The sequence below is a fragment of the Solibacillus sp. FSL K6-4121 genome (genome assembly GCF_038002585.1).
GTDB lineage: Bacteria > Bacillota > Bacilli > Bacillales_A > Planococcaceae > Solibacillus > Solibacillus faecavium.
The window spans coordinates 691,866-749,536 of the sequence record NZ_JBBOCS010000002.1; the positions used below are offsets into that span (position 1 = coordinate 691,866).

The following is a 57,671-nucleotide window of genomic DNA, read 5'->3' on the forward strand; positions in this document are numbered from 1 at the left end:
AAAACAGCAGCTGCAGTTTTATCAAACTTTGCTGCCATTTTTACGTAAAGTGTACAAAGCACGATTGTCATAATAAATAAGGCAAGTGAGTAAACCCAAACCCATGTGATACTACCAATCGCTTTCTGTTGTAACACAGGTGTAAACGCTAAAACCGGTAAAAGAATATAAAATGTCAAAAATGTTATAGTTATACCGAATAAAAATGTGTTTTTCTTCTTTACAAATTGATTAAATGTTTCCATACGATCGATTGCATCATAGTTGATTGCATCGTGTTTCGCTGAGTATTTCTCCCCTGAATTGCCCAACGGAATTCCCCCTTATGAATTATTATTCTGTTTTAAACGGAATATTACTTTCTGAAACCGTTAATAGTAATCATTGTAAGAGGGAATACTTTATAATGCAATAACAATTTTTCAGAATAATTAAAAATGTATGACCGTGTATGAAGTAGAATTAATACGTTATTTGAAGAATATTCAAGTCGTTTTATTTAAATATATATAGGTGAATTATTATTTTAAATTCATAATTAACAAAAAACAAATATTAAAAAGAAAAATATATACATAAAGCATAATATTACATTTCATTACTCTAATATAATAGATGACGTTTAATAAAAGCGTGAGGGTATATTATGTACTATAACAACAGCGAAATGATAAAATTTTGATATTGATAAAAATAAAAAAATTTCTTTTCATAGTGATGTTATGATAAGAGCAGTAGTTTTAAAAAATAAAGCTCTAATTGAACATTGAGAAGGGTTAAAATGATAAATATTTGATATTAACTTTATAATATCCCGTATTTTTTTAAACATCGAGCAAATAAATATCATAAGGGTGGTAAAGTATGTTAAATCTTCAAACTGAACGATTACGTTTTGAACAATATACTTTGGAAGATGTAGAAATTGTAACAGTGCTTGTAACGGATGCGCGGGTCATGCAGTTTATCGGAGATGGTCACGTAAAAGATCAAGCTTATGCCAAGCATTTAATTGAACGTATGCTCGAACAATACAGAAACTTTGGTGATTATGGTTTACATAAATTGATCCATAAAGAAACAGGGGATTTCATAGGGCATGCCGGAATGGTTGCACAGATTATTGATGATGCTTTCGAGATGGAGCTTGGTTACTGGATAGCACCAGACTATTGGCAGCAAGGGTATGGTTTTGAAGCGGCACGGGCATTAAAGCAGTATGCAGATGAAGAAATGTATCTGGAACGGTATGTATCGGCAATTCAGGTAGGGAATACAGGCTCAAAGCAAATTGCCCTTAAAAATGGAATGAAGCTTGAGAAGGTAATTACGATGGAAGGTAAGTCTGTTGAAATTTATGTAATAGAAAATGAATTTGAATGAGGAATCAAAATTGAAAAGTTATTTTATAAGTTATGAAGCATTTAAACAAAAAGGAGGGTCCATTAAAACAACGACAATTACGTATGAAGAGCTGCTAGCAGTGTTAACGATGCATATGGAACGGTTTGATAAACAGTTTTCTCTTATTATTAATGGACATCTACCAAAGCCATTGCATGAAATACTGGATGATGCATTTGAACAAAGTCATGTGTATAAAGCATTTTATACACAACATTGTGCTAATCGTAGTTATCGTTATCGCAGTTTGTCCAAAAATCGTGTGAAGGTGGATTTTACACTAAGTTACCGAATGAATCGGAAAGATGAAAAACAGATGCTTGAAGAAATTGAATCAGTGCTTCAGGATATTACTACACCTAACATGCCATCACTTCAAAAGGTGATTGCTGTACATGATTATATTGTTAGAACCTATAGCTATGAACTTCATACAAAAGGTTCTCCATTTTCAGTAGCTACGTTTATGGCAGAAAAGCGCGGAGTTTGTATGGCGTATGCGCTGTTATTTGAAAAGATGATGGGAGTACTGCACATTCCTTGTCATTATGTAATAGGGAAGGCTGATGGGGAAGGTGATGCCGGTCATGCGTGGAATATGGTGGAGATTGATGGCCAATGGTATCACATAGATGTTACATGGGATGATATTGGCCATGTGTTGGAACATCATGAAATTCGATATCGTTATTTTCTATTAACTGATGAACAAATTGCTAAAAATCATCATTGGGACCTGGATTTGTATCCACCTTGTACGAGTGAACGGTTTAATGCGCTGCATTCTTTGTATGATGTGTGTATTGCTGGTGATACGCTTATTTATCCGCATCCTAAGACGGCTTATTTGACAGCGATGGATCCGCTAACTTTGCAAACGAGAAAGCTTACTGATATTCGTGTTCAATATTGTACATATGCGAACGAGCTTGTGTATTTGGTGAATCATTCTGACGGGGCTACACTTTATACATATGATGCTAAAACGGCTGAATTAACGAAATGTAGTACGGACCCGATACATGCGATACATAAAACAACCAATGAACTTGTTGTGACGTATGCGAATGGCGATCAGGAAATGATTGCAATCGAAACGGCTGTGGATGTAACTGAAAGTCTTCAAATAGCTGAATTTGACGATGCGCGGTATACGAACATTTCCATGATGTCTCTTGGTGATAGTTATCTTGCAACGTTTAATAGTAACACGGAGGATCTAATTGCATTCAAGAGCGCGGATGGAGTCGAATTGTACATCAACGAGCCAATTAGGCAGCTAACAGTCTCGTTGGAGTTAAATAAAGGTATCCAGCTACAAATGACTACGAATCGCAAACCGGTTCAATTTAAGGAGTCTGCAAAATTAGTCCTGCCATTATTTTATATAGAGCCATATATCCCAGCTATCGAAAAACAATGGGATAAGCAAATAACTGTTTTTGACAAAAGTATTAGTATTGATGTTTCCCGTAGCTTGCTGATACAAATCAAAAATAAATAGCTATTGTCGAATGAAGAAAGGATTTTTAGAAAAAATGTTGAAATACAATATTAAATGTATCAAAAACGGGGGATAACTATGAATAGATTAAATCTTTTAACACTCGGAACAAAAGATATTGTAAAGTCTCATAATTTTTTTAAAAGTCTAGGATTTCATACATCGATTAGAGGAACAGAATCAAACCCTGCAATTATTTTCTTCAAAAATGAAGGTACTAGAATTGCACTGTATCCATTGGAAGAGCTTGCAAAAGATATTAATAAAGAGAACCCACCAGCTATTTCAAATGGTTTTACAGGAATTACACTCGCTTATAATGCTAAATCAATTGAAGAAGTTGATGAAATAATCAATAAAGCCAAATCTGCTGGTGCAATCATTCAAAAAGAGCCTAAAAATACTGATTGGGGCGGTTACGGTGGATATTTCACAGATCTTGACGGCTACTATTGGGAAGTTGCTTACGGTGAAGATTGGGAATTCGACGAATCAAATATGTTAGTTATTAAAGATCAGCAAGCCACTTGATGAAAATGATCAAGAAAGTTTGTTCCAGCAGCTTAAAGTTCTAGAACTTTATATTTTTTAAACTAAGTTAACTAGATTCTAAAGTATTGCTGCATATAAATTGCAAGTTAGATTTAATTATTAAAAAGCATATACAATTAAATATTTATTTAATTAAAAAACACCTTGAGTTAGCTGGATTTAGACTTAAAATAAATTCAACTAACTCAAGGCTTAATTTCGCATTTTGTCTCACTATTATAAGTATACTTTTGAAACGAGATTCAACTTCCTATAATATATATTATGACCGTGTCCCTAAAATGTATTGTACTATATATGTCCTTCTCATTCCCTTACGAATTCCTCTTCAATTTTAATATCTAAATCGAATATAGATTTTTGAGCTTGATATAAACAACTTCTTATCCATTTACAACAAGACTTGTTGCTTTTTTTTTAGATAATCAACAAGTCTTGTCTTTCAAATATTGTAATTAAATATAGCTTTCATTTCTTTTTTAAATCTAACCCTCATTATCATTAAATATTCATCTTATGACGATTCATCGAGTTGTTTACATTATTTTATAAGCATGTATCGTTTATTTTTTGTAATAAAGAACATGGAAATAATTAATATGATTACTATTGGGGCCAATAATTGTAAGGCTAATCCCCAATCTAAATAATTGTTCAAGTAATAGAAATTTCGCTGTTTAGATACGATTTGTCCCACTTGAATATATGACGTCGGAAAGTTTTGTACATCCCAGAAATTCCCCACCTTACGACTGAAATAAATATTTTCTCCAAAAATAAGTAGTAAGCCAGCAAATAAGTTAACCATTTCTTGACGAAATATAAGACTTAATAAAACCGCGCCACTTATAATGACAATAATCCATACAAAAAGTAAAATGGCCGATTTCGATAAAAATTGAGCTAATGTCATCATTTCAAATTTGCCATCTTTTAAGTAGTCTAAATGAGCTGCATACTCTGGCGATGGTAAATGGAAATGTCCAAAGCTATTTTGGAAGCCTATAACAAGGAAACCTAATCCTAATGGAACAAGTAAAGCACAGGAACCTATAAACACGACAATCATTTTGACAAGCAGCTTTCTCCAGTCAGTTATAGGAATTCCTTTAATAATGGATGGATGACGTCGATCTTTAGTTACGATATCTACAGCCAAAAGCAAGACACAAACAAATAGGATGATTGGTAGAATATCTTTTAAAAGACGTTCCAATGTTTGAAATGCTGTCCTTTGTTCAAATGCATCAATAGTTAAATCATAATCTGCTTTCGAATAAGCATCATAGCGAGCCACTTGTTCTAAATAAGCATAAAAGGCATCTTCATCAGCATATCCGTCATTGTTAATATAGTACTTAGGGTTATATGAAAATAATTCATTTCTATATGTAGTAGCGTTCGTAATATAATACCAATCACGCGTCAATTCAGCATATTTTGTTAAATCTCCTTCTTCTAAAGCATCTAGTCTTCCTTTATCAATAGGATTAATGGCTTTAAAGACATCGATCGCATACAGTAAAGAAGGATGTGCGCCTTTTAAATCCTGCCCTTCGATTCCATCCAGAAACTCCTGACGCGTTAAATAACGTGCCTCAATTTCATTCTTGTTTACACTTTCTATTGGATCGTAATTAGGGACAATTTGAATTACATAAAATAGTGTCGTGAAAGTAAGCAGAAAATACACAGCCAAGTTTTTTATGTTTAAAAAAAAATGTTTCAACTCAATTTTAAAATAGTTCCACACGAAGTTGATTCCCCCTATCCTTTACTAATTTTTCAGTATATTGGCCACCCACTCCGTTCTGGAAACTGGTTTAATCATAGATGAATTATTTTAACTTAACTGAATTTACACATAATATACCATATATTTGCAAAAAAAATAAACCTTGGTATTCTATTCATTTTAACGAAAGTTATAAAGACAAATAATGTACATGGACAAAACTTTCTTGTCTTTATAGAAATTTGAACAAGCACCTCCTGGTCGATTGTTAATGATTCATATCAAAATACATTTTTTAATATGTTATGTCCTTTTATTGTTTAGACAGTACTGAATGGAATATTACCTGTATTTGAGAGTGTTCCATGCCACTCCCGTTAACGATGATAGGAAATTTCTAGCGTTATAATTTGTATAGTTTTATGATTGAATTTATTAAAAAGAACTTAAAGTATAAGTCGAATAAAATTCTCATTCATTTTTTCACCTTACTATTTGGGTTTAAACACTACTGCCTTTTCAAGGCCAGCATACATATAGGCGAAATAATTGTACCGAGGCCAATGACCGTAAAAGCTATTCCCCAACTAAATGATTGTAATAAGAAGCCAAATATCATGGGAGAAAAAATGGTTACTGTAAATCCAATAACTGACTGGACACCTAAAGCTAATCCAATGACTTCCGGATCAGAGACGTTTGTTATCGCTACATTATAAATGGGTGAATCTGCTACAATCGAAAAACCATAAATCAATAGCAATATGAACATAAGGATCATAGGAACAAAATCTAACCAGCCAATCATTAGTGAACACGAAATACTAATAATTAAAAAGAAGTTTGCCACTTTAATATGACCGAACTGATCAGATAGCTTTCCCCCCACATATGTTGCAATTCCTCCGACCATTATGACGAGCGCACCAGTAATATTTCCATACCGAATCGCTTCCGTTTGTGCTAATCCTTGAACGCCAAAATAATAAACTAGAAATGGACCGATCCATGCCCACATTGCATATAATTCCCATGAATGCCCTGCATAGCCTGCGTTGACGAGAAGATTTTTCTTTTTCAACACTTTTTTCATTACATTCCATTGAAATTTAAGTGCATTCTCCCCACTTTTTAGATCAGGAATCTTTATATAAACCATTATCATTGAACCGATAATACTTAAACAAGATGTAATGAATATGACACCTTGCCAACCAATGTATTCGATTAAAAATCCCGAAACGAGCAATGAAAATCCGGAACCTACCACTAATGAGCCTACATATATTCCTACTGCCTCGCCTCTTTTATGTACAGGGAATAAATCTGTCAAAATTCTCATTCCCGGCACATAGATCCCTGCTATACCAATCCCTGAAATCATTCTTAACAACAATGTCAGCCAAAACCCTTCTGCCAAAATGGCAAAAGCAATTCCTGAAATGCCAGCTATTAATGCTCCTATTACAATAAAGTACTTAGGATTATATTTGTCTATTAATAAACTATAAAATATAATAGCCCCGACATAACCGATATGAAAAAAGGCAATAATAATCCCTGATTGTGAAGAGGTTAGCCCCCATTCTTCTTCAATTACAGGCATAACGGCTGAGAAATTGAACCATATTTGCATCGCCAAAAACTGTACAATTGACATACCCCATAATATTTTACTTTTGTTCAAACAGATAATGCTCCTTTCGCATACTGCTTTATATTCTTCGGCGACATTTCGGAACTTTAGTATGTAATTATATGTTATAATTTGGAAGAATAATATAAGCAGAAGTCAATTAATATCGATAACGCGCTGCTTGTGGTCTTATTAAGGAATGATGACACCCCGTTATAAAGATAGGCTTTTAAAAATGGTGTTCTATTTTCTTTAATACAATACTTATATACCATATATTTGTAAAATTTTGAAACTTTGATTATTCTATTAATTATAACAATATTATAAAAAATAAATAGAAAGTGAGATGAGTGTGTATTTCAACAGGAAGAGACTATGCCTTACCTACTACATAGCGTTTAGTTGGTTTAGCATCTTAGGGGGAACATTATGCGGGAATATTTAAAAATAGAATTTAAGCACTTTTTTATGAATAAGAAAAACATATTCATCTACATTCTTTTAACGTTTGCTGCGTTTTTTTATGCGTATAAAGTAGCTCCTGCCTATGATCCGATAGAAAAGGTAGATCGTGAAGAAATCGAAGCGCGTTATTTAACACGACAAGAGTTTATTGAAAGCATAGAGAAACGAGATAATGAAGATATTCACCCTGTGACAATACAGGCCTACCATATGTTCAGTGAAGTCAATCCATTGGACAAAGCCAGATTAGACGCACTTGATACAGTTGATTTGAAAAAATATGCTCAGTTAACAAGTGAATGGTATTTTAAGACAAATTATATGACTTATTACAACGAGCATCTCTCGTACAATTCACGCTACTATATGAAACAACGAGAATTGGCATTTGATCGAGGCTTTTATAATTCGCTAGAGCAATATGCACGGTACGGGGCTTATGCCAAAGCAAATTATAATTTATCCATTAACCAGTTTGAACAACGCACAGCATTACAAACCGTTGAGCGCTTACTAAACGGCCCATTGCCAATTATATTAATTACTTGTGCCTTATTATTGGCAATCGATGTTGTGTTGAAAGACCGCCTTCATCCTTCCGTTTTAAAGGGCTTTCCTTTAACCGACTGGAAAAAGCTGCTTTCGAAAATGTTCGTTGCTTATATTGGCAGTCTGGCATTGTTTCTCCCGTTACTTGTAGGCTTTGTAGTAATCGGTATGCAATCAGGCTTTGGTCATTTTCAGCTACCTTCTCCCGTCTTTACAAACATATCGGAATGGCAACAAGTAGGCAGTTTTGACATGATGACACTCGGTACATTTTTAGCTCAATCACTTGCACTTATTTTGATGTGGTTCCTCGTTGTTATTGCGGTTGTAATACTGTGCAGCGTGTTATTCCGTCATGAAATGGTGAATTTAGCTGTCGGTACTCTTTTAATTTTTGGTGAAAGATTTTATTTAAGTCGTAATGTCGGTTATTTTTGGGATATTGAAAAAGTTCCAACCTCTTATATTCAAGTTGGAAGGATCGTTTCAAAACAATATAACTTTTTCTTAGCAAGTGAATCCTTAGATTACCTTTTAGGCATTCAATTATTAGCGATATCAGCTGCTATTGTACTTATTATTACTCTGCTCATTGCAAAAAATAAACGATTTATGCTCATAAAATAAAAAAAGTAGAACTATAGGGTCCACAAAAAAACAGCCCTTACATTTGTTAGATTTAAACAAGTGTAAGGGCAGTTTAATTTTTCAATACAATAATTAGCTTATCAGGATTCGTGATATTCAGATTTCTTCCCATAACCTAACAGTATTTAGTAATTGATTACTTTCACTAATAGTTAGTTTATATATGTCAGGCTTTGTTGTAGACTTCCAAAAATTAAAATAATAAGTACGATCGAAGTGATGCATAATATTCGACATTATATTTCCATGAATTCCTATGACAATCTTTTTCCCTTTATATTTATGTAATAGTTCATTTAGTGCGGCAAGTCCGCGCTCCTTCACCTCATTGCATGATTCCCCGCCCGGATAAGAGAAATCTGGATTTTCCATTGAATATTTAAACGCTTCGACTGGATCCTCAAATATGTAGTCGGCAGCAGCTAAACAACCTTCTCTAAAACGGTAATCCTTTTCAATTTCTTTATTAATCAATTTCGATAAACTTTCTACAGTTTGAATTGCTCTTACATATGAGCTGGATACGATATGATCAATGGATTCCGAACTTAATATTTCTTTTACTTTTTCAGCATCTTTTCTACCTTTATCAGATAAGCCTCTAAATTCTTCGTTTTCTATATCAAAAACTGAATGGGCGTGTCTTACAAGATATATTTCCGTATTCATTCTATAATTTCTCCTAATCGTTCAAATTTCTATTGTAAAGATCAGTAAGGTCTTTTATATAATATAAAGTGAAATCGTCCGTTATATCTACTTCAAAGAAATATAGCGTTTCGGTTGCTACATCAATAATTTCTATTTCAAAAAGCCCCATTCCAAAGCGATAGTTGATTTCTTTTGGTTCCAAATTTTCTTTATTTATATCGTAATTAGTTTCAATATTATTTTCTGCATAGAAGTATGCGACTGCTTCTTTGGATTTTGAATTAAAATAATAGTTACTAATAAAAATAACTAATATGCAAAATAGGACATTCAATAAAATTATTTTTTTCATACCCTCCTCCCAATTAAGACTGCTATGTACGCTCATTCTTGTTTAACATAACAGCTAGACCTTTCTCTTTTACTTGGAGTACATAACATACTTGCTCGTTCATTTTACTAAAAGCCACATTATATTTCGTTAGGTCAATTAAATCTCGATAAGCATTGGGAAGATCGGTTGTTAAGTGCAGATGTTCAGATTGATATGGAAAGGGATCATAAGGATTAGTCGAATGTATATATACAGCGTCATATTCCGGGTATGTATCATTTAACGTAATCCATGCTTGATAAGGTTTCTGAAACGATTCCAACTGTCCAAGCACACGGTCCAACAGCGCTAAATGCCCTTTAATATGCTCCCTTCTTTGTTTCCCACTATCTTTCCCATACCCATAAAAATCTAAATGGTGATGCGTATAGGCGAACCACATGTCTTCTTCAAGGTCTAAATCATACCTATCTATTTTCGACCACATATTACGAAAGTAGCGGCGTTTTCCTCTGAATTTTTTCAAATGTATCCCCCTTTCATGTTCAAAAAGTCATCCACTTTTTTTTTAACACTTAAAGTTCCCTTCATTACATATTTCAATCTCCAACTATTGTTTTCGCAAATGTAGATGGAAAAAACACTACTTCATATTGTCCTTCTAGCGCCTGCTTCACTTTTTTCGTTAGTTCAGTACCACGATCATTATGCTGTTGCTCCAGCAAAACGCCATTTGGCACAATGCTGTCGTTTTTCCAGTCAATCCATTTCCCATAGTCATAGATCCATTCCTGCAGATCCTGCTTCAATCCTTTTGATAATGTAAAATCCTCTATATCTAAATTTGTAAGACATCGGTCACACCATAATGGATCAGCGCTAATATCTGCCTGCACTCTTAGTTTTTTTAATTTATGACTTTCACAATGTTGCATAGGTGAAATCCCTCCTTTTTACTTGTTTTCCCATCATTAATTATGTATCAAAGTAATTTTATAGCGTCATCTAAAATGAGTTTTGTAAGTTCATGGTCATTAATTACAAAAGGCACCTCAGTTGGTTCAACCCATATACGCGTATTTGATTCGTGTTCACGGAGAAAAGGGAAACATTCATTTACGTCCATTCTATAAAAAGCTTGATAACCGATCATAGGATATTTCCCATGTGGATTAAATGATGGATTTTCTTCATGACTCACTTCAATTGATCCTATGTATTGAATTTCTCCGTTCACATACCCTTCTTCATAAGTTTCTCGCAAAATAGCTTCTTCTAGTTTTTCTCCCGCTTCCAAGTGTCCCCCTGGAAAATTAAAACCTCTGTGTTTAATATCTACTAATAAGATATTGCCATCCTTTATACAAATGGAATGTACACTTGTTACTTTAATAGATTGATTTATTTTCATTCCAGGAATCCATGTAAGTTTCACTTTATTTCCACCCCAATTAACATAAACTGTCTTCATTTAAAAACCTCCTCAAATACGATTAAGATGAGTATCTTGAAATTTAGTTGGATATTTTAATCCAAGACCTAACATTCTATCCATTCCGATATGGGCTATCCAAATTAGGCAAAGCATTATAATACGATCGTTATGTAGTAACAATCCGCAGATCATTAATATTAATGGGATCGAGTATGTATGAAATAAATTATACAGTATGGAACCAACCTTAACGTTTTTTATGTAACCAAGTGCAGAAATGTCTGGAGCTAACAATAACACTAGGAAAATGCCCCAACTAAATTGCAGATGGAAGTAAAAATAAACGCTTAAAGCAAAAACAGCTAATCCCTCCAGTTGCAATATTAATTTATTCAAATACGCCATCCTCCCTTATAATTAGTAGTGTAAGTAATGATTCTCCTCAATAACCAAACTGGTTGTTGCCTATAGGTAACCATTTAAAGTAAAAAAAGTTTAGCATCAAACAAAGGCTAAACTTTTTGTGCTTATTTAATTTGTAATTTTATGCTAGCTTTCCGAACTACTCCAAAAGCTAATGTCCTTCTATTTCTTCTCATACTCATCATAAGGGACATTTTTCTTGTTGGCCATTTGATAAATGAAAATCGAAGCCATTTCCTTATCTTCTCTAACGATCATTTCGTTCCCCGATTTATCGGTAAACTTATAGTTGCCAATTGCTCCTGGTACATATTCTAGTGCAACTTTATCGATTACATCCCACTCCATTTTCTGCGAACCGATTAATTGTTTTTTATACACAACATTTTCATTAATAGCTGTATATGTTTCTGTTGAACTATATAAAGTAACAAATCCAAGAATTAAAACTCCAAAACTTACAATGTATGTGATTATTTGACGCTTCCAGCTCAGTAGTGCAAATCCAGCAGCTAAAATCGCAAAACCAGTCAAAATAACCATTACATTCGTTTTAAATGAATAAATATAAAAGTTTGAGCGATCTGTTAAAAATAAGTCTGGAACTGTCATCGGTACAAAGATAGCAAAAAGCGGTGAAATAATTATACAAGTAATCGCCACCAATGCAAAAATTAATCTAGGTGAATATTTTTTTAACATGGTCTTCCCCCTATAAAATTTACTTCTTTTCCCATAGTCTATAAAAATGAAAGCGAGAAGTGACGCAATCATAACAATGGTATGGAATAATTATAAAATAAATTGTAAAATTTTTCAATATTTTCAATAAATATGGCTCGTTTTCATAACATGGGGTTACTTTTCTAATAAAATTCCACTTTATTGCCGTTTGCGAGGCCCACCAACTCCAAAATTTCACCCTCGTTATAAAGTGAAGTAAAAAACACCTAATCCAGTCGCTTGCGCTATCGCGAGGCGGCAGAGAGCGGAAATGCTATGTTTTATAATCTTCATTTTTGCTGAAATTCACTTTATGCCAAAGCAGAGTGTCGTGGAGCGAAGGGTTTTTTTAATTTTGTCATCCCAACTTATGGTGATGAATCATAAATATAGATGTCTGTTCTCTTCCTATTTAGAAACACCAAAAAACCAGTGCCAAATAAGATTGACAATGGTTTTGTTCTTGGATTACAGAATTAAATTTCCACGCGGTATCTCCAATGTGAATGTTTTACGTCCTCGAAGCTGATATAAGCAACGCTTGCCTCAATGACATCATTTAAATTGAGTTCATGATTTTTGGCAAAGTTTTTTAGGCTCTCAAGCAATTCTTTGTCACATGTCGTTCGAAATTCAGTTCGGTCTTTCGGGCGGTTCTGTTTATTGAATACAACAGTTCCAGTTTCTATTAAATTGCTATAGCCATTTTCGAGTAAATATCCAATGTGGGTATCGTATTTTTCGGCCAATTGCTTTAAGTTATTTAAAATTTCCGCGCTTATACGTGTTTTGTAGCGTACTCTTGTTTCATCTGTTGTTTGAATGAGCTTACCGTTATGTAGCTTCCACATTGTCATTCTCCTATCAAAATATAGATATTATCATTATATCCGATGTCCAACAAAATAAAACACTCCTTATGGGATAAGGAGTGTAAAACGTAAAGTTGCGATCGGTAATGCATATTAAGTTGTGAAGGTTTCTTACGATAGTTTAACATTAAATACTACGTGTGAGCTGAAATTTTCAATGGTATATCTCAATTCGTGTATGCATTTCGCTCGCCTAAATTTGGTTGGCATCTTTCGAGAATCTTCGTTAAAGCATTTGGTCCATTAATTGCCTGTAACACTTCTTTAAATATTACTAAAAAACGCATACAACGAAGTTAATAGAAATCATAATTATCTAACTCTAAACTAGTGGTTAATTATTTACTCTTCTTAATGATCGCAACTTTACTTACTAGTAATATACCACCGCCAAAAATAATTAAACCTCTTTGTAACACTTTTTCTTTCAATTTTTTTATGTTTCAAGTATATAATATAGAAACGGGGGTGTCTTATAATGATTAAAATTAAGAAAATAGAATTTATGAAAGTACTTTATGATGATGCATTGGCACAAAATATATTTTCTATTGCTAATATTACATTTACAAACCGAAATCCAATTAATGGTGCCCTCCTGTACTGGCAGCAAAATCAATCCGAAGAACTATATACAAAAGAAGGCGACTATAAGTTTTTTTATGATTTAGCAAAAGCTCAATATTTTGCAGCGGTGAAATTCCCGAAAGACAGTAATTTAACCCGTGAAGAGCGCCAGGAACTTGCCTATTTATTATTGGAAGAGCGCGGCGCAATCGGAACTTACAGCTTTGTATCCACAAAGCCTAAAAAACTTTTACATGTTAAAGATGCTTTCGAGTCTATTAATTTTCCGTCTGATTTTTCGGTCGCGGATTTTAACGATATTGCAGTAATTAAAAAAATCGAATCGCATGATGAAACACTTTATGAAGAGCTGCCTTATGACCGGACGTTTATGGAATCCTATTTAGAATGGTGCCGATTCGCGGTGCAAAAGCATCCTTCAAAACTGACAGCTTACTTGCAATACTTACCGTTTTCGTATGTTTGCTATAGTAATGCGTTGTTATCCGAGCAATTTTTAATTGATTATTTACCGAAAGTGGATTTGGAAGCACTTCAATATAATAAACCAGTACTTGCAAGGCTGACGATGTCATTTAAACGATATTTAATTACAACTTTGATGGAAAATAAAAAGCGCATTCATCCTGATTTTGTCGATCAATTAGATGATTTTATTGAAAGCAATGCTTTTTACAACTCCTATGATGTCGTTTATCTACCGGAGGCTGATGAGATTCCAGATATGGATTTACAGTATTTCGAATATGACCGCGGACCGTATAAGTGGTCTGGCAGTGAACACCTAGTAAAAGGTATTCCTTCGCTTGTGAGCCAGCAGTATAATTCCTACGGGGATAAACGTTTAACAAACGCGGAAATGGATAAAAAGTTAATGACCTATAATCCACAGCAAAAGCAATTATTTATGGCTATTGCCGAACTCCATTGGTTAAACAAATACAAAAATGAGCTGGATTGGTCATACATTTGCCAATATAATGTACATTTAAATGAGCAGTTTTTAACTGCCCATATACAATATGTTGATTTTGACGCGCTCGGGCTTAATACAGATATCGCAGTTAATGTCGAATTCTTATCTACGTATTTACACCGTTTTAACCATCAAAAAGCGGTACCTTTAATTATTTGTCATTTAACCGAGCAGTTTTATTTAACGCATAAAGATGATATTAAAGTTGATATTGACTTATTGTACAAATATATGGATTGTATCGATGAAGAGGAATTTTTGCGGATTGAAAACTATTTAATTGACTATTAGAATAACGTATTTGGTGTGAAATATATAATTAGGGGTTGGATAAAGTGTAATAACTTTATCCAACCCCGTTTTGTTGCTATACATTTTTAATTTGTTTCGTGAAGTCATTGAGGGGTAATGGATGATTAAAATAAAGACCCTGTCCATATTGACAGTTAAGCTCCTTTAAAATAGCCAAATCTTCCCCGTTTTCAATGTTATTAGCTACCACTTCTAATTCCAGGGCATTTGCTAATGAAATAATGGCAGCTACCATTTTCGCATTTGCCGGTACTAAATTTAATTCGTGTGTGAATGAGTGATCAATTTTTAATGTAGTAATCGGAATTTCTCTTAAATAGTTTAAAGACGAATAACCTGTACCGAAATCATCTATTGAAATGGTAAACCCTTTATCATGCAGTTGGTTAATTTTATCGATGAGCTGGATATCTTTATCGAGCATTCCGAGCTCGGATATTTCAATTTCTAAATGATGCGGTGCAAGACTTAACTGTTCCAGCATCATTGTTAAATCAGTAATGAAATTCGATTCTTTTATTGTCTCAATTGACAGATTGATGGCGATTTTAAAGTTGGCATCTACAAACGGCTTAAATTCTGCAAGTTGCATAATAGCGTTTCGCAATACCCAATGATCGATTTGTGTGATTAGTCCGCATTGTGAAGCAAAAGGTAAGATTTCTTCCTGATGCATCACGCCAATTTCTTCGTCGATCCATTGGACCATCACTTCGGCTCCGATAATATTATTTTCATGTAAATGGTAGATGGGATCATACTGCAGAGCAAATTTATTTTCTCGCAATGCTTTATGCAATTTTGTTTCCAATACTAAAAACTGATCATTCGTATTGGGCATTTCTTTTTTATAGACGATATAACTGTTTCCCTTTTTAGCTTTTGCCGCATACATCGCAATGTCTGCAGTTTTGAGTAATTTTGCAGCACTTTCCCCATGTTCAGGATAAATACTGATGCCCAAACTTACGCTTGCATAAAATTCGTAATCCTCTAAGACGAAACTGTCTTTAAATACATCCAATATTTTAGCTGCCATTTCATGCACTAATGTAACGTCTTCTAATATATAGACAAACTCATCGCCGTTCATTCGATAAAATGAATTGGACTGGATATCGATTTCCGTTAAACGTCTTGCTAATTCTTTTAAAAACATATCCCCGATTTTGTGTCCTAAACTATCATTTATGTTTTTAAAACGATTAACATCAAAAAAACATACGGCAAATTCTTTATTATGACGCAGACTAGTTGAAATTTCATGTTCGATTCGTTTCGATAGACTGCGACGATTAGGTAATCCTGTTAAATCATCATGATAGGCAATATGGGCAATCTTTTTAATGTTTTTTTGAGCGGTAATGTCTGTACGAATGGAAATATATCGTTCAGGTTTCCCGTTCTCCCCCAAAAAAGGAACAATCGTAGTTTTTACCCAATATAATGATCCATCTTTTGCACGATTACATACCTCGCCTTGCCAAGTACCGCCATTTCCTATTGTTCGCCACATTTCTTTGAAAAAAGATTTTGCATGGAAACCCGAATTTAAAATACGATGGTCTTCTCCAATTAATTCCTCTCGAGAATATTTGGAAATCTCGCAAAACTGATCGTTAACCTTCTGTATAATACCCCGCTGATCCGTTACTGCTACAATAGCTGTCTTATCCAATGCAGCTTTTAAATCAACAAGTTGTTCATATGTAAAATCAATCGAAGTTAGTGCTTTAGAGTCCGATGCTCCATGCATAGAAACCTCTCCATTCTGTTCGTTAGAATAACTATATTTTCTATTGATAAAATTATAAATCTAAATACTCTATTTAGCTAACTTTTTATGTAAACGTAGACATTTTAAAAATAGTTAATTACGCATAATTCACAATTTTATCATAATTACATAGTCTAAAAACAATCTCATTAAAAGATTTTTGTTGCTACTATAGTAATGAAAATTTATTTCTTTTAATAGATAAATATATTTATATTGAAATAATAATAAAAAAATAAACCAATCTATATATAAGGATAGACTGATTTATTGGGAGCTATTAAATTGTTGTATGTTGATTTTGTCATCTGTGGTGATGAGTGAGTGCTTTACAAATGGAAGGTAAAGTTGGTTCAACGCTGCTTGAATGATATTATTTCATCTCCTGTTGGATTGCGTAGTTGTTATACGCAAGTAATTGCTGTGGTGAAAGCTGATTCACAAAATAACGGAAGTTTACTGGCTCAAGTCCAAACTGTTCACATTTTTCTACATATATGGAATAACCTTGTTCATAATAAATCATAATATATCCTCCTTTGTACTATAACAGTTTTTATTTTATGAATTAACTATATAACAGTTTAGTTGTGAATGTCAACGAATTTTCTGAATTTAAGCAAATAAAAAACTACAAAAATAATTTTGTAGTTTAGTTGACATAATATAATTATTTATAAATTATTGAAAGGGTTGTTTTTTAGTACTTCTTGTATTTGCTCATCTTCTATATGGGTATAAATTTGAGTTGTTGCAACACTGGAGTGTCCCAATATGTGCTGAAGGCTTCGTATATCTGCACCTGCTTTATACATCATTGTGGCAGAAGTATGCCGTAGCTTATGTGGTGTTAAGCGGTCTTTTGGTGAATCGCTGTTTGCATTAATGGCTTTAACGATCCGGGCAATGGATTGTCTGGCAAACCGAGTTCCTTTTTGTGAAACGAATAACGGCTCTTTCCCATCACCTTTATATGTATTGCGTTCTAGTAGATATTTTTCGAGTGCTTTCATGCAGGCATCATTTAAGTATACATGGCGCTCTTTGTTCCCTTTTCCGATCACTGTTAGCTTACGGTCATGAATCGAATCTAAATTTAGAGAACATAATTCCGAAACCCGTAACCCCAGATTTAGGAAAAATACCATCATACATTCGTCGCGTGCACTATACGACTGCGCTTGAACCGCCCCGATAAAATCCTTTGCTTCATTATAATTTAAATAAACCGGTGATCTTTTACCTATTTTCGGTGTTTCTAGTTGTTCGGCCGGATTTTCATCAATAAGTCTGCGTTTTCCTTTTAAATATTTGAAAAAGGTTTTTAATGTCGCAACTTTACGAGCGCGGGCTGCAGAAGAATTTCCACGCTGAACTTCACAATACTCCATAAATAAATATAAGTCTTCCAAAGAAACTTCCTTCATCATTTCTATTGTTACATCTGAAATATCGATCTTATGTATTAAATCCAATTGTATATCGTGTTCAATCGCTTTTAAAAAGCGCATAAATAAAACTAGTTCATATTCATATTCTTTACGGGTTCTTGGGGACTTGCCCGTAATTGTCGTTAAGTAAATTAAAAAGTCTCGCAAAAATTTAGGTAGTGCCATTTCCCGTTTTCATCCTCTCTACTCTATAATTATAGCATAAAAATGTTCCCAAATATGTATTTGGGAACATTATTGGATAAAACCGCTTATTTGACATGATTTATCGTTAAAATCAGAACAAATGTTCTATAATTGTAATTTCTCTCTCAGACGAAGTGAAATATATCGATGCGGATAGTTGTCCAACTCAAATCGTCTGAGAGCGTTTTTGAAAATGGGCTTTAAGGTTAGGAATTTAGGTTCTCGGGAATATAGAATCTAGGAGGTGAAACGATGAATTCGCAAAAAACCCATTACGTCTTTTATTATCCATTTAATTATCGTCAATATCATTTTGAAAAATTTGAGCAATTATTGAAGCAACATCATTTTTATCATTTTAAAATGGATTATGAAAATGATCTTTATGGAACAGATGTCGAAATTTCTCACCAATTATTAAAGCAATTTTATTACCCGTTCGTAGAAGAAAAATTATTAAATGATGACGTTTCTCATCTCCACTTTAACCGCTACTCGAAAAAGATCCAGGAGCAAGGCGTGATGGTCACAAAATTTGATGAAATTCCTTTTACTTTGTTGAGTGCAGACATTAACCTCTGTCCGTTCGGCATTGGGATTGCAGCGTTAAGAATAGAATTGGAAGAAGAAATAGATATTAATGCAGCGATATCATTTGGACACTACTTTCGCGTGCTGCAGCCGAAAATTGATGAAGAGCTGGGAGCCACTATTCAATATGAGGATTTTACGTTTGAAAATACGGAGGAATTAATATTCAAAAAGATTGCGCCTTTTTTAGAAAAGTTTTTTGTTGATTATTCTGCTATTCATAAAAATATAAGCAAAATACCTTTCTTTGAAGATGAGCGCATGTACGTAAGTGCTTTTTTTCATTTTGAAGAAAATACAAAAATCGATGAATTTCTGCTATATCGCGCCGGTCAGCTGAATGGGCGTGATAGTAATGGAGATCCTTATATATCTAGTACGAATGAGGAATATATAAAACGTTTTATTGATGAACATACGTATCAGCGATGGGCACCACGGTTTTATACCATTACAACTCTTCAAGGCCACATCCAATTAACAAATGTCGATGATGAAAGTATGAAGAAATATCTTGGTAGTTTCCATTCGATTTCCTATTATACTTTACTTATTCATTATTTTTATAAGCTGATGTTATTGAAGTTAATATTTGAACATAGTGAATTGAAATTTTCAAAGGATAAAGATATAGTCGAGGAATTAATTGAACAAATAACAAAGTTTGCTTCCCGGTATTATTTTACCGAAGTCTCGGTACGTACGGAAGGAAAGGAAATATCGAATTATTTCCGGAAAGTGTTTCGTATAGACGGGCTGTATCATGAAACAAAAGAAACGCTTGAGGAACTTTATCGTGTTCAGGAAGATCGATCAGCTGATAGATTAAACAAGCTAATTTTTATTTTAACAATCTTCAGTATGATTTCCGGTATATATGGCATGAACTTAGTCATTGAAATGTTAGGAGAGCCTATCGAACTGTCCGAAATAGTGGACTTCACTTTATTTGAATGGATAGCATTAATACTAGCTATGCTGGGGTTATTCACAATGGCAGCTTTAATCATCAATCAGCTGTTCAACTTTACAACGAGCATCTACGGAAAAGTACAAAGAAAACGACAGCGGTAAATTAAAAGATGGGATAAAGTAAAAGTCACCAAGACTTTACTCTAACCCATCTTTTTTATTGTTACATCATAAAAAAACGATACAAGAAAATAGCTATGATTAAAAACAAGGCTAGTTTCAGTACACCTTTAAATAGTTTGATAAAAAGCAAGAACGCCCCGATAAATAAAATAATAGTAAACCAATCCATTTATTTATACGAACAGCGTAATCGTTTCACCGTTACGCTCTACTTTCCAGTTTGATGATAACATTTCGCGAATTTTCTGTTCCGTCTCTGCTGAAACATTTAATTGCGCCAAGCCATTCCCTGCTTCTAACAGCTCATACTGATCCTCTGTAACTTCAAAACGCATACGCAGCAAATTTTTCAATCCATTAATCGTCATAAACTTCACTTGATAATTCCCTTCAATTGCCTGTTCCAGAACATTCGAGTCTTCTTTTAGCAACGTCACGATTGGTTCAAAGTCCATGTTGTAATCGTTTGTTAAAATGTGTGCCTGATTATTTTCAAGATACTGTTTCACTTGTTCATATGTGTATGGATGTGCTTTTAATAGTTCAATTGTATAAGCTTCCATCATCGAAATAGCCAATGCCTTTCCCCCTATAAATATCATTTACTCTCTTTTTATCTATTTGCTATTGTAGCATAATTTTCATTTCTTTTTGGGGAAACGTTGTTCACGTTCGACTAAAACCCCTTTTCTCGCATAACCAAATTGCCCAAATAACGATTCTGTATCGTGTTGCTGGTCTAATTCCTTTTGGATGGCGTAATATCTTAAATTTGTAGCTGTTACTTTAAATTCCATCTGCTGAGACATCGATTTAAAAATTCTTTCAATCGTTTTTACTGTCAATGGCTCCCCCATCTTGTTCCCTACTCCAAGCCAGACATATGGCGAATGTTCAGTGAGGGGCATAAATTGTTCGGTCAATTGTTTATAGTCATCCAGTAATTCCAGCATTCTTGAAGAAATAGGCAATGACCTAAAACTTTTGGAAGCAAGGACAATGACCTCTTTCGTTTGTTTATGAATATGCTTCCATTCCATACGGACTAACTCTGCTGGTTTGATGCCAAGCTCCGCTACCGTGAAAACAATTGCCGCATTTCTTAATGCCAGCCATTCATGTTCAGCGTTTTGTGCGATGTCATATTGATAGGGCCAATAGGATAGTGTCCGTTTAAACTGCTTTTCTTTTAAAACGTCAAGCTCTGTATCTAGCTTTGCTAAAGGTTGGATCAATTCTTCATTATACGCGGTTATAACACCTCTTAATTGTAAAAAGGTTGAAAATTGACGAATTGCCGCGAATTTCCGGTTTATTGTATTCACCTTTTGATAGGTTTCCTGAATTTCCTTTGAATAAAGTTTCAATGCTTCATTTATGTGCTCGGTATGCTGAGTCATATCAGCAAACTGCTTCGCATCTAACGTATATTGTTTCTTCGTATAAAACGACTTGTTAAGTGACATTAAATAAGTTTCGAAAGCTTTCACATATGTGTCATACATAAACATCGCTCCCTTCAACCATATTGTACCATTCTATTAATTAGTTTTAACATGATAAGAGTATAGATTTGCTTAACATATCATTGTTTTTCTTGAAAATTCTTAATTAAATGTTAATGATTTAATAATCGTCTATAATAATTGGTATAAAAGATTTAAGGGGGATATTTATGCAAGTGCGTACGACAAGGCTTGAAGCAGAAGAAGCAAAAATTATTTATCAGGAGACAGCTGGAATGGCCATTATTACAATTCATCGACCACAGCTCAAAAATGCGTTAACGGCTAATATGTGGGATCAATTAGCTAACATTGCACTAAAGACTTTGGAAAATCCTAAAAATAAAGTGTTGCTATTACGCGGTTCTGGAGAGAATTTTACCGCGGGTTCTGATATTAAAGAATTCAATTCAATTTCCTTGGAAAAAGCCGAAGAAGCTTTTGTACATATGGAAAAAACAATTTCTACAATTGAAAATTTACCATTACCTGTTATCGGTGTCATTAATGGACCGGCAATGGGTGCTGGGTTAGAGCTTGCACTTGCATGTGACATCCGCATTGGTTCGGATAAAGCAAAAATGGGGATTCCTGTTGGAAAGCTTGGTATCACATTAAACAATAAATTTGCTAAGCGTTTAGTTGATTTAGTCGGACCTTCTGCAACGAAGGATTTTGTATTTACTGGTCGTATGTATAAAGCGGACGAAGCATATAAAGCAGGCATGCTGAATTACTTAGTGGCCGAAAAGGATTTGAACCGCTTTGCCATACGCATGGGTAAATTAGTGGCTGGAATGTCACCCGATTCACTACTTGCTGTAAAGCGTTCTGTGAAAGAGTGTGTCGATTCATCACCAGCTCTATGGGAAGGATCTTCACCGTTCGTTTCTCAAACCGATTTCCCTGAAGGTGTACGCGCCTTTGTTGAAAAACGTCAACCTGTTTTTACTAGACAACAACGTAAATAAAATAGCAAAACGCCGCAAATTAGATTTCAAAATTTGCGGCGTTCTTCATTTAGTGATGAGTTTTTAAAACGGTAATTCCGAAATTTCTTCCCGAATTGTCCGAATATGGTCTTCCATAAGTGATTTCGCTTTTTCACTTTCACCTCGGCTAATAGCCAAATAGATTGCTTTATGCTCATCAAATGTACGCGTAATATTTGCTTTTGATGATAATCGATGTTTGCGCGTTGCTTCAATCGTATTTTGCATGTGCGGTTCTAATGACGCAATTAGTTGTTCAAGTACGCTATTATGAGTCGATTTTGCGATTGCCATATGGAAGTTCAAGTCTGCCTGCAGTCCAGTCTCTTCATTATCATCTGCTGTCTTCATCGCTTCAACTGATTGTGCAATTTTTTCAAGATCATGACCATCAGCTCGTAATGCCGCAAGTGCCGCACATTGAGATTCTAGAATCAGCCTTAATTCAAGCATCTCATATAAGACGACTTTATCTGTTTTTAATAATACATTTGATAACTGGTCCTGTACTTGATGAAGAGAAGTATTTTTAATAAATGTCCCATCACCTTGACGGATTTCCACTACATCACTGACTTCTAATAATCGTAGTGCCTCTCGTATCGACGTGCGACTTACGCTATAGAGCGCGGCAAGTTCCCGTTCAGGAGGCAATTTATCGCCAACCTTTAAATGACCGGCAGCAATTTCTTGTTGTATTTTTTGGAATATGATTTCATAAACCTTTTGTTTGTTTGTTGAAGTCACCGGATTCACACCTTCACTATTTCACTAAAAATAAACTAAGTGCTGGAACGAATGAGATAATTAATACACAAATTATCATGACTAGTATAAAGGGTATAATCGCACGCATTACACCTTCAAGTTTCGTTCCGGCTATTTTATTGGCTACGAATAAGTTTAACCCAACTGGTGGTGTTATGTATCCAATCGCTAAATTAACAATCATTATAATTCCAAAATGAACAAGGTCAATCCCAAGTGCAGTTGCAACAGGCGCTAATATTGGTGTTAAAATTAAAATAGCGGCCGCTGTTTCCATAAATGTTCCGACTATCAGTAAGATGAAATTAATGATAAGCAATGCAAAAATCCAGTTGTCCGTCACACTTAATAAAGCTTCTGTAATTTGCATCGGAATGCGTTCGCGCGTTAAGTAATAGGCAAAAACAGATGCGCCGGCAATAATGAATAAAATGGATGCACTCATGACAGTTGCTGATGAAAATATGTGATACAAATCTTTTAAAGTAATTTCGCGGTAAATAAATACGCCAACGATTAACCCATATACTACGGCAACTAAAGCCGCTTCTGTAGCGGTAAAAAATCCGCTATAAATACCACCTAAAATAATAACAGGCATCATTAGAGCTAAAATAGAATCCTTTAAAGCAATGAAAAATTCTTTGAAATCATATTTCTCTCCGCCACCATACCCTTGAAGTATAGACACGATATAAACAAGTAAAAGTAAGGAAAACGTTACAAATATACCGGGTATTATTCCTGCTAAAAATAGATCGCTTATTGAAACACTTGCTGTGACCCCGAATAATACGAGCGGTACACTTGGAGGGATAATCACTCCGATTGTACCTCCTGCCGCCTGAATAGCAGTCGAGAAGTTTTTATCATAGCCTTTTTTGACCATAGCAGGAATCATAATGGCACCAACCGCCGCTGTTGTCGCAGCAGCTGATCCTGATAATGCTGCGAAAAAGGCACATGAAATAATTGATACTAATGCCAATCCACCGCGTACTCGGCCGAGCATTACTTCTGCTAAATGAATTAATCTACGGGAAATCCCGCCAGACTCCATTAACTTTCCAGCAAGTAGGAAAAAAGGAACTGCAAGTAATGGAAAGGAGTCTATCGAGTTAAACATACGTTGGAAAATTGCTACAATGGGCATTTCACTTTGAATAACGAAAAACGTTGTTGCTGCCATCGCTAACGCAATGGCTATTGGAACATTGATGAAAATTAATACGAGCAATACAATGAAAAGAATAATATCTGCCATTAAGATAGCTCTCCTTTCAGTTGTTTTGTCGTGATATAGAACAAATTCATCACTAGAATGAGCCCGCTAATAGGAATGACTGAATAGACAATTCCCATCGGTATTTGCAATACAGCTGACGGCTGATCCATCACACGCATGGACAGTTCAAAGCCTTTAACGACCATGAGAATAAAAAACACAAGACAAACCGCTGCGCTTAGTACGATAAAAAATTTCTTTATAAGGCCTTCCATACGGTCAACTAATAATTCCATGCCAATATGCGCACGGGCTGCTACTGCATAGGCCGCCCCTAAAAAGGTCATCCAAATCATGGAATACCGTGATAGTTCTTCGGTCCAAGCAATGGAATAATCAAAAAAGCGGAACGTAATTTGACAAAATACCGAAATAACAAGTACAACCATTAAGGCAATTAAAATACCATGTACTACTTTATTTACCCCTTCTACTAATTTCACCATTGTCTTTCTCCTATCCTACTGCTCATTTAATATACGCTGTAAAAGCTGCTGGTTTTTAGCACTGTCATATACAGACATGATTTTCTCGCGGAATGCATCTACTTCAATTGTATCTACAACTTCCATTCCTTGTTCTTGAAGTCTGGCAAGTGCCTTTTGTTCCATATCAATTACGAGTTGCCGCTCATATGCCCCGATTTTCTGACCTTCTTCCATTACAATTTGGCGTAGATCTTCCGGTAAACGGTTATAGGCATGTTCACTCATCATAAACACTGCCGAAGAATAGGCATGTCCTGTTAGTGTCATATATTTTTGATTGGCATCGTATAATTTGTAGCTATCAATAACTAAAATTGGGTTTTCCTGCCCATCCACTACTCCCGACTGCAGCGCGGTCAACGCTTCTGTCCAAGCCATTGGGGAAGGCGTAACACCAAGCTTGTTAAATGCAGAGATAAATACTTTATTTTCCTGTACACGCATCGACAACCCTTTTAAATCATCAGGTGTTTCAACTGGTTTCATACTGTTAGTGACATGCCTGAACCCATTTTCTCCCCAAGATAACCCGACAATCCCAATGTCACGTAATTGATCAAACAACTCTTGTCCGATTTCACCTTCCAAAATGTTCACGGCTGATTCCCTGTCGTTAAATAAAAACGGCAGGTCAAGTACAGCAAAGTCTGAAACGAAATTCATAATCGGTCCTGATGTGGAGACAACCATGTCTACTGAACCGAGCATAGCTCCTTCAATCAGCTCACGCTCTGCGCCGAGCTGACTTAAAGGGAACGTTTCAATAATGACTCTACCATCTGTACGCTCTTCAACCCGCTGCTTCAATTCTTGCATCGCCAACTCAAACGGATGATCTGCTGCGAGTGAATGTCCTGCGTATAATACGTACTGCTCTCTTTCATTTGAACTTGTGCAAGCCGATAAAAGTGCAAAACTCAATACAAGCCCCACTATGCAAACGAATTTTTTCATCTTTCAATTCCCCTAATCAATGAATATTTTCCCTGGATTCATAATGTTGTTTGGATCAAACACTTGTTTAATCTGTTTCATCCAGTCGTATGCCAGCCCATGTTCAAGTCGCTGGTATTTTGCTTTGCCGCTACCTACACCATGTTCACCTGTACAAGTACCACCTAGTGATAAGGCAAATTCCACTACATGCTCATTAAGCTCTTTTGCCTTTAAAATATCGTGAGGGTCATTCATATCTACCATAAGCAAAATATGGTAGTTTCCGTCACCGACATGTCCGACAATTCCGGCGTTAATATTCATGCTCTCAATCTTTTTACGTGAATTTTCTATTGCTTCCGGCAATGAATTGATCGGAACTACTACATCGGTAGACATTAAGCGTTTTCCTGGCGCTGAATGGATGTATGTATAGGCCAAATTATGACGCAACTCCCATAACTGATTACGTGCCCGTTCATCCTGTTCAAAAGACAGACCTGTACAGCCATTATCATTGAGTAGCTCTGTTGCAAAGACAACGTCAGATTGCAAACCAGATTCATTTCCGTGGAATTCTAAAAATAGCGTAGGCATTTCTATAAAGCTAGCACCTGATGCATGATTCACCTGTTTAATACTCGTTTTATCAACGAGCTCAATGCGTGCCATCGGAATACCTGCCTGCTTTAATGCAACAACGGAATTGACTGCTTCTTGGACAGTATTAAATGTCGCACGTCCTGCCACTATTTTTTCCGGAATACCGTAAACACGTAATGTTAACTCCGTAATGACACCAAGTGTACCTTCCGAACCAATCATAAGGCCGTTTAGATGGTAGCCTGATGATGACTTGGCAGCTAACCCGCCTGTATGAATAATATCGCCGTTAGCTAAAACGACTTCTAAATCTCGAACTTGATCACGCATAATGCCATAGCGTACTGAAGTTGTTCCGCTCGCATTTGTCGCAGCCATACCACCTAATGTTGCATCTGCCCCTGGATCTACAGAAAAGAACATGCCGTATTTTTTCAGTTCCTTATTTAATTGACTGCGAGTAACACCCGGTTGGACCTTTACGAGAAAATCTTCTGACCGAACTTCCAACACCGCATTCATAAGTGACAAATCAAGTGAGATCCCGCCTTTTGTTGGAATGACATGTCCTTCAAGACTCGTACCTAAACCAAATGGTACAACTGGTATAAGCTGCTCATTTGCGAAGGCTAAAACTGCACTCACCTCTTCTGCTGATTTTGGAAATACGACTACATCCGGTAAGTGAGGTTCATGGTAAGATTCATCTCGTCCATGTTGTTCACGTAAAACATCATTTGTCGTTACTTGCTCGTGTGATAATAAATTTTGTAAGTGTTCAATATAATTCATAGTGCATCCCCTTTATAATTTTTGGTTATACCAACAGTCTTTTGGTCCAACCAATACTTCTTAATATTTAGAATATATTTATTTATCTGAAAATACAATTAATTTTTGAGATTTATATGTTTATATTTTGAAAAAAAGAGCTGACGTATTAATGTCAGCCCTTTTTTAACGGTTATTTAATGCCTCTTAACTGTAAATTAATTTTCTCGGGTTCTATGCCGAATTGATGGGAGAATACATCAGCAATATCTTTTTGAACCTCGTATAGATAGGTGGGAACATGATATTGGACAGGTGATTTTAAATAAATATTAATATTCATCTGCGGAATCCCTTCAATTTGTAGACTCAGTACTTCAAATTTTATGATTTGACTCTGTTGCTCGAGAACATGTTCTAAAACATCTAAATATACGGAACGTGCTATATATACGCTATTTTGATGGAAGTCAGGCTGAACAATCGTCGTTTCCCCTAGCTTCACTTGAGTAGAAGAGAAAATCTCTTTCCCTCGCTGAACTAGACGTTTAAAGAAATTCTGCTCTACTTGTCTGTAAGGTACTGGCATAACATGCTTTCCTTGTACTTCCCTTACGTATTTAGCGATACGGATTTCCTTTTCTGTTCGAATGTCCTGTACATAATAAAAATGATTAATTTCGCCAAGCTCTAAACGTGCAGCTATTTTTTTAGTCATTTTATCCGATGTGCCAATTATTAAGATAGATTTTACTTCATAGTCTTGAATAGCTTTTAAAATCTCCTCTTTATGTACATCATCATCAAAAATTGCGCGGCGTACAGCCTTTAATGTATTTTTCTCAAACTTTGCTGACGTTCCGGCTACCTTTTCTCCATTTACAATAAATAGCCCATCATCAATAATGGCTTGAATATTTTGTTCGTGAGCAAACTGTAAAGCACTGGTACTTTTACCAGTACCACTAGGCCCGCTTAAAGAATAAATGATCATCATTTTCTTCCTTTCTACTATCTATACAGTAAAAAATCGCTACTCTATTTCAATTTAATGCTTTTGTGTTTGAAGATAACTCTATTTTCTGATTTCCTTCCCATTATACGTGATGGTTATGATAAAATGGTGCTTACATTTGAAAGTTTTAAGGAGTGTTACATATTGAATATCCAACCGTCAAAAAAAATGTCTTTATTTGCACCGGCAATTTTTGGGGATCTAAAAAAACATGCAAAAATCCAGCAGCAAAATGGGGTGGAATTAATTGATCTGAGCTTAGGCAGTCCAGATATTCCTCCAGCTGAAAATTTACGACAAAAGATGTCTGAACTTTCGGCACTTTCTTCTTCATATGGTTATACATTAACGGGTATTCAAACATTTAATGAAGCAGTATGTAACTACTATAAACGAGTAAACGGTGTTGAATTAAATGCAGAAACTGAAGTAGTCCAAACAATCGGCTCCCAAGAAGGCTTAGTACACTTGCCTGTTGCTTTTTGTGATCCGGGAGACGTCGTATTAACAACAAATCCAGCATATGTTGCCTACGATGCCGGAATCCATTTAGCGGGTGCAACACCCTACTACATGCCTTTAACAAAGGAGAACGATTACTTACCCGATTTAAAAGCTGTTCCTGAAGAAGTACTGCAAAAAGCAAAATTACTCATATTGAATTTACCAGGTAATCCAGTACCTGCAATGCCATCTCTGGAATATTTTAAAGAAGTGGTCGATTTCGCGAAGCAATATAATATCATTGTATTACATGATGCGGCCTATTCAGAGTTTTACTTCAAAGGTGATGCACCGATTAGCTTCCTTGCAACACCGGGAGCAAAAGAAGTTGGGCTGGAAATCAATTCATTATCTAAAAGCTTTAGTCTTGCTGGTACACGTGTTGCCTACATTGTAGGGAATGCTCAATTAGTTGAAATAATGAAGCAGTTAAAATCCAATTTAGATTTTGGTATTTTTGAACCAATTCAACAAGTAGCTGCATTAGCGTTAGACAACTCTGAGGAAATTACGGACAAATTAAGAAAGACCTTTTCTGAGCGTCATAAAACATTGATGGAAGGTTTGACATCAATTGGTTGGGAAGTTGCACCAAGTAATGGCGGGATGTTCGTTTGGGCAAAATACCCTTACGATATTAATTGCATTGACTTTGCCTTTAAAGCAATTGAGCAAACGGGTGTCGTAATGGTTCCAGGCACGGTTTTTGGTTCAGCAGGTGAAGGCTACATGCGTTTAGCATTAGTACAACCAGTCGAATTACTTGAAAAAGCCGTTGAAAAGTTAAAAACGATTCGCGTCTAAATAATAAAGGCTGTATTAAAAGTCAATTTGACTTCTAATACAGCCTTTTTTTGTTTACTCAGTATCATAAGAAATATAACCAACTTCTTCGACTTCTGTTCCATCTAAAAATATTACAGTCGTCTGGAAAATAAGTCGTTCATCTACTCCACATACCCAACGCTCATCTGGCATGATTTCAAAAGGCATAATTTCCGCATCTTTTGAACGAATAGTGCCGACAACTTCAAAGGAATGTTTACCAATAACGGTCAATTCCCCATTTGCCTGCTCACATAGAATTTTTAATGAAATATAGTCAATTTTATCCTCTTCATCTTCTGTAAGAGGAGTAATGTAAACAGAACCATTCAGAATGTCACCTTCTACAAGCTCTGTTTTTTCAATAACTGTTTCTACTCTTACCCCATTTTCTTCTACTGTTGTTAACCATTTACTTAACATGTGAATTCCCCCATAAAATAAGAAATCAACCGACTGATTTGAAAAGGAAGTGCCCTGAATATTTCAGGCCACTCCCAAGTTCTTTATTTTAAATCTTCATACAAATTCGTTTCGTCTGTTTGAAAGCGATTATAGCGCTCTTTAAATATTCGATACGTATGTGTAATAAGAACTTTGATTAGCGCATAGCCAGGAAGACCTAACACGACACCAGCTACACCAAATAGAGAACCGGATGTTAATAATACAAAAATAATCGTAATCGGATGAATACTTAATGATTTACCCATAATTTGAGGAGATATAAACTTCCCTTCGATTAATTGTACAATTGTCCATACGATAATTAACTTCAATAACAACCATGGTGAATTTACAATGGCAATAATCGCTGCTGGTGTTGCGGCAATTGCTGGGCCTAAGTATGGGACTACACTTGTTATCATGGCTAAGAAACCTAATAGTAATGCATAAGGCATCTTAATGATTAAAAACCCTATTGTCATCATGACGCCAATACAAAATGACACTAAAATTTGCCCTTGAATATAGGAGCTGATTTGTTTGTCCATATCATGTAGGACTTCTCCCATACGTAGGCGCATACGAGGTGGAAAAAGACGTAAAATAAAACGAGGCATCTTTTCCCCTTCATATAATAGATAAAACGTAATAAAAGGAACGATGACGAGTGATAAAACGATTCCTGTTATTGTAGATACAAGTCCTGTAATTCCCGACGCTACGCCTGACGCAACACTTGTCAATGTATCTTTCACTGTTTCAATAAAACTGCCGGTAAAATCAGTTAATATTTGATTGTAATCAAAATTGATTTTCTCAAAATATTCATTGAACTGGGAGTTATTTAAAAAGGCTAATAAATCATTGGCAAGCGACATAAGCACGACAGGGAATTCTTGTACTAAGTTTGTAAACTGGTCCCGCAAAAACGGGAATACAAGAACAACAAGCAAAGTGATTAATGCAATTGCTACAATGTACAAAATCAAAATTGCCAACCCGCGTGGTACTTTCCATCTCACTAACAGCTTTAACGGAGGACGTAATAGGTAAAATAAAATTACCCCTAACACACCCGGTAAAATGATCACTTCGAATAGTACATGCAATGGTTCAAAAACAAAAGCAATTTTATCGTAGATGAATACTGTACAACCGATTAATAAGATGACCACTAATAAGAACAATAAATTTTTTCCGCCTAGAAAACGAATAAAGATCGATGAGAAAAAATTAGATTTTTCTTGCGGTAATTGATTATTACTTTTTTCTTCTACTTTTTTCTCCAAAAGACCACCCCAATATATCGACAAAATTTCCTATATGTCCATTTTAGCATGAATTAGAAAATTACATCTAATGCTTACTCGCTTAAATTTAAAAAATCATGCAGTATTTGTTTATTTTTTTCCTTATCGATTTCAATTACTTCACCCGCGTGACGGTACTTAGCAAATTTGTATGTTCCTTCAGCAGGAATCGTTAATTTTTCAATATTTACCTTTCCGCCTGCAACCGCTTTTAAAACGGTAGCTAATTGATCCTTACTAGTTAAATCAGTTGTTATATAGCCTTGCATCGCACCGACGAATTTAGGCATGTTTGCTACATTTTTAGGTGATAATAATTCATCTTTTAATGCTTCAATTACTTTTTGCTGTCGTGCAACTCGTCCAAAATCACCTTCTGCATCAGCGCGGAAACGAGCATAGCCAAGTAATTCTTTTCCGTTTAGATTGTGGACCCCTTTTTTCAGTTCTACATAGATTAATCCGCCCATGTCCTTTTCAACATCCATTTCGATTCCATTCGGCGCCAAAATATCAATTAATGTTTCAAAGCTTCTAAAATCAATCATTGCATAATGATGAATAGGAATATCGAACATATTGTTTAATGTTTTTTGCAATAATGAAACGCCATCTAAGTAATAGGCAGTATTCAGTTTATATGATTGATAGCCTGGAATGTCTGCATAAATATCACGCATGAAGGAAACGAGTTTCATATCATTAGTATCACGGTTCCAGGAGAGTAACATCATTGTATCGGTACGTGACTTTTCTTCCCCGCGGGTATCGACCCCTAATACTAGGTAATTTTCAATAGTCGGGTGGTTATCATCTGGTTCAAAGCCCTCGACTGGAATTTTGTTGTCCGATGCTAAATCACGGCCACTTTGAAATTGAACATAACTATAACCAACAGAGCCAATAATGACTAAAAAGAGAATTAAAAATATGACCCTGCCTTTTCGGATTTTTTTCTTTTTATAACGGGTTTGACGCGCCTGATCTTCCATTAATACAACTTCCTTTCTAATTACGTGAAGTTTAGACGATTTATAATTATATTTAGTTTCAAATTATCATGATTATACCATTTATAGCCGAAAGCTTACTTATTAATATCAATTGTAATCATTGAATGACATACATATACATGATAGAATACAACAATTAACTACTTATGATATTAGTTCTATATTCATTCTGCACGATATATAAATAGTCGTCAGCAAAAGGAGTGTTACATAATGGAAAAGGCAACATTTGCAGGTGGATGTTTTTGGTGTATGGTTAAACCATTCGACAGTTGGGATGGCATCGAAAAAGTGACAAGTGGCTATACAGGCGGCCATGTAGAAAATCCAACATACGAAGATGTAAAAAAGGGTGACTCCGGACATGTTGAAGCAGTCGAAATCCTTTTTAATCCGGAAATATTCAGCTATGAGAAACTGTTAGAAATTTACTGGATGCAAATAGACCCAACAGATGCGGGAGGCCAGTTCCATGATCGCGGTGAGTCGTACAAAACTATAATTTTTACACATAATAGCAATCAACACGAAGCAGCTTTACTGTCAAAGCAAAAATTAGCTGAAAGTGGCCGATTTAAAAAGCCTATCGTGACTGAAATCAGAGAAGCTACTGCATTCTGGCCAGCAGAAGACCATCACCAGGATTATTATAAAAAAGAAGAAGCTCATTATAAGGAAGACCGTGCAAAATCAGGGCGTGACGAGTTTTTAACTAACCATTGGGATAAAAATTAACTAACCTTACTTAATAAAAATAAAGACATATACAGCCGTTCAAACCTTACGCATCGTAAAATTTGAACGGCTTTTTAATTAGGCATTTTACCTCGGATTACTTATTACATGAAGATTTCATTAAAGGCTTCATAAATGAATTTTTTATAGATTGTTGAAGGGAAATCCTCTACCCCATTTTTAGCAAATATAATATCACGTTTGGCAGCCACTTCGTCATTTTCATAATAATAAGCTAAAGCACGTACCGCAAAGAATCGATAATATTTAGCTAAATCGATTGGATGATGAAGATAGCTCGGTATTTTTAAAGACTCGCCTATTTGAATAACATTTGTATAGTTTTTCAACTTAAACTCTGCATACATTTCTTCCCCGATGAATATTGGATTTTTAAATAGGAATAAATAATTATGAAGTTTCACTTTGTAATGTTGAATTTCAGGGGTAATTTGCCTGTAATTTTTCTCAACATTATTTAAGTAGTGTAATTTACTATATAAATAGAGGATGGATATTGTAGGGTCTTCTGCAAATTCTGATAAAAGTCTCAATTTTTCTATGTATTCCCTACTTCTGTCATAATCTTCACCGGCAATCGATTGAATAAATAACAAATGATAAAAGCGGTCCATACGATAAAATATTTGAAGTTTTTTAGCCATTTCCAAAGCTTTTTGTAAATAATGTTCGGACATTCGGACATTATCGACCGCCGAATATGAAATAGTTAAATTATAGTAGAGGTCGATTCTTACCATCGGATCAATCATGAGCTCATATGGTGCAATCTTTTCTTCACCTTGTTTTAAAATACTCAAAGCTTCATTATAATTACGCTGTTCGATTGATGATAAACAAAGATAGAAATAACAACGCAACATACGGCTGTAAGCATGTATCTCCTCGTATTGATCAATGAACTTCCAGTACTCATCCAGTGATTTAGCCTTATTGATAGTACGATTCATTAAAAAATAGACTTCTCTTAATCTAATTTGTTCATAGTTTGTTCCTTGAATTTCCGTTAAAAAGGGCTCTATTTTTTCAATCATTTTAATTGTTAATGATTGCAGTTCATCTGGATCACGGATTAGCTTTCTTCGCTCTACATCTTCTTCAATGTCCGTATATAAATTTCGAAGAGTAGTCATTGTCCCATCATCGAGTAAGTAGCTTACGTCTACATTAAGCTGCTTTGCGATAAAGCAAAGACTCTCCATTGACGGCTGTGCTTTACCATTTTCAATTAAACTAAGCATTCCTTTTGTTAAACGCTCTCCCACGACTTCTGTTTGTGTTAATTTTTTCTCTTTTCTTAACTTTTTTATACGCTCTCCTAAAATATTCACTTTTTCACCCACACTTCTTACCTAAATATTCGACTGAATATTCTAATTAAACTATGAATACTGATTTTTTACAATATCTTAACTAAAAGTTTAATGATTTAAACTTCAAAATAACAAAAAAAGAATGCTAAGCGAGATCATAGCATTCTTTTCTTTAAATTAAAATAGCATTTTCATTACAATTTAAAGGATATATTGTATTTTAGTTACAATTAATATAATAAATAATAATTTAAAATTAAATAATTTTGTTTAATAAAGCATAATAAACTATTATTAAGAATGTGAAACAATTGCATCAATGAAAGTTTTGCCATACTTTTCGAGTTTACTTTCCCCTACTCCACTTACCTCTAAAAACTGAGTACTGTTTTTAGGGCGTCGAACACACATCTCCTTTAAAGTTTTATCCGAAAACACAACAAATGGTGGTACCTTTTCACGATCAGCAATCTCTTTTCGAACTTTCCTTAAAGTTTCAAATAAAGGATCGTTCGCTTCTACCGTTGTTTGAACAATACGCGCTTCTTTTCTAAATACTTGCTCTTTACCCAACAACACTTCTTTTCCTAAGTCCGATATTGAAATCGTCGGAAACTGACCATTATGGACAATTATTAGTTTCTCTGAAATAAGAAATTCAATAAAACTCGAAATTTCCTTTGCATTCATCCCACGTAATATACCGTAAGTAGGTAATTTATGAAAATTAAATTCCAATACTTTTTTGCTTCTGGAACCAGCTAATACGGATGCAGTCATTTGCTTTCCGAATTTTTGCCCCATACGGACTATGCACGATAAAACTTTTTGAGCATCTGTCGTCACATTTTGTTGAGGGCGATCATCTGTACAGTTAGCACATCTTCCGCAATCCTGTTCTGCCTCGTCTCCAAAGTAATCTATAATATAACTTTGTAAACAGCGTTCTGTATGACAGTAATCAATCATTGCATGGAGCTTTTCAAGTTCAAAAGGAATGCGCGAACGATCTTGAGCCTGATCAATTAAAAAGCGTTGTGTTTGTTCATCCGATGAGCTATAAAGTAAAATACATTCACTATCAAGTCCATCACGACCTGCACGACCCGCCTCCTGATAATAGCTTTCCATATTCCTTGGCATATTGTAATGGAGGACGTAGCGAACGTTCGTTTTATTAATACCCATGCCAAATGCGTTTGTGGCCACCATTATTTGAACTTCATCATTTAAAAATCGATTTTGCTCATAAGTCCGGTCTTCTTCAAACATTCCCCCATGGTATTTTGCTACTGCAAACCCAGCTTTATGCAGCATGTCATATACAGATTCAACAGCTTTACGGGTAGCAGCATAAATGATGCCAGCTTCTGCTTCATTTGCCTTTACATATTTTTTAATATAAGCTTCTTTATTTTCACCAAGAAGGACTGAAAATGCTAAATTTTCCCGTGCAAAGCCTGTAACGAAAGTATTGCTCTTTTCAATCGATAATAGCTTTTGAATATCAGCACTTACTTCCTCCGTTGCTGTGGCTGTCAAAGCAATAACGGTTGGTTTGACATTCCATAAGTGCAGCAGCTGTTGGATAGACCGATAACTTGGACGGAAATCATGCCCCCATTGGGAAATACAATGCGCTTCATCGATTGCTAAAAGGGGCACTTTTATTTGTGCAAGCTCTGAACAGAAACGCTCATTTTCTAACCGTTCAGGAGCAATGTAAAGAAGTTTGATCTCCCCGTTACGCACTGCATACATCACATCCTGCACTTCATCATAGCTAAGTGAACTATTTATATAAGCTGCTTTTATCCCGCTAGAAACGAGCATATCAACTTGATCTTTCATTAGTGAAATCAAAGGTGAGATTACGACTGTTGTACCTTCTAAACATAGGGCAGGTATTTGATAACAGACCGATTTCCCCCCACCAGTAGGCATAATAACTAATGTATCTTGCTTCTGTAGTACATTTTCAATAATTTGTGACTGCCCTGTTCGAAAAGAACTATAACCGAAATACGTATTTAAATGTTTAATTGCTTCCTGTAACATAGCGCCTCCTAGTTTAAATTAGTTATTTATAATATATAGATTCATAAAAATACGAACCCCTAGTTTACATAATAAAATTATAAAATTTATTTTTTTCTTCTACCCTACTATATAATAAATACTATTTTATATGAAATAGGGAGTTTTTTGTTGAAAATTTCTTTTTCACCTGTTATTTCTTACAAACTTTATCAATTAAATTTTCAACTAATTAGTGTCGGATAATATGTAGTAAAATGAAATAGGAACTACCGTAGTAATCCCTATTTTTTAAACGACGCAATGATATAATTTTCATTTTTTGTGTTTATACAGCCTTTTAAAATCAAATTGTTATCTACGACAACTACTGTTTCGCAGCTAAAATTTGCAGTACCATTTGATACAGCTACTTTTTTATCTTCATGTTTTAAAGTCCATGTAAGTTTGTTTACAGATAATCTTATAGCGGCAAGATTTTTGCTTAAAAACATTTGTAGGCCAGGTAATGTTGAGTAAGCTGTTTCCTCATCAATTTGCATATGTGGAATTTTTTCATCGCCCAAAAATTCGACTGTTAAAAAATTTGCACCTATTAATTTAAATTGCTGCCCCACTTTAATAAATGTTAGTCTAATATCATTTTTCTTATCATCAATTCCATTTACGAAATAGTAAAAGCCATCTTTACGGGCTTCCTTTATTTCGAATTCATTAATTGATTTCGCTAAATATTGAACTTCTTGTAACAAATCATCTGACTGAATGAGTTTGGTCAATGCAGCTTCATCCCGATCGTTCACAAATTGATTAAGATGTTTGATTAAATTGACGGCTGCTGCTTTCAAATTGTCTTCATTATAGGTGAAAATATTTTTATTATAGTAACTTGTGAAATTTTCGATTGGCTGCTGTTGTGAATCTTTAAGCAGCTTATTATTTTTTTGTAGGCGCTCCTGCCAGTGTATTTTCTGATTGACAGCCTCATTTAATAACGTAACAATATGTTGTTTTTCTGCAATGACTTCTTTTTCGTTTCGCTGAGTTTCAAAAGTAGAAATAGGTTCTACTAAATAATCATAGCTATTTCTAATGTGGATAATTGCGATATTATGTTCTACATCAATGGCATACGTCTCGCCTAAATTTAAAAGATCATTATGTACAAGTGAATAAGGATGACTGGATACCTGCTCTGCATTTACCAACAGCCATTTATCGCGCTTTTCTTGCTTAATGACGTACCCTATTGTATTAGAAGTAGGCGTATATATTGGGACTTGGCTTTCCAGGGTCTTTATTTCTTCTATCGGCTCATTGGGCAGTGCTTCTCCCACCCACTTACTTTCCTCGGCTTTATCTGCACAGCCTGCTAAAAACAACACCATTAGTAAAAATAGCTTTTGCATACATTCTCCTAACAAATAATTATATTATGTAAACTAAATATCCATTTATAAAAAAAGAAGCGTCTGATTTATTCAGGCACTTCTACCATTATACTGATTTCTTCTGTTTTTGCATTATAAAAACGGATATTGACATAAGAATAAACAAAATAACGATAATCCATTTTGTAAAATAATGCGAAGTTGTCCAATCGTATACAAAGCCGATAATCAGTGGCGCAAACGCACTCATCATGAACCCACCCGATAATACCATTGAACTCCACTCATTCGCTTCTCGATTATTTTTTGCTTCATCTAGCGGTAACATAAGTCCTATCGGGAACAATCCGCTTAGAACAAATCCTAAAATAACCGCGCTTGTCCATATTGCCCATGTTGAATCGATAAAGAAGATTGCTGAGCCGATAATTCCAATAACAATTAAACTGTGCAACCAAATTATACGATCCGGATAACGATTGATTAAAGATGGGATTAAAATATTACCGACTAATTGGACTACTGTCATTAGTGTTAAAACAGACCCTGCTGTTAATAAAACCATCCCCTGTTCTAACGCCATAGAAGTTAACCAAGTTGTTAAACTAAAAAACAAAGAAGTCTGGAGCCCAAAATAGATCAAAATCGTCCAAGCTAATTTATTTCTCCACGGATTTCTTGCTAGATTCTTCTGTTCTGTACCAGACTTCTGCATTGGTGCATCCTTTACAAACGCGAACCAGCAAATCATTGCGACAATTGCTAACAATCCCCATATACCAAGTGATAAAGCCCAATTACCATCAAAGCTTTTGTAAAAAACACCTGTAAATCCCGCGCTAATTGCTGCACCAAATCCCGTTGCAAATGAATAGACCCCAATGACCGGTTCCATTCTAGTCGGGAATTTTTGTTTTATATAAGCATTAATAATCGGACTAATAATAGAAATCGCAAAACCAGCTAAAAAGCTTGTAGTAAGAAGCGCACTATAGCTTGAAAAGAAAATACGTGTAACAGTAGCAAGTCCTATTAAAGCAGTTAATAGTGTTATCGACAGCCGGTACCCATACTTTTTTTGTATAGGTACTGCTAAAGGTGCAAATAATCCCATACAAAATACGGGAATTGACGTTAATAAGCTCATTTGTGTGCTTGAAACTTGTAACGATTCCCTAATAGTAGATAAAATTGGTCCAACTGAAGTGACAGCAGGTCGTAAATTTATTGAAACAAGAAAAATAGCCAAAATCATAAGACCGGTACTCCACTTTGATCTTTGTTTCATGTAACTTCCCCGTTTCTCTATACATTCGTAGCTAGTAAACCATAAAATAAAAAGTCTGCCAACTTAAATTTTTTTTCAATCGATGGAATTGTAGATTTTCATAAGCGCCGTTATTTAATTTAGCTTTAAGTCATGCTATAATAGAAACATTGTGTGCAAAAGAGAATTCTCTTTTTTTAGCAATCCAAAATACAACGAAACAATTCAAGGAGGTACCTGCATGATTCAAGTATCAGGTGTAGGTCTACGTTACGGTGACCGTAAATTATTTGACGATGTAAATATTAAATTCAACCCAGGTAACTGTTATGGCCTAATCGGTGCAAACGGTGCTGGTAAATCAACTTTTTTAAAAATTTTATCTGGTGATATTGAGGCACAAGAAGGCCACGTATCAATGGCTAAAGATGCACGTCTTTCAGTATTAAAGCAAAACCACTTCGAGTATGATGAATTCAACGTATTAGATACGGTTGTTATGGGTAATAAACGTCTTTGGGAAGTAAAAGCCGAAAAAGACGCAATCTATATGAAACCTGAAATGACAGACGAAGACGGTATGCGTGCAGCTGAACTTGAAGGCGAATTCGCTGACATGAACGGTTGGGAAGCAGAATCTGATGCTGCCACTCTTTTAAACGGTCTAGGTATCGGCGACGACCTGCACTATATGTTGATGGCTGACTTAGAAGGTTCTGACAAAGTAAAGGTTTTACTTGCACAGGCACTATTCGGTAAACCGGATGTTTTACTTCTGGATGAGCCGACGAACCACTTGGACTTAAAAGCGATTAAATGGTTGGAAGAGTTTTTAATTAACTTCGAAAACACTGTAATCGTTGTATCCCATGACCGTCACTTCCTAAATAAAGTATGTACACATATTGCTGACTTAGACTTTGGTAAAATTCAGCTTTATGTTGGGAACTACGATTTCTGGTATGAGTCAAGTCAATTAGCGCAAAAAATGATGGCTGACCAAAACAAGAAAAAAGAAGAAAAAATTAAAGAATTAAAAGAATTCGTTGCACGTTTCTCTGCAAACGCATCAAAATCTTCTCAAGCAACGTCTCGTAAAAAAATGCTTGATAAAATTGAGCTGGATGATATCCGTCCTTCAAGCCGTAAGTACCCGTTCATCAACTTCCAAGCTGGTCGTGAAATCGGGAATGACGTATTAACAGTTGATGGCTTAACTGCTTCACAAGATGGCGAAATATTATTCAAAGACATTCGCTTCTCAATGAACAAAGAAGATAAAATTATCCTTTTAGGTTCACCAAATGCAAAATCTGCATTTATGGATATTTTAATGGATCGTAAACAAGCAGATGCCGGTACGTATAAATGGGGTGTCACAACATCTCAAAGCTACTTCGAAATGGATCATGACCAATATTTCGGAGGCAATGAAAAGTCATTAGTTGAATGGTTACGCCCTTATTCTCCGGAAGATGAAACTGAATCGTTCTTACGTGGTTTCTTAGGCCGTATGCTATTCTCTGGTGAAGAAGTGAAGAAATCCCCTGCTGTACTTTCAGGTGGGGAGAAAGTTCGCTGTATGCTTTCAAAAATGATGCTTTCAAATTCGAACGTATTATTATTGGATGAACCAACGAACCACTTAGACTTAGAATCAATTCAAGCACTGAATGAAGGTTTAATCCGCTTTAAAGGCGCGATGATCTTTACATCACATGACCACCAGTTCATTCAAACAATTGCTAATCGCGTAATTGAAATCCGTGAAGACGGTTCAATTTTAGATAAGCCATTAACATACGATGAATATTTAGAGTGGAAAGATGCTCAAGGTTTATCTTAAGATAGACAATAAAAAAGAAGAGCCTGGGACAAAACGAAAAACATCTATTTTTTCTTTGAAAAAATAGATGTTTTTCTGTTTCTGCCAAAATTGATTTCCGTTACGGGGACGCTTTCCGGGGGCACGGCCTGAGCCTGTAGTCTCAGGCGTCGTGCTGTTCCCCCAGGAGTCGCCCCTTCACTTCAATCAATTCATATAATATATTATTTCTTAATAAGGGTATCTCCCTTTCACAAAGAAATTTCTACTTATGTCTCAGTCTCTTCTTGCATTTTTAGCCAGTTACTCACTAATTGAGCGTGCATAAATATCGAAAATTTCAAGTAACTGCTTCTTCTTATTTTCATCCGCTTTAAGCTGGTCAAGTTTGTCTTTGTATTCTGTCATTGAATACCGGGAAAGTACCGGTAAGTCATACGTTTTTACAAGTAAATCAAAAAGTGTTTGCTGTTCTTCTGTTAACCAACTATGAAGTGCGTAAATATTTACGAAAATATACTGCCCCTCATCGTTTAAACCAATAGGAGGCGCATATTCCGATAAAGAAAACGATAATTCAGGCTGTGGTTCAAGTGGTTCGACAACCTCAGTTAGCTGCATATCCCACATTTTTTGAAATTGGTCTTCCCATAATAAATCTGCCGCTGTTCTGTAACGCGCTTCAATCCAGCCCTTATTATAACGACCATCATGATCAATACCAATATTTTGATCTTTCATTAATTGTAAAAGCAGTTCATATTCTTCCTTCACTAATAAATAATCATTTATATAGTCAGACAAAGGAATTTCAAATGTCTGTAATAAATCATCTATATACTTTTTAAAAGAAGAATTTTGTAATTGTTCGTTTAAAGATTTTACAAGTTTTGCACGCGTACTTGAACGGATTGTTTCATCTAATTCAATTCCAAAATCCTGTTTCAAATAATTAAATAAAGCGTACATCGCAACAATTTCTTCATTTGCAATTCGATAAGCATAGAATTTTTTGGGAATTTCTTCTTCACGGTAATAATATTCATGCTCATACAGCTGTAATGTAATATCTTTATGTTTTCGTAATTGATTAACGTCAAACATAGGAATTTCATTAAACTCATAATTTGTCACTTCACCAATATCCCAATCAATTGTCCGGTCCGCGATTTCAAATATTTCCATCAACTCGTTCGCAATTGCTTTATTTTCAGAATCTGGTGCTGCTTCTTGCTGTAATGCATCTTTGTATAAATTAAAATTATACCGCCCCAATTCATGTAAATTATATTGTTTTTTTATCACGTAAAGAAAATCCCGCTGTTCCCTTGTTAGATCAGACTCACTAAATTCTTTTGAAGCAAAAATCGTTTCACCAGCTAGATTTTTAGTGAAATTAAAAAAATTACTGTCGATTGCGAACGGCAAATCGAATTTCGGATGATCAGGCTCTATATGGATAAGCTTGCTTTCCGCCAAATATTCCAAGTAATCAAAGGAAATCCCCATTTTTTTCTGATAGAGCGATTGCTGATCACTACTTGGGTAACTAAAGAAGCCTGTTTCATCTTGAACGAGACCCTTATTACTGGAAAACATGTCTTCTTTTAAAAGATCATGTTCTGTATTAATTAATAAGTATTGCTCGATATAGTCCTGATTGCTTATATTAAGCACTTGGAACATGGTTTCGAGATAAGGTTTTAATAAAGGGTCCTGCAAATCCTTAGTAAGTTGCTCTTCTAAAAGTTCTCGTTGTAATTGACGCTTTTCATCACTTAAGGTGATATTTTGTTGCTGCAAATAATCGATCAGCGCATATTTATTTATTGCATCATTTAACCCATAAAATGTTACAGCTTCTTTCGATTGCATTCGATGATCTCGGTAAAATAGCTCATACTGGTGAATTTTTAAGTAGATCTCGCTTATCGGTCTAAAATTATCCCCACTGTCCGCAAGGGTGTTCTTTTGCTCGTTTGTTTCTTTACTTTGTTTTTGCCAATAAGACATCCCGAACACACCGGCAATGATAAATATAACAATCGCTATTCCCTTTATGAATGAGGTATTTTTTATATTGGCTTCATTAAATTTTCGTATTGATAACTCATCCCTTCATTTTCGTTTTTCAATTATAAATTCATCACCATAACAGGAGGAAGATAATAGGCTACGGCAAGACAGTGATAAAACTACGTAATACGTGTTTTTATCACTACAATTATCGCCGTTTTCGATGCACATTGCCCTCGTTTAAAATATTGAACAAAAGTGCTGAAGCGTCCGACCAACGCCTTAGCAGATAGAAAGCGCCTTATATTTACTGAAAAAACTAATTCACCATCAAAGCACTAGTTTTCGATAAAGGAATATTTTACCTTTATTTTAATGATGTTGTTCATTTTGGAATAAATAAGGGAACGTTTTACCGCTATTTTAAATAAAAGCTCAAAATTTCATGTTTTTTAGGTCAATAACGGAAATTCCTTCCCTTATTTTCACTATTTTTTATGGTATTTTCGAAATAACGGAAATTCCTTCCTCTACTTACCTCAATAAGCAATTCATTCTCCCTGAAGCCGTCTAATACACTTGCTTCAACACGTTTTCCCTTATCGCAGCAGTACGGACTTAATTAGAAAATATTAATTTTTCAATTTTGTTACCCTAACTTATAACGATAAACCAAATTATAACATTATATGTAAAAATATGCTAAACACATAAAAAAAAGCTGCGTATCAATTGATACGCAGCTTAGGATTTTCAAGATTATAGTTTTGTAACGTTCTCTGCTTGCGGTCCGCGGTTGCCATCTACAACGTCGAATTCCACTTGTTGACCTTCGTCTAATGTTTTGAAACCGTCACCTTGAATAGCAGAGAAATGCACGAATACATCATTTTCCCCTTCTACTTCAATAAAGCCAAAACCTTTTTCTGAATTAAACCATTTTACTGTACCTTGTTTCATATTGTATACCTCCGAAAATAAAAGTTAACAATTTAAATGTCCCAAAAAATAAAAAAACACACATTACAAGAGCACCGATCAACTAACTCGATTACTGTTTGTAATATGTGAATCCATTGTATTCGGTCAAACATTTCAATTGTTAAATACAGTATATATTCGGCGTTATTTCCTGTCAATTAGAATTATTTAAATTATAAAAATTTTGATTTAAGTAGAAATTACCTCAGGAGTTAATATTATAATACCGTGATAAATTTGATTATCTTCATCACATGCTTCACAGAACTCACATTCTTCTTCAGACCAAAATGCATAAAAACGGTCATTTTTGTATGCTTCAAACTCATATTTTTCGCGGAATTGTGCAAGTAACTGATTAAATGCTATTAGGAATTGTTGTTCTGTCTCAAATTTTTCAACAGATACAATATGTTCTTCCCACCCGTCAAATTGCCACCAAGGCTCATAATCTGCTTTCATATATATAATTTGATACATAAACATTTTCCTTTCTTTATAAGACCATTCTATACAGAGAACATGAATATGTCTAATAATCGATATTTTCATATGATACTGCAATTGATACGACAAGTAATAGTATAAATTTATTAAAATGGGATGATTGAATTTTTAAAGAACCTCACACAATATTCCTTAGCAGCTTTTATCGTTTTCAAACATTTTACTTTGTTATTTGAACAAAAACTTGATACGATTAGAAAAAGACTTTCATTTTTTTATTTGTGAAAGAATTAAAGTCTGAAACTTTTTATCGTTTCAAACGTATCAATAGTATCGAGTAAAGGAGGTACGAAAATGCTTGGTCCTATAAATTTTCTTACAAGACACTTAATAAACTTTTTAGTCTTCTCAACTGCTCTAACGCTTACTTTTGTAAATTTATCGGGTATAGCGACGATGCTTGCACTACCTCTTGGAGTAGGTGCCTATCTCATTAGCAATAAGGTGACATTGGGCATTCAGAAAACTACTCAAAGTAAAAAGCTGGGGCTGTCAAAATCCGAATACAATTTAATTGAAGCACAAATTAAACAGGCCCGTGCACATATTCAGGCATTGAATCAGCAGTATATCCGTGTACGTTCTGTACGCTCATTTAAACAAATAAATGAAATGTCTAAATTATCAAAACGCATAATCAATATTGTTCAGACAAATCCCCAAAAGTTTTATGCAGTAGAAGATTTCTTCTATGCACACTTACCTTCAGCTGTTGAGCTGTCGGATAAATATACATTATTAACAAAGGAGCAGGTTCCTGGTACGGATGTACATTTAGCTCTGGAAGATACGCGAAAAACATTAAAGGAGCTTCAAATAACGATGGAATCCGATTTGAAGAGTGCTCTATCTTCAGATATCGAAAACTTAAAAATCGAACTTGACTTTGCTAAAATGTCGAATGAAAAACGTAAAGATCGATTAAAAATCGGCGGTGAGTAACAAATGAATATGACGAATAATCCATTTGATGCCTTTACAACAAGTGAGAATACAGACTTACAAGTAAGTAAAGAACAATTTGCGGTGAACGTTGCGAACAATGCAGCCTCACCGCTTTTCGCATCATTATCAAATCAAATGAAACAAAGGGTATTACAACTAGCGCAAAATTTGGAACCAAAACAATATGAAGATGTTCTTGCATTTGGTCTGCCCGCACAGGAAGCATTAAAGAAATTTACTTCCCAAATGTTACAATACATCCAGCGAAAAGATGTCCGAAAAGTGGGTGAAGTATTATCGGATTTAATGCAGCATTTAGAAATGATAGATCCGGATGCTTTGATCGAGCAGGAAAAAGGTTTTTTTGCAAAGTTATTTAACCGTTCCAAGCAGTCTATTCAGGAAATTATGACTCATTATAATAAATTAAGTAAAAGAATAGACCGATTAAGTATTCAATTAGAATATAATCAAAGTGCCCTACTGAATGATTACCAGTTTTTAAATAAATTATATGCAATGAATGAGGAATACTTTCAAGAAATCAATATTTATATTGCGACTCTTGAAGTAAAAAAACAGCATATGAGGGATGTTGTATTGCCTGCCCTTCAACAAGAGGTAGTAGAAGGTCAAAACCCTTTTAAACAACACGAATTGAAAGATTTGGAAATGCAAATTGAATGGATTGACCGCCGTATGTATGATTTAGAGCTTTCGCGGGAAGTTTCCATCCAATATGCTCCACAAATCCGTATGATCCAACAAACAAATCAACTGTTAATCGAAAAGATTCAAAGCTCTATTATGACGACTATTCCTCTATGGCAGTCCCAAATAGCCATGTTATTGAATATGAACAACCAGCGTCGCGCTATGCAATCACAGGAACGTCTGATGAATGCATCAGAGCAATTAATGCGCAAAAACGGTAAGATGCTCGAAGCTTCCAGTAAGGCAGCAAAACGTCCTGCACTATCACATAACGATGTTGACCGCTTTAAACAAACTCAGCTTCAACTATTGCATGATATCGAAGACACGTTGCGTATGCACGTGAAAACAGATGAAAAGCGCCATGAGATCGAACATATTATTTTAGAGCAAAAATAAAAAACGGGTACGTAAAAGACATCATAGCCTTTTACGTACCCATTATTTTTAAGCAAAATACTCTTTGTAGAATCCGCCAACTTCACCTGTGTTATCAATAACAAAGATGAATTCTTCCGTCTCATTCTTCACTTCATATTCCTTGCCTACTGTTAATACATTTGATACTAAATACTTTGATGCATCCGTATGTACACATTTTACTGTACGAATCGTAGGTGCATCTTTCCATTTTAAATGTAGCATGCTGTTCCCTCACTTTTAACAAATATCTATACTCTTCTATTTTATATGATTTTACCGCTATAGGAAAGCCTCGATCGTATAAAAAACGGTAAGCGCCAATAATTGATAGAAACAATAGTACATGTTAAACTCACATTCAGAGGTGGAATTTATGGCATTTGGTAGTGTTCCAATGTGGTTTTTTGCAATAGCAATTGCATTTGCCGTTGTCTTTATACTTATTAGTGAATGGAATTCAAGAAAGTAAAGCTAGGCAAAAGAAAAACAAGGGTGTGTTCCGGATTAAGTTATCCGGAAACCTCCTTGTTTTTTGCTAATAAGCTATTTTTATAGATGAATAACTATTTTTAACGCAACGTACGCTTTAAAAATTCCTTCGTCCGTTCATGACTTGGATTTACAAGTATTGCTTCCGGTGACCCTTCTTCTACAATGACCCCTTTATCCATAAAGACGATGCGGTCTGATACTTCTTTTGCAAATTCCATTTCATGCGTTACAATCAGCATTGTATTTCCTTGATCAGCGAGATGACGCATTACTTTCAATACTTCCCCTACCATCTCCGGATCGAGTGCAGAAGTCGGTTCATCAAATAACATTACATCCGGATCCATCGCTAAAGCACGTGCTATAGCAACACGTTGTTTTTGGCCACCAGATAAATGCTTTGGCTTTGCGTTCTTATAGGCACTCATACCAACAAGCTCCAGGTACTTCATCGCATTTTGCTGGGCCTCTTCTTTTGAACGCTTCAACACCTTTATTTGCCCAACTACACAGTTATTAAGTACGTCTAAGTTATTGAATAAATTAAACTGCTGAAAGACCATTCCTAAATGTGTGCGGTACTTTTCAATATGATGGCCATCATTTAATATATTTTCTCCGTTATATATGATTTCTCCGGCTGTAGGCGTTTCGAGCAAGTTAATGCATCGTAACAATGTCGATTTCCCAGAACCAGAAGATCCGATTAATGTGACAACTTCCCCTTTATTCACCTGGAAGTTAACATCTTTTAATACTTCATGGTCACCGAATTTTTTATTTAAATGGTTAATGTCAATTACAACTGTCATATTTTATTTACCATCCTTTTCTAGCTTATTGCCTGTAATGAGCTCCACTTTATAGGAAGCAGGTCCATCCATCTTCTTCTCAAACAGTAATAAGAACCTTGTTACGGTAAATGTCATAATGAAGTACAATACCGTTGCAATAAAGAATGCTTCGATATATTTATAGTTGCTTCCGGCTATTGAGTTCGCAGTGAAAAATAGTTCCACGACGGAAATAACACTTAATACGGAAGAATCTTTTATATTCATAACGAACTGGTTGCCTGTAGCAGGTAATATATTGCGCGCTACTTGTGGAATGACAATATGTAACATCGTTTGAAGATGATTCATGCCAATCGCCTGAGCTGCCTCAAATTGCCCTTTATCGATTGATACAATACCACCTCGTACATATTCAGCCATATATGCCCCTGTGTTTAAAGTTATAACAACAGAAGCTGCTAAAAAACGGTCAATATCAATCCCTAAGTAAACGAGACCATAAAACACAACCATCGCCTGTACCATCATTGGGGTCCCTCTGAAAATCTCAACATATGAAGTTAAAATAAAGTTAAATACTTTCAAAATAATCGTTTTTATATTTCTTTTACGTTGTGGAATCGTATGCATAATACCGATAAAAAATCCGATAAGTGTTCCACAAATTGTTCCGATAATCGCTAATAGAAGTGCAGTCCAAGCTCCACGTACGAATAAATCCCAGTTATTCGTAAACAAGTTCCATGATGATTCCAAAAATGCCATAGTCTTGTCCTCCAATTCTTTCTTATTAATACTCTATATGTATTGGGTAATGATAATAGAAAAAGGTTGTCTCCCGTTTGCCGGCAAGACAACCTTCATAAAAAATAATTGCTGCACATTTACTGTGCTGCTGGTTGATTTGCAATTGCGTCTTCCATTAATTGTTGACGCTCTTCTTCCGAAATTTCAGCCAATACTTTGTTAATTTGTTCACGTAAATCAGATCCCTTTTTCAACCCTACTGCTACAGCTGTTGACGCTTCATCTGCTTCGAAGTTTGGTTCTGGAACGATATACTTTATGTTGTTTAATGCCATCTCAGCAGAAATCCCTTCCGGACGTTCAGAAACGTAGCCATCGATTGCACCTGATTGTAATTGGACACGCATTGCACCAAAGTCAGTTGCTGCAACCTGCTTATTTACACCTTCGATTTGATCGATTACGTCATAGTGTGTCGTCGATTGCTGACCTGTAATTTTTGCACCTGAAAAATCAGCTAATGCTGTTGCATTCGCATATGGACCATCTTCTTTTACTACGATTACATAATCACTTGTATAATAGTTTTCTGTGAAATCTATTGCTTCCATACGATCAGGCATTGGCGACATACCTGCAATTACTAAATCAATTGCTCCAGATTGTAGAGAAGGAATTAAACCATCCCAGTCCGTTTTTACAATTTTCAATTCCATATCCAAGCCTTCAGCAATCTTTTTTGCGATTTCTACATCATAGCCTGCTGCATATTCTTTCGAACCATCAATCGGTACGCCACCGTTTGAATCGCCTTTTTGCGACCAGTTAAACGGTGCATAACCAGCTTCCATACCAACCTTTAATACTTTCTTGTCAGAACCAGTTGATTTTTCATCATCTGTACCACATGCTGCAAGTACAAATATTGTCATCATTGCGGTAATGACCATTAATAATTTCTTTTTCAAGTTAACTCTCCCCTTAATAAATGTATTTCAGGCTTTTAGAAATGAAAAAAAACGACCAAAAAGGATATCCTTAGGTCGTTTACATTCACGATTAGCCCAAATCCTCTACAGTTCCCAATATGAGATAGCACACCTCAATCATCCGGGAAGAAGATTGAGACAGTCCTGCAATTATTTATTACAGACCCAGCGCTGTTAAATCGAGCTATAACAACACTTCGGCGATATTTCCTTCTTTTATACTTCACTGTCAGCTCAATGACTCCATACAAAACTATTAAATACCGCACCTCTACCTCACTAAGCTGTGAGGTTTTGTTATTAAATTAATAGTTTAAGTTTAACATTATTCTAACTTTTCCGTCAACACTCATTTTTCTGAAATTTAAAGGAAAAAAGCTAATTCGCAATATACATTACGAATTAGCTTTCAATGTTTTAATTATGAATTTAATAATAAATCTTCTGGGTTTTCGATCATTTCTTTAACTGTTTTTAAGAAGCCAACAGAATCTTTACCATCGATAATACGGTGGTCGTAAGATAATGCTACATACATCATTGGGCGAATTTGAACTTCACCGTTAACAGCTACTGGACGGTTAACGATAGAGTGCATACCTAAAATACCAGCTTGAGTACCATTCATGATTGGTGTAGACATTAATGAACCGAATACACCACCGTTAGTGATAGTGAATGATCCACCAGCCATGTCGTTTAAGCCTAATTTTTTGTCGCGTGCTTTACCAGCTAATTCAGCGATGTTTTTCTCGATTTCAGCAAAGTTCTTAGCGTTAGCATCACGAACTACTGGTACTACTAAACCTTCTTCAGTTGATACAGCGATACCGATATCGAAGAAGTTGTTTAAGTGAATTTCGTCACCGTTAATTTGAGCATTAACGTATGGATATTTTTTAAGTGCTGCAACTACTGCTTTTGTGAAGAATGACATGAAACCTAATTTAATGTCGTTTGCTTTCACGAATTGTTCTTGTTTACGTTTACGTAATGCCATGATGTTAGTCATGTCGATTTCGTTGAACGTAGTTAACATTGCAGTTGATTGTTTAACTTCTAATAAACGTTTTGCAATTGTTTGACGACGACGGCTCATTTTTTCAACAGTTACACGATCAGTGTCCCCTGCTGGAGTGAAGATCATTGGACCATTACCAGCTGGAGCTGCTGTTGCTTGTGCAGGTGCTGCAGGCGCTGTGCCATGAGCTGCTACATCTTGAACACGTACACGACCTTGAGGATCTACTGGAGAGATCGCTGCTAAGTCAATGCCTTTTTCACGAGCTAATTTACGAGCTGCTGGTGAAGCAATTACTCGCTCACCTGAAGTTTCTTCAACTGATACTGGAGCTGCTGCTGCTTTAGGAGCTTCTTCTTTTGCAGGTGCAGCAGGAGCTGGTGCTTCCTCTTTTGCTGCAGGTGCTGGAGCTGCGCCTTCGCCAGCTTCAACTACTGCGATTACTTGTCCTACTAATACAGTATCGCCTTCTTCAGCTAAAATTTGAGTTAATACGCCTGCTTCTTCAGAGATGATTTCAGCGTTTACTTTATCTGTTTCTAATTCTACGATGAATTCGCCTTTTTCTACGCGATCTCCAACTTTTTTAACCCACTGGGCAATTGTGCCTTCAGTAATTGATTCTGCTAATTCAGGGACTTTAATTTCAGCCACGTTCATATCCTCCTTTTATTACGCTATACAGTTATTGTATAGCAAGCTACCCCTACCTTGTATAGAAGTAGCTCGGTATCAATCAATCGATTATATTATTTTTCAAGTGCTTCGTTAACTAATTTCGCTTGAGCTGCTTTATGTGAATCGCCATCACCTTCAGAAGTTGAGCTCATTGCAGGACGACCTACATAGCGAACTTTTTTGCCTTCAGCAATTTCATATAAAGTTTCAAGAACATAAGTCCATGTACCTTGGTTTTTTGGTTCTTCCTGTACCCAAACAATTTCTTTCACATTTGGGAAACGAGCGATAATATCTTTCACTTGTTGTGCTGGGAATGGGTAAACTTGTTCAACACGAACGATGTGTAAGTGGTCAAAACCTTCACCATCTTTTACACGCTCTGCTAAATCAATCATTACTTTACCTGTACCAAGTACTACTTTTTCTACAGCTTCAGCATTTTTACCTAAACCTGGCTGTTCAATTACTTCCTGGAAACGACCAGTTGCAAGTTGTTCAGCAGTCGCTGCAGCTAATGGGTGACGTAATAATGATTTTGGAGAAACCACTACTAATGGACGTACACCTTCAGTACCTAATAATGCAGCTTGACGACGTAATAAGTGGTAGTAGTTACCTGCGTTAGAGCAGTTTGCTACGAACCAGTTATTTTCAGCTGATAATTGTAGGAAACGTTCCATACGGCTAGATGAGTGCTCTGGACCTTGACCTTCATAACCATGTGGTAATAAAAGTACGAAACCAGATTTTTGACCCCATTTAGAACGAGCACTTGAGATGAAGTTATCAAACATTACTTGTGCCATGTTTGCAAAGTCACCGAATTGTGCTTCCCATACAGATAGTACGTTTTCGTTTTCTAAATTATAACCATATTCAAACCCTACAACACCCGCTTCTGTAAGTGGTGAGTTGTAAACTGTGAATGAAGCATTTGCACCTTCAACATGGTGTAATGGTGTAAATTCAGCACCGTTGTTTTTGTCATGTAATACTAAGTGACGTTGAGAGAAAGTACCACGTTGTGCATCTTGACCAGTAAAACGAACCGGTGTGCCGTCTTGTGTAATTGTTGCATATGCTAATGTCTCAGCATGACCCCAGTCAATTTTACCTTCAGTAAATGCATCACGACGTTTTGCTAAAATTTTACCTAATTTGTTTTGTGGTTCGAAACCGTCACCAAATACAAGTAGGTCTTCATTCACTTTAGCTAAACGCTCTGCATCGACTTTCGTGTCAATTTCAGGGAATTCAACTTTTAACTCTTCAGGCATTTCAATAGATGTATGTTCGTCTTTTTCTGCCATTGCCTTAACATGGTCATAAGCAGCTTGCATTTCTGCATAAATGCTTGTATCCAATGCCTTAACTTCATCTGCAGATAAAATACCTGCTTCAGCTAGCTGTGCACCATATAATGCTCGGATTGGCTCATGTTTTGCTACTAATTTATATGTTTCAGGGTTTGTTACTGTCGGATCATCTGTTTCATTATGACCGTAGCGACGGTAACCAATCAAGTCGATTACGATATCTTTTTTAAACTTAGCACGGTATGCCGCTACAAAACGACCTACAGCTGCTACTGTTTCAGGGCTATCTGCATTCACATGGATTACAGGAATATCATAGCCTTTTGCTGGATCTGATGAGTAGTTTGATGAACGAGAATCATGTAATTCAGTTGTGAAACCGATCATGTTGTTCGCGATAATCTGTACAGTACCACCAGTTTTAAAGCCAGCTGTTTGAGAGAAGTTAAAGCCTTCAGTTACAATCCCTTGACCTGCAAATGCTGCATCACCGTGAAGAATAATACCCATTGCAGAAGATGGATCATGCTTAGCAACGCCCGGTTTAGAAGTATCATCTTGTGCAGCGCGCACAGAACCGATTACAAGCGGGTTTCCTACTTCTAAATGAGAAGGGTTGTATGCTAATTTCACATTCAAGCCAGAATCATGTGTGTAAGATGCACCCATGTGATACTTAACGTCACCAGTCCAGCCTTTAGTAATTTGTAAGCGGCCATCTTCCGGTAAGAAAAGTTCATTTGAAACGTGTGCGAAATCTGAGAACATCATATCGTATGGTTTTTTCAGAACGTGAGTCAGTACGTTTAAACGACCACGGTGAGCCATACCGATGCGTACATTTTTAACACCATTTGATTCAGAAGCCTTAATGATTTCATCTAATAAAATGATTTGTGTGTCTAAACCTTCTCCAGAGAAGCGTTTTTGACCAACGAATGTTTTATGGATGAATTTTTCAAAGTTTTCAATACGTGTTAAACGTTCCAACACGGCTTTCTTTTCTTCTGGAGTTAAAGAGGCTTTAAATGCTCCTCCTTCAATTTGTGCTTCGATCCAAGCACGCTCTTCCGCGTTTTGTAAATGTGCAACTTCTACCCCTACTTTATCTGTATAAACAGACTTCAAGTAATCAATTGCTTCTTTACCGTTAGTAACGCCTGCAGGGACATTTGCAAAAAATACTGATGCAGGAATGGCCTGAAGATCTGCTGCCGTTAAATTGAATACGCTTTCTTCAATGCGTGAAGTGTCTAATTGACGATTTTTTAATGGGTACAAATCTGCTGCTAAATGACCATATTCACGAATAGATTCTGCCAATTTAACTGCTGCTAATACTTTTTTGTAGTCTCCAGTACCTGCTACAGCTGCTGTTGCAACTGGTTGTTGACCATCTGCAAATACAGGACCACCGTAAGCTTGGAATAACTGTACTAATTCCGGTTCAACTTCTTCAGGAGATTGCAGGAATAAGTCGTATTGCTCTAATACATAACCTAAGTTAGGACCAGAGAATGCTGACCATGGAGAACCTGCAGGTAATACATTGTTCGACATGAAAATAACCTCCAAATTTTGCCTTATGGCTGTTCCAATAATTTACTTAGAAAGAAATAATTTTATATACCACAATATAAAAATTATTATCCTTCTGCTGTTGATAATAAAGTATTACTTTTTTATCTACCAAAATAAATCAAATAATATTTTACCACTCTTCCACATAGACTAAAAGCACATTATAAAAGGGGGAAGAACGTTTTTTCCATCTCAATCTTACTACTCTTCACAAAAAATACAACTCTTTTTATAAAAATTAGCATATTTTTTCTTGAACTATTGAAATAATAAATAGATTGACTAAAATTATTCTATTTTTTGTGGAATTTCAGGGAAAAAATAGTGCCTTTTTGTAAAGTACTATCCACTTTCATCAAGATTCGGTATTTATCGACAAGCATTTTTGTGATACTTAAGCCGAGTCCCGTACCAGCCACATGATTAGTACGTGATTCATCAACCCGATAAAAACGATCAAAAATATACGGTAAATGCTCCTTTGAAATGCCGAGCCCATTATCTTCTATTGTTACTAATATTGTTGAGTCCGTATCGTTATAAAGAATGTTTATTTGAAGATTTGGCACATTGCTATTATATCGTATACTATTACTCATAATATTTCTAAAGATTTGCGCTAGCGCATGTTCGGTTACTGCAGCCTCTGCCCTCTGTCCTACAACAGATAAATTAAATTGTGTCTCGGGGTATAACTGTAGCAATTCTTCTTTCACCTGTTCATAAACTTCTTCTATATTAGCTGCCGCAGATACGTCAGCTTCCTCCCGGCGAGCCAGTTGCAATAATTCCTCAATCATCTTTTTCATCCGCGTAATTTCCGATAAGGATGTAGTTAATGACTCCATCAAAATCTCCGGGTCATTTTTTCCCCAGCGTTTAATTAATGATAAATGACCTTCGATAACCTGGATCGGTGTCCGCAGTTCATGGGAGGCATCAGCAACGAATTGTTGTTGCTTTGTAAACGAAATTTCAAGCTCATTCATTAACGCACGATACATCTGAAGTAATTCCCCTAATTCATCATGTGCTGAGTAATCGAATTGTGGCTGTGCTTTAAACCCATTATTTCTCACTAAATGCATTGCATCCCTCAATTGGACAATTGGTCTAACTAATACATTTGCTAAATAATAGCTGATTGAAACAGAGAAGAGTATTGCACCAAATCCGACAATGAGTATGGTAGTCAGTATATAATTCATCATCGAATGGAATGTCGTCAACGGATGAATGAGCTGCATAATTCCTTGAAATTGTCCAATTCGTACCGCTCTGTGGATGACATAACCTTCTGTACCATCAATTGATTGTTTCTCTATAATAGTTGAAAAATAATTCATTTCTCCGGCAGGAAAATCCGCAGCAGATGTTACATCATTTATCCGCATAATTTCAATACCATCCAAATTAAAAATACGAACGGTTTGCTCCTGGGTCAAAATTGCTTTCATTAAAGCTGAATTATTTTGCAGTTTCTGTATTGTAACAGTGTTCTCCTGTGCTTCAAAAAAAGTGGACATATCATCTATTGTACGTAGTGCATTTTTTTCTTCATTATTAATAAGCCAAGTTTGTAATGCTACATACAGTACAATTGAAATGAGAGCATAACTTATAAAAATTGTTACACCTACAGCAAGCATCCACTTTGATTTTAAGGATAAATGCATTTGTTTTATATATCCTTTTTTCATCCGCGCATCACATATCCTACCCCACGAACTGTTTCGATATACGGGTCATTGTTTGTTTGAAGTTTCGTTCGTAGATGCCGTATATATACATCGACCACATTCGTTTCTACTTCAGTATCAAACCCCCAAACAGTTTCTAGAATAAGCTCACGAGTACATACATGATTTTTATTTTCCACAAGCAACTTTAATAAATCAAATTCCTTCCGGGTAAGCTCAATTTTATTATTTTCAAACAGCACTTCATAAGCATCGACATCTATTTCTAAATCACGTACGACCAATTGTTTGGAAGTATGAGTATGCTTTACCCTTCTTAATATAGAACGAATCCTTGCGAGCAACTCCTCAATAGCAAATGGTTTCACAATATAATCATCCGCCCCTGCATCCAGTCCCGCCACACGGTCCATCACTTCATCACGTGCAGTAATTAAAAGAATCGGTACATCATTTGTCTTTCTGATTCTGCGGCATACTTCGATCCCATTTAACTGAGGCAACATCACGTCTAATAAAATACAATTAAACTTTTCACTTTGCGCTAATTCAAGACCAGTTCTCCCATCATAAGCGACCATTGTTTCAAAGTGTTCGTGTTGAAGTTCCAACTCTAAAAAACGAGCGATACTCTTTTCGTCTTCAATGATTAATATTTTTTGACTCATGCCTTTCCCTCTCTCAATCAAATAATATGTATTCTTACCATCTAGTTTACCATTTGTATTTTAAATAAAAAAAGATACGGAATAAATTTTCCGTACCTCCCATTAACTATTCCGTTATACGTTACTAATACAATATTGATATTGCGGGGACTGTTTTGCTTGATATAATGCCTGGTCTGCCAAATCAATGAGCTCATCCAGGGATTCGCTATGCTGCGGGTAAATGGAAATCCCTATAGATACAGTAGGAGAGAAATGCACCCCTCTTATTCTCCATCCAATTTCCAAGTTTTCTTGAATACGATTCATTATTTGTTCAATTTGAACCGTACGCTCTATTTCGGAATTTGATAGCCCAGTAAATACAATTAAAAATTCATCTCCGCCTAATCTTACGACTAAATCTTCTTGTCGCACACTTTTAACGAGTGAATTGCCAAACTGTATTAAAAACTCATCCCCTACATCATGCCCATGTAAATCATTCACCTGTTTAAAGTTGTCACCGTCTAAATAGAAGATGGCAAGACTCGTATCAGCATGCTTCGCTTCACTTTGAATCAGAGGGAAATCTTTGTATAGTTTTCTGCGGTTGCCAAGTTGCGTTAAACTATCATGATAAGCCAAATAAGTTAATTGATCTTCCAGTTCTTTGCGTTCGGTTATTTCTCTGGATACCATCACAATTTCAGAAATTTCATGGTGCGATAAATCTAAGGACATCGTATAATTGCCCTCCGTCCATATCGGGCTGTTATCTTTTTTATGCAGCAGCAGTTCGATTTTCAATTCCTCTACTAAATCGATTTCTTTAGGCTTTAGCGCTTCTTTCCATACTTTAATACTTTCAGGCATGAGCAAATCTTCGTAAGGAGCACCAATTAGTTCATCCTCTTCATAGCCGAGCTTTCTAATGTATGAAGGTGAAGCATATTTAATTTTCCCATAACGATCAGTCACAACGATAAAGTCATTCGTATTATCTGTAATCGCACGGAAAATCCGCTCGATTTTATATAACTCAGACAGCAGTTGCTTTTCCGAGGATATGTTATATTGTACAGTAAAATATTGTTCAATTTCCCCAAATTCATTTTTTAACGGAACAATTGTGGAGTCGACCCAATAGATT

General features: G+C 35.5%; 53 protein-coding genes and 1 riboswitch (2 of these 54 cut by a window edge). Of the genes, 12 read left to right on the top strand and 41 right to left on the bottom strand.

Annotated elements, in window-relative coordinates; all coding sequences use genetic code 11:
• Positions 1–311: the 5' portion of a DUF485 domain-containing protein gene (locus MHH95_RS12840; RefSeq protein WP_225231124.1), read on the bottom strand. Its footprint begins 34 nt before the window's first position; only the first 311 of its 345 coding nucleotides appear in the window; its start codon is at positions 309–311; its stop codon lies beyond the left edge, outside the window.
• Positions 312–864: 553 nt separating this feature from the next.
• Here MHH95_RS12840 and MHH95_RS12845 point away from each other — a divergent pair.
• The 3 genes from MHH95_RS12845 (at position 865) to MHH95_RS12855 (ending at position 3,439) form a co-directional block, all read left to right on the top strand.
• Positions 865–1,383: a GNAT family N-acetyltransferase gene (locus tag MHH95_RS12845; protein ID WP_340727900.1), complete on the top strand. Its 519-nt coding sequence runs from the start codon at positions 865–867 to the stop codon at positions 1,381–1,383.
• Positions 1,370–2,908, top strand: a complete 1,539-nt coding sequence (locus MHH95_RS12850) for a transglutaminase domain-containing protein (RefSeq protein WP_340727901.1) — start codon at positions 1,370–1,372, stop codon at positions 2,906–2,908. The genes MHH95_RS12845 and MHH95_RS12850 overlap by 14 nt, the downstream gene beginning before the upstream one ends.
• A gap of 78 nt (positions 2,909–2,986) precedes the next feature.
• Positions 2,987–3,439 (top strand): VOC family protein, encoded by a 453-nt coding sequence (locus MHH95_RS12855; protein ID WP_340727902.1) that lies wholly within the window; start codon positions 2,987–2,989, stop codon positions 3,437–3,439.
• A 562-nt stretch (positions 3,440–4,001) separates the two neighbouring features.
• Here MHH95_RS12855 and MHH95_RS12860 read toward each other — a convergent pair.
• Complete coding sequence (locus MHH95_RS12860) at positions 4,002–5,153, bottom strand: ABC transporter permease (RefSeq protein ID WP_340728763.1); 1,152 nt, start codon at positions 5,151–5,153, stop codon at positions 4,002–4,004.
• A 550-nt stretch (positions 5,154–5,703) separates the two neighbouring features.
• Positions 5,704–6,882, bottom strand: coding sequence for an MFS transporter (locus tag MHH95_RS12865; protein WP_340727903.1), 1,179 nt, complete (start codon positions 6,880–6,882; stop codon positions 5,704–5,706).
• Between the two features lie 381 nt (positions 6,883–7,263).
• On the opposite strand from MHH95_RS12865, the gene MHH95_RS12870 reads away from it, so the two are divergent.
• A complete protein-coding gene (locus tag MHH95_RS12870) occupies positions 7,264–8,475 on the top strand; it encodes an ABC transporter permease (protein WP_340727904.1) in 1,212 nt (403 codons plus the stop codon).
• A gap of 117 nt (positions 8,476–8,592) precedes the next feature.
• On the opposite strand, the gene MHH95_RS12875 is transcribed toward MHH95_RS12870, so the two are convergent.
• The 8 genes from MHH95_RS12875 to MHH95_RS12910 all read right to left on the bottom strand — a co-directional run bounded on the left by MHH95_RS12875 (position 8,593) and on the right by MHH95_RS12910 (position 12,913).
• Entirely contained in the window at positions 8,593–9,165 is a 573-nt protein-coding gene (locus tag MHH95_RS12875) for a histidine phosphatase family protein (protein ID WP_340727905.1), read from the bottom strand.
• Between the two features lie 13 nt (positions 9,166–9,178).
• Complete coding sequence (locus MHH95_RS12880) at positions 9,179–9,499, bottom strand: histidine kinase (RefSeq protein ID WP_339216584.1); 321 nt, start codon at positions 9,497–9,499, stop codon at positions 9,179–9,181.
• Between the two features lie 22 nt (positions 9,500–9,521).
• The gene (locus tag MHH95_RS12885; protein ID WP_340727906.1) at positions 9,522–10,007 is read right to left on the bottom strand and encodes a hypothetical protein; all 486 of its coding nucleotides are present in this window, start codon (positions 10,005–10,007) and stop codon (positions 9,522–9,524) included.
• 73 nt (positions 10,008–10,080) lie between these two features.
• Positions 10,081–10,416, bottom strand: coding sequence for a hypothetical protein (locus MHH95_RS12890; RefSeq protein ID WP_340727907.1), 336 nt, complete (start codon positions 10,414–10,416; stop codon positions 10,081–10,083).
• A gap of 47 nt (positions 10,417–10,463) precedes the next feature.
• Complete coding sequence (locus MHH95_RS12895) at positions 10,464–10,952, bottom strand: NUDIX domain-containing protein (RefSeq protein ID WP_340727908.1); 489 nt, start codon at positions 10,950–10,952, stop codon at positions 10,464–10,466.
• Positions 10,953–10,964: 12 nt separating this feature from the next.
• Positions 10,965–11,321, bottom strand: a complete 357-nt coding sequence (locus MHH95_RS12900) for a DUF4260 domain-containing protein (RefSeq protein ID WP_445683012.1) — start codon at positions 11,319–11,321, stop codon at positions 10,965–10,967.
• Positions 11,322–11,501: 180 nt separating this feature from the next.
• Positions 11,502–12,041 carry an ATP-dependent exonuclease gene (locus MHH95_RS12905; RefSeq protein WP_340727909.1) on the bottom strand — a complete coding sequence of 180 codons (540 nt, stop codon included), beginning with the start codon at positions 12,039–12,041 and terminating at the stop codon, positions 11,502–11,504.
• A gap of 497 nt (positions 12,042–12,538) precedes the next feature.
• Positions 12,539–12,913, bottom strand: a complete 375-nt coding sequence (locus MHH95_RS12910) for an rRNA methyltransferase (RefSeq protein WP_340727910.1) — start codon at positions 12,911–12,913, stop codon at positions 12,539–12,541.
• Between the two features lie 499 nt (positions 12,914–13,412).
• Here MHH95_RS12910 and MHH95_RS12915 point away from each other — a divergent pair, with 499 nt between their 5' ends.
• Complete coding sequence (locus MHH95_RS12915; RefSeq protein ID WP_340727911.1) at positions 13,413–14,789, top strand: nucleoside-diphosphate sugar epimerase; 1,377 nt, start codon at positions 13,413–13,415, stop codon at positions 14,787–14,789.
• Between the two features lie 76 nt (positions 14,790–14,865).
• Here MHH95_RS12915 and MHH95_RS12920 read toward each other — a convergent pair whose 3' ends face one another.
• From MHH95_RS12920 to MHH95_RS12930, 3 genes are all read right to left on the bottom strand, one after another.
• Positions 14,866–16,566, bottom strand: coding sequence for a putative bifunctional diguanylate cyclase/phosphodiesterase (locus MHH95_RS12920; RefSeq protein WP_340727912.1), 1,701 nt, complete (start codon positions 16,564–16,566; stop codon positions 14,866–14,868).
• A 394-nt stretch (positions 16,567–16,960) separates the two neighbouring features.
• A complete protein-coding gene (locus tag MHH95_RS12925; protein ID WP_340727913.1) occupies positions 16,961–17,113 on the bottom strand; it encodes a transcriptional regulator in 153 nt (50 codons plus the stop codon).
• Between the two features lie 148 nt (positions 17,114–17,261).
• A complete protein-coding gene (locus MHH95_RS12930) occupies positions 17,262–18,203 on the bottom strand; it encodes a tyrosine recombinase XerC (RefSeq protein ID WP_340727914.1) in 942 nt (313 codons plus the stop codon).
• Positions 18,204–18,476: 273 nt separating this feature from the next.
• Here MHH95_RS12930 and MHH95_RS12935 point away from each other — a divergent pair, with 273 nt between their 5' ends.
• The gene (locus tag MHH95_RS12935; protein ID WP_340727915.1) at positions 18,477–19,889 is read left to right on the top strand and encodes a sugar phosphate isomerase; all 1,413 of its coding nucleotides are present in this window, start codon (positions 18,477–18,479) and stop codon (positions 19,887–19,889) included.
• 194 nt (positions 19,890–20,083) lie between these two features.
• On the opposite strand, the gene MHH95_RS12940 is transcribed toward MHH95_RS12935, so the two are convergent.
• Positions 20,084–20,488 carry a hypothetical protein gene (locus tag MHH95_RS12940; RefSeq protein WP_340727916.1) on the bottom strand — a complete coding sequence of 135 codons (405 nt, stop codon included), beginning with the start codon at positions 20,486–20,488 and terminating at the stop codon, positions 20,084–20,086.
• Positions 20,489–20,551: 63 nt separating this feature from the next.
• Positions 20,552–21,400 (bottom strand): tyrosine-type recombinase/integrase, encoded by an 849-nt coding sequence (locus tag MHH95_RS12945; RefSeq protein WP_340727917.1) that lies wholly within the window; start codon positions 21,398–21,400, stop codon positions 20,552–20,554.
• A 185-nt stretch (positions 21,401–21,585) separates the two neighbouring features.
• Here MHH95_RS12945 and MHH95_RS12950 point away from each other — a divergent pair, with 185 nt between their 5' ends.
• Positions 21,586–22,386, top strand: a complete 801-nt coding sequence (locus tag MHH95_RS12950) for an enoyl-CoA hydratase/isomerase family protein (RefSeq protein ID WP_340727918.1) — start codon at positions 21,586–21,588, stop codon at positions 22,384–22,386.
• 63 nt (positions 22,387–22,449) lie between these two features.
• Here the strand turns inward: MHH95_RS12950 and MHH95_RS12955 are convergent, their stop codons facing one another.
• The 6 genes from MHH95_RS12955 to MHH95_RS12980 form a co-directional block, all read right to left on the bottom strand.
• A complete protein-coding gene (locus MHH95_RS12955; RefSeq protein ID WP_340727919.1) occupies positions 22,450–23,154 on the bottom strand; it encodes a FadR/GntR family transcriptional regulator in 705 nt (234 codons plus the stop codon).
• A gap of 16 nt (positions 23,155–23,170) precedes the next feature.
• Positions 23,171–24,439 (bottom strand): TRAP transporter large permease, encoded by a 1,269-nt coding sequence (locus MHH95_RS12960; RefSeq protein ID WP_340727920.1) that lies wholly within the window; start codon positions 24,437–24,439, stop codon positions 23,171–23,173.
• On the bottom strand, positions 24,439–24,906 hold the full coding sequence (locus MHH95_RS12965; protein WP_340727921.1) for a TRAP transporter small permease: 468 nt from the start codon (positions 24,904–24,906) through the stop codon (positions 24,439–24,441). Before MHH95_RS12965 ends, MHH95_RS12960 begins: the two co-directional genes overlap by 1 nt.
• A 15-nt stretch (positions 24,907–24,921) precedes the next feature.
• Positions 24,922–25,902: a TRAP transporter substrate-binding protein gene (locus tag MHH95_RS12970; protein WP_340727922.1), complete on the bottom strand. Its 981-nt coding sequence runs from the start codon at positions 25,900–25,902 to the stop codon at positions 24,922–24,924.
• A gap of 12 nt (positions 25,903–25,914) precedes the next feature.
• Positions 25,915–27,279, bottom strand: coding sequence for an FAD-binding oxidoreductase (locus MHH95_RS12975; protein WP_340727923.1), 1,365 nt, complete (start codon positions 27,277–27,279; stop codon positions 25,915–25,917).
• Positions 27,280–27,451: 172 nt separating this feature from the next.
• Positions 27,452–28,252, bottom strand: coding sequence for an ATP-binding protein (locus tag MHH95_RS12980; protein WP_340727924.1), 801 nt, complete (start codon positions 28,250–28,252; stop codon positions 27,452–27,454).
• Between the two features lie 189 nt (positions 28,253–28,441).
• Here MHH95_RS12980 and MHH95_RS12985 point away from each other — a divergent pair, with 189 nt between their 5' ends.
• Positions 28,442–29,581, top strand: a complete 1,140-nt coding sequence (locus MHH95_RS12985) for an aminotransferase class I/II-fold pyridoxal phosphate-dependent enzyme (RefSeq protein ID WP_340728765.1) — start codon at positions 28,442–28,444, stop codon at positions 29,579–29,581.
• Between the two features lie 54 nt (positions 29,582–29,635).
• On the opposite strand, the gene MHH95_RS12990 is transcribed toward MHH95_RS12985, so the two are convergent.
• The 3 genes from MHH95_RS12990 to MHH95_RS13000 all read right to left on the bottom strand — a co-directional run bounded on the left by MHH95_RS12990 (position 29,636) and on the right by MHH95_RS13000 (position 32,351).
• Positions 29,636–30,025 (bottom strand): cysteine synthase, encoded by a 390-nt coding sequence (locus tag MHH95_RS12990; protein WP_340727925.1) that lies wholly within the window; start codon positions 30,023–30,025, stop codon positions 29,636–29,638.
• Between the two features lie 83 nt (positions 30,026–30,108).
• A complete protein-coding gene (locus tag MHH95_RS12995) occupies positions 30,109–31,338 on the bottom strand; it encodes an AI-2E family transporter (RefSeq protein WP_340727926.1) in 1,230 nt (409 codons plus the stop codon).
• Between the two features lie 74 nt (positions 31,339–31,412).
• Positions 31,413–32,351 carry an LCP family protein gene (locus MHH95_RS13000; RefSeq protein WP_191698986.1) on the bottom strand — a complete coding sequence of 313 codons (939 nt, stop codon included), beginning with the start codon at positions 32,349–32,351 and terminating at the stop codon, positions 31,413–31,415.
• A 234-nt stretch (positions 32,352–32,585) separates the two neighbouring features.
• Here MHH95_RS13000 and msrA point away from each other — a divergent pair, with 234 nt between their 5' ends.
• Entirely contained in the window at positions 32,586–33,107 is a 522-nt protein-coding gene (msrA, locus tag MHH95_RS13005) for a peptide-methionine (S)-S-oxide reductase MsrA (RefSeq protein ID WP_340727927.1), read from the top strand.
• Positions 33,108–33,211: 104 nt separating this feature from the next.
• On the opposite strand, the gene MHH95_RS13010 is transcribed toward msrA, so the two are convergent.
• From MHH95_RS13010 to MHH95_RS13025, 4 genes are all read right to left on the bottom strand, one after another.
• Positions 33,212–34,459, bottom strand: coding sequence for a helix-turn-helix domain-containing protein (locus tag MHH95_RS13010; protein ID WP_340727928.1), 1,248 nt, complete (start codon positions 34,457–34,459; stop codon positions 33,212–33,214).
• Between the two features lie 276 nt (positions 34,460–34,735).
• Positions 34,736–36,499 (bottom strand): DNA helicase RecQ, encoded by a 1,764-nt coding sequence (gene recQ, locus MHH95_RS13015; RefSeq protein ID WP_340727929.1) that lies wholly within the window; start codon positions 36,497–36,499, stop codon positions 34,736–34,738.
• Positions 36,500–36,762: 263 nt separating this feature from the next.
• Positions 36,763–37,887 carry a hypothetical protein gene (locus MHH95_RS13020; RefSeq protein ID WP_340727930.1) on the bottom strand — a complete coding sequence of 375 codons (1,125 nt, stop codon included), beginning with the start codon at positions 37,885–37,887 and terminating at the stop codon, positions 36,763–36,765.
• Between the two features lie 88 nt (positions 37,888–37,975).
• On the bottom strand, positions 37,976–39,157 hold the full coding sequence (locus MHH95_RS13025; protein ID WP_340727931.1) for an MFS transporter: 1,182 nt from the start codon (positions 39,155–39,157) through the stop codon (positions 37,976–37,978).
• 220 nt (positions 39,158–39,377) lie between these two features.
• Here MHH95_RS13025 and MHH95_RS13030 point away from each other — a divergent pair, with 220 nt between their 5' ends.
• Positions 39,378–40,982, top strand: a complete 1,605-nt coding sequence (locus tag MHH95_RS13030; protein WP_340727932.1) for an ABC-F family ATP-binding cassette domain-containing protein — start codon at positions 39,378–39,380, stop codon at positions 40,980–40,982.
• A 282-nt stretch (positions 40,983–41,264) separates the two neighbouring features.
• Here the strand turns inward: MHH95_RS13030 and MHH95_RS13035 are convergent, their stop codons facing one another.
• The 3 genes from MHH95_RS13035 to MHH95_RS13045 all read right to left on the bottom strand — a co-directional run bounded on the left by MHH95_RS13035 (position 41,265) and on the right by MHH95_RS13045 (position 44,438).
• Positions 41,265–42,974, bottom strand: a complete 1,710-nt coding sequence (locus tag MHH95_RS13035) for a hypothetical protein (RefSeq protein ID WP_340727933.1) — start codon at positions 42,972–42,974, stop codon at positions 41,265–41,267.
• Positions 42,975–43,736: 762 nt separating this feature from the next.
• Entirely contained in the window at positions 43,737–43,937 is a 201-nt protein-coding gene (locus tag MHH95_RS13040) for a cold-shock protein (RefSeq protein WP_191703368.1), read from the bottom strand.
• Between the two features lie 210 nt (positions 43,938–44,147).
• A complete protein-coding gene (locus tag MHH95_RS13045; protein ID WP_340727934.1) occupies positions 44,148–44,438 on the bottom strand; it encodes a DUF1033 family protein in 291 nt (96 codons plus the stop codon).
• Positions 44,439–44,759: 321 nt separating this feature from the next.
• Here MHH95_RS13045 and MHH95_RS13050 point away from each other — a divergent pair, with 321 nt between their 5' ends.
• Together MHH95_RS13050 and MHH95_RS13055 are read left to right on the top strand one after the other, a co-directional pair.
• On the top strand, positions 44,760–45,407 hold the full coding sequence (locus tag MHH95_RS13050; RefSeq protein ID WP_340727935.1) for a 5-bromo-4-chloroindolyl phosphate hydrolysis family protein: 648 nt from the start codon (positions 44,760–44,762) through the stop codon (positions 45,405–45,407).
• Positions 45,408–45,410: 3 nt separating this feature from the next.
• On the top strand, positions 45,411–46,523 hold the full coding sequence (locus MHH95_RS13055; RefSeq protein ID WP_340727936.1) for a toxic anion resistance protein: 1,113 nt from the start codon (positions 45,411–45,413) through the stop codon (positions 46,521–46,523).
• A gap of 48 nt (positions 46,524–46,571) precedes the next feature.
• Here MHH95_RS13055 and MHH95_RS13060 read toward each other — a convergent pair whose 3' ends face one another.
• From MHH95_RS13060 to MHH95_RS13100, 9 genes are all read right to left on the bottom strand, one after another.
• The gene (locus MHH95_RS13060) at positions 46,572–46,769 is read right to left on the bottom strand and encodes a DUF6501 family protein (RefSeq protein ID WP_191698974.1); all 198 of its coding nucleotides are present in this window, start codon (positions 46,767–46,769) and stop codon (positions 46,572–46,574) included.
• 347 nt (positions 46,770–47,116) lie between these two features.
• Positions 47,117–47,851 carry an amino acid ABC transporter ATP-binding protein gene (locus MHH95_RS13065; RefSeq protein ID WP_340727937.1) on the bottom strand — a complete coding sequence of 245 codons (735 nt, stop codon included), beginning with the start codon at positions 47,849–47,851 and terminating at the stop codon, positions 47,117–47,119.
• A 3-nt stretch (positions 47,852–47,854) separates the two neighbouring features.
• The gene (locus tag MHH95_RS13070) at positions 47,855–48,601 is read right to left on the bottom strand and encodes an amino acid ABC transporter permease (RefSeq protein WP_340727938.1); all 747 of its coding nucleotides are present in this window, start codon (positions 48,599–48,601) and stop codon (positions 47,855–47,857) included.
• A 119-nt stretch (positions 48,602–48,720) separates the two neighbouring features.
• Positions 48,721–49,551 carry a transporter substrate-binding domain-containing protein gene (locus tag MHH95_RS13075; RefSeq protein WP_340727939.1) on the bottom strand — a complete coding sequence of 277 codons (831 nt, stop codon included), beginning with the start codon at positions 49,549–49,551 and terminating at the stop codon, positions 48,721–48,723.
• A 117-nt stretch (positions 49,552–49,668) separates the two neighbouring features.
• A riboswitch (Lysine riboswitch) is annotated at positions 49,669–49,854 on the bottom strand.
• Between the two features lie 139 nt (positions 49,855–49,993).
• Entirely contained in the window at positions 49,994–51,247 is a 1,254-nt protein-coding gene (odhB, locus tag MHH95_RS13080) for a 2-oxoglutarate dehydrogenase complex dihydrolipoyllysine-residue succinyltransferase (protein WP_340727940.1), read from the bottom strand.
• Between the two features lie 95 nt (positions 51,248–51,342).
• Entirely contained in the window at positions 51,343–54,150 is a 2,808-nt protein-coding gene (locus MHH95_RS13085; RefSeq protein WP_340727941.1) for a 2-oxoglutarate dehydrogenase E1 component, read from the bottom strand.
• Positions 54,151–54,464: 314 nt separating this feature from the next.
• Positions 54,465–55,847 carry a HAMP domain-containing sensor histidine kinase gene (locus MHH95_RS13090; RefSeq protein WP_340727942.1) on the bottom strand — a complete coding sequence of 461 codons (1,383 nt, stop codon included), beginning with the start codon at positions 55,845–55,847 and terminating at the stop codon, positions 54,465–54,467.
• A 20-nt stretch (positions 55,848–55,867) separates the two neighbouring features.
• Positions 55,868–56,539 carry a response regulator transcription factor gene (locus tag MHH95_RS13095; protein ID WP_340727943.1) on the bottom strand — a complete coding sequence of 224 codons (672 nt, stop codon included), beginning with the start codon at positions 56,537–56,539 and terminating at the stop codon, positions 55,868–55,870.
• Between the two features lie 114 nt (positions 56,540–56,653).
• A protein-coding gene (locus MHH95_RS13100; RefSeq protein ID WP_340727944.1) for a diguanylate cyclase domain-containing protein crosses the window boundary here: on the bottom strand, positions 56,654–57,671 show its 3' portion. Its footprint extends 1,016 nt past the window's final position; the window shows 1,018 of its 2,034 coding nt (coding positions 1,017–2,034); its start codon lies beyond the right edge, outside the window; the stop codon is at positions 56,654–56,656.

Excerpts from the sequence above, each read along its gene's own strand:
- MHH95_RS12845 (WP_340727900.1), top strand. The coding sequence starts at position 865 with ATGTTAAATCTTCAAACTGAACGATTACGTTTTGAACAATATACTTTG.
- MHH95_RS12850 (WP_340727901.1), top strand. The coding sequence starts at position 1,370 with ATGAATTTGAATGAGGAATCAAAATTGAAAAGTTATTTTATAAGTTAT.
- MHH95_RS12855 (WP_340727902.1), top strand. The coding sequence starts at position 2,987 with ATGAATAGATTAAATCTTTTAACACTCGGAACAAAAGATATTGTAAAG.
- MHH95_RS12870 (WP_340727904.1), top strand. The coding sequence starts at position 7,264 with ATGCGGGAATATTTAAAAATAGAATTTAAGCACTTTTTTATGAATAAG.
- MHH95_RS12875 (WP_340727905.1), bottom strand. The coding sequence starts at position 9,165 with ATGAATACGGAAATATATCTTGTAAGACACGCCCATTCAGTTTTTGAT.
- MHH95_RS12880 (WP_339216584.1), bottom strand. The coding sequence starts at position 9,499 with ATGAAAAAAATAATTTTATTGAATGTCCTATTTTGCATATTAGTTATT.
- MHH95_RS12890 (WP_340727907.1), bottom strand. The coding sequence starts at position 10,416 with ATGCAACATTGTGAAAGTCATAAATTAAAAAAACTAAGAGTGCAGGCA.
- MHH95_RS12895 (WP_340727908.1), bottom strand. The coding sequence starts at position 10,952 with ATGAAGACAGTTTATGTTAATTGGGGTGGAAATAAAGTGAAACTTACA.
- MHH95_RS12900 (WP_445683012.1), bottom strand. The coding sequence starts at position 11,321 with ATGGCGTATTTGAATAAATTAATATTGCAACTGGAGGGATTAGCTGTT.
- MHH95_RS12905 (WP_340727909.1), bottom strand. The coding sequence starts at position 12,041 with ATGTTAAAAAAATATTCACCTAGATTAATTTTTGCATTGGTGGCGATT.
- MHH95_RS12910 (WP_340727910.1), bottom strand. The coding sequence starts at position 12,913 with ATGTGGAAGCTACATAACGGTAAGCTCATTCAAACAACAGATGAAACA.
- MHH95_RS12915 (WP_340727911.1), top strand. The coding sequence starts at position 13,413 with ATGATTAAAATTAAGAAAATAGAATTTATGAAAGTACTTTATGATGAT.
- MHH95_RS12920 (WP_340727912.1), bottom strand. The coding sequence starts at position 16,566 with ATGCATGGAGCATCGGACTCTAAAGCACTAACTTCGATTGATTTTACA.
- MHH95_RS12925 (WP_340727913.1), bottom strand. The coding sequence starts at position 17,113 with ATGATTTATTATGAACAAGGTTATTCCATATATGTAGAAAAATGTGAA.
- MHH95_RS12930 (WP_340727914.1), bottom strand. The coding sequence starts at position 18,203 with ATGGCACTACCTAAATTTTTGCGAGACTTTTTAATTTACTTAACGACA.
- MHH95_RS12935 (WP_340727915.1), top strand. The coding sequence starts at position 18,477 with ATGAATTCGCAAAAAACCCATTACGTCTTTTATTATCCATTTAATTAT.
- MHH95_RS12950 (WP_340727918.1), top strand. The coding sequence starts at position 21,586 with ATGCAAGTGCGTACGACAAGGCTTGAAGCAGAAGAAGCAAAAATTATT.
- MHH95_RS12960 (WP_340727920.1), bottom strand. The coding sequence starts at position 24,439 with ATGGCAGATATTATTCTTTTCATTGTATTGCTCGTATTAATTTTCATC.
- MHH95_RS12965 (WP_340727921.1), bottom strand. The coding sequence starts at position 24,906 with ATGGTGAAATTAGTAGAAGGGGTAAATAAAGTAGTACATGGTATTTTA.
- MHH95_RS12970 (WP_340727922.1), bottom strand. The coding sequence starts at position 25,902 with ATGAAAAAATTCGTTTGCATAGTGGGGCTTGTATTGAGTTTTGCACTT.
- MHH95_RS12975 (WP_340727923.1), bottom strand. The coding sequence starts at position 27,279 with ATGAATTATATTGAACACTTACAAAATTTATTATCACACGAGCAAGTA.
- MHH95_RS12980 (WP_340727924.1), bottom strand. The coding sequence starts at position 28,252 with ATGATCATTTATTCTTTAAGCGGGCCTAGTGGTACTGGTAAAAGTACC.
- MHH95_RS12985 (WP_340728765.1), top strand. The coding sequence starts at position 28,442 with ATGTCTTTATTTGCACCGGCAATTTTTGGGGATCTAAAAAAACATGCA.
- MHH95_RS12990 (WP_340727925.1), bottom strand. The coding sequence starts at position 30,025 with ATGTTAAGTAAATGGTTAACAACAGTAGAAGAAAATGGGGTAAGAGTA.
- MHH95_RS13000 (WP_191698986.1), bottom strand. The coding sequence starts at position 32,351 with ATGGAAGATCAGGCGCGTCAAACCCGTTATAAAAAGAAAAAAATCCGA.
- msrA (WP_340727927.1), top strand. The coding sequence starts at position 32,586 with ATGGAAAAGGCAACATTTGCAGGTGGATGTTTTTGGTGTATGGTTAAA.
- recQ (WP_340727929.1), bottom strand. The coding sequence starts at position 36,499 with ATGTTACAGGAAGCAATTAAACATTTAAATACGTATTTCGGTTATAGT.
- MHH95_RS13020 (WP_340727930.1), bottom strand. The coding sequence starts at position 37,887 with ATGCAAAAGCTATTTTTACTAATGGTGTTGTTTTTAGCAGGCTGTGCA.
- MHH95_RS13025 (WP_340727931.1), bottom strand. The coding sequence starts at position 39,157 with ATGAAACAAAGATCAAAGTGGAGTACCGGTCTTATGATTTTGGCTATT.
- MHH95_RS13030 (WP_340727932.1), top strand. The coding sequence starts at position 39,378 with ATGATTCAAGTATCAGGTGTAGGTCTACGTTACGGTGACCGTAAATTA.
- MHH95_RS13035 (WP_340727933.1), bottom strand. The coding sequence starts at position 42,974 with ATGTCTTATTGGCAAAAACAAAGTAAAGAAACAAACGAGCAAAAGAAC.
- MHH95_RS13040 (WP_191703368.1), bottom strand. The coding sequence starts at position 43,937 with ATGAAACAAGGTACAGTAAAATGGTTTAATTCAGAAAAAGGTTTTGGC.
- MHH95_RS13045 (WP_340727934.1), bottom strand. The coding sequence starts at position 44,438 with ATGTATCAAATTATATATATGAAAGCAGATTATGAGCCTTGGTGGCAA.
- MHH95_RS13050 (WP_340727935.1), top strand. The coding sequence starts at position 44,760 with ATGCTTGGTCCTATAAATTTTCTTACAAGACACTTAATAAACTTTTTA.
- MHH95_RS13055 (WP_340727936.1), top strand. The coding sequence starts at position 45,411 with ATGAATATGACGAATAATCCATTTGATGCCTTTACAACAAGTGAGAAT.
- MHH95_RS13060 (WP_191698974.1), bottom strand. The coding sequence starts at position 46,769 with ATGCTACATTTAAAATGGAAAGATGCACCTACGATTCGTACAGTAAAA.
- MHH95_RS13065 (WP_340727937.1), bottom strand. The coding sequence starts at position 47,851 with ATGACAGTTGTAATTGACATTAACCATTTAAATAAAAAATTCGGTGAC.
- MHH95_RS13070 (WP_340727938.1), bottom strand. The coding sequence starts at position 48,601 with ATGGCATTTTTGGAATCATCATGGAACTTGTTTACGAATAACTGGGAT.
- MHH95_RS13085 (WP_340727941.1), bottom strand. The coding sequence starts at position 54,150 with ATGTCGAACAATGTATTACCTGCAGGTTCTCCATGGTCAGCATTCTCT.
- MHH95_RS13090 (WP_340727942.1), bottom strand. The coding sequence starts at position 55,847 with ATGCATTTATCCTTAAAATCAAAGTGGATGCTTGCTGTAGGTGTAACA.
- MHH95_RS13095 (WP_340727943.1), bottom strand. The coding sequence starts at position 56,539 with ATGAGTCAAAAAATATTAATCATTGAAGACGAAAAGAGTATCGCTCGT.